This window comes from Faecalibacterium sp. An122, from assembly GCF_002160895.1.
Classification (GTDB): Bacteria; Bacillota; Clostridia; order Oscillospirales; family Ruminococcaceae; genus Faecalibacterium.
This window is the reverse complement of record NZ_NFLL01000003.1, coordinates 1-56,057: the sequence shown is the minus strand read 5'-3', so window position 1 is coordinate 56,057 and position 56,057 is coordinate 1. Positions and strand designations below refer to the sequence as shown.

Genomic DNA, 56,057 nt, shown 5'->3' with positions numbered 1-56,057 from the left:
CGCAGGGCACCACGCCGCCGGTTTCCTTCACCGGCAGGCCGATCTCGTCGCAGCTGGTGGCGCCTCCGAACCGGGGCGTCAGGGTGGTCTTGAGGATATACTCCATCACCGCCGGGGACAGGCCCGCCGTGTAGCTGTTGACCGCAAAGAACAGCGGATGGTCGCTCAGCACGTCGGCGCACTGGCAGATCAGGTCATAGATGCAGTCCTCCAGCTTCCACACCTCGCCGCCGGGGCCCCGGCCATAGCTGGGCGGGTCCATGATGATGGCGTCGTAGGTATTGCCGCGGCGCTTTTCCCGGGCCACGAACTTGCTGCAGTCGTCCACCAGCCACCGGATGGGCCGGTCAGCCAGGCCGCTGGCCACGGCGTTCTCCTTTCCCCACTGGACCATGCCCTTGGATGCGTCCACATGGCAGACCGAGGCCCCCGCCGCAGCGCAGGCCAGGGTGGCGCCGCCGGTGTAGCCGAACAGGTTCAGCACCCGGATGGGGCGGCCGGCAGCCCGGATTTTCTGGTCATACCAGGCCCAGTTCACCGCCTGTTCCGGGAACACGCCGGTGTGCTTGAAACCGGTGGGGCTGACGATCAGGGTCAGCCGCCCGGGGCCCTCCCCGCAGTGAATCTGCCAGCGCTCGGGCAGGGGGCGGCGGTGTTCCCAGCTGCCGCCGCCCTGGTTGGAGCGGTGATAGATGGCGTCGGCCCGGGCCCACAGGGGGCTCTGGGGCGCACTTTTCCAGACCACCTGGGGGTCAGGCCGGACCAGAAGGGCTTCCCCCCACCGCTCCAGCCGGTTGCCCCCGGTGGCGTCCAATAATTCGTAATCCTTCCAGCTGTCGGCTGCTCTCATGGTCTTCCTCTTTCAGAAACGTCTTAAAAACAGGTTGTCACTTTTTCAGAATGCGGCGGTTGATCCGCTCCACAATCCGCTCGGCGCAGGCCCGGATCTCCTCCAGGTTTTCGCCCTCCACCATGACGCGGATTTTGGGCTCGGTGCCCGACACGCGGACCAGAACCCGGCCCATCCCCATCAGCTTCTGCTGCTCGTTCTCGATGAAGCCAGCCAGCACCTCGTCCTCCTTGTAGGCGGCCTTCTGGGCGGCGTTGGCTTCCACGTTGATGAGCACCTGGGGGAACTGGGCATAGATGCCGTTGAGCTCGCTCATCTTCTTGCCGCTCTCGGCCAGCAGGGTCAGCAGCTTGCCGGCGGTCAGCTCGCCGTCGCCGGTGGTGGCGTGATGGAGCAGAATCACATGGCCGCTCTGCTCGCCGCCGATGGCATAGCCGTTCTCCCGCATATTCTCCAGCACGTACCGGTCGCCCACGGCGGTCTTTTCGGTGTGGATGCCCTGGCGCTCCATGAACTTCACAAAGCCCAGGTTGGACATGACCGTCACCACGGCGGTGTCGGCGTCCAGCTTGCCCTTGGCCTTCATCATCATGGACAGCAGGGCGATGATCTTGTCGCCGTCGATCTCCTGGCCCTTTTCGTCGCAGGCCAGGCAGCGGTCGGCGTCGCCGTCAAAGGCGATGCCGCAGTCATAGCCGCCGTCCACCACGGCCTTTTCCAGTTTTTCCAGATGGGTGCTGCCCACCCCGTCGTTGATGTTCTTGCCGTCGGGGGTGACGCCCAGGAAGGTGCACTTGGCGCCCAGACGGGGGAACAGCTTCTGGGCCACCGCAGCGGCGGCGCCGTTGGCGCAGTCGATGCAGACATTCAGGCCGGTCAGATCCCCTTCCACCGACTCATACAAGTGGTCTACATAGTCCCGCAGGCCGTCGGTCCGGAAAGACACCTGGCCCACCCCGGCGCCGGTGGCCAGAGGGATATCTTTGCAGTCGTTGTCGATGTGGGCCTCAATCTGGGCCTCCACCTCGTCGGGCAGCTTGTAGCCGGTGGAGGCAAAGACCTTGATGCCGTTGAATTCCATGGGGTTGTGGGAGGCCGAAATCACCACGCCGGCGTCCGCCTTGTACTTGGTGACCAGGTAGGCCACCGCCGGGGTGGGCAGAACGCCCAGAGCCTCCACGTCGGCGCCCACGCTGCACAGGCCGGCGGTGAGGGCGGCCTCCAGCATATCGCCCGACTGGCGGGTGTCCTTGCCGATCAGGATGCGGGGCTTGCGGCCGGTGCTGTCGGTCAGGACCGCCGCCACGCCGCGGCCCAGCTTCATCGCCAGCTCACAGGTCAGGTCAACGCCGGCAATGCCCCGCACGCCGTCGGTTCCAAAATACTTTCCCATACCATCAGATCCCTTCTTGCAGGCCGCAGAGCGGCACTCTCTATAGACGTTTTTATGCGGCGTTCCTCAGAACATGCTCTGCTGGCCGCCGTCCTCGGCACAGTCGGTCTCGGGGGGACGCATGCCCAGATGCTCATAGGCCAGATGGGTCACGCACCGGCCCCGGGGGGTCCGGGTCAGAAAGCCCATCTGCATCAGATAGGGCTCGCACAAATCCTCCAGGGTGACAGCTTCCTCACCCAGAGCGGCGGCCAGGGTTTCCAGGCCCACCGGCCCGCCGCCGTACATCTCGATGATGGCCCGCAGCAGGCTGCGGTCCAGCTCGTCCAGGCCCAGGGCGTCCACATCCATCCGGCGCAGAGCCATCAGGCAGACGTCCTGATCGATAACGCCGTCCCCCAGCACGGTGGCAAAGTCCCGCACCCGCTTGAGGAAGCGGTTGGCCACGCGGGGGGTGCCCCGGCTGCGCTTGGCCAGCTCATAGGCACCCTCAGGGGTGATGGGCTGGTCCAGAATGCCGGCGCTGCGGCGGATGATCTTGGCCAGCTCGTCGGGGCTGTACAGCTCCAGCTTGAGCAGGACGCCGAACCGGTCCCGCAGGGGGCCGGTCAGCTGGCCGGCCCGGGTGGTGGCGCCCACCAGGGTGAAATGGGGCAGATTGATCCGGATGCTCTGGGCGCTGGGGCCCTTGCCGATGATGATATCCAGGGCGTAGTCCTCCAGGGCCGGATAGAGCACTTCCTCCACCTGGCGGGACAGCCGGTGGATCTCATCAATAAAGAGGACGTCCCCTTCCTGCAGGTTGGTGAGCAGGGCCGCCAGGTCCCCCGGCTTCTCGATGGCGGGGCCGCTGGTGATGCGGATCTGCACCCCCATCTCGTTGGCAATGATGCCGGCCAGGGTGGTTTTGCCCAGGCCCGGCGGGCCGTAGAGCAGCACATGGTCCATGGCCTCGCCCCGGCGGCGGGCGGCCTCCAGGTAGACTTTCAGGTTCTGCTTGACCTTTTCCTGTCCGATGTAGTCCTCCAGATGCTGGGGCCGGAGGTTGTTTTCCTCGCTGTCCGCCGCCGTCAGGCCGGGCTGCATCATTTTTGCGCCATAAAGTGCTTCGTCCTGCATGGATTATCTCCCCCCTGCCATGCCCCGCAGCGCCAGGCGGATGATTTCCTCCACCGGCAGCGCGGGATCAATCTTGGAAATAGCCAGGGCGGCCTCGCTCTGGCTGTAGCCCAGGGACACCAGCGCCGCAATGGCCTGGCTGCCGCTCTGGCCCGACGCGGTGGACGCCACGCCGGACAGGTCTTCCATGGCGGCCGACCCGGCAGCGCCCTTGGCCACCTTGTCTTTCAGTTCCAGCACAATCCGCTGGGCCAGCTTGGGGCCCACGCCGTTGGCGGCCTTGAAGGCCTTGTGGTCCCCTGCCGACACCGCCAGGTACACCCGGTCCGGCTCCATGACGCTCAGGATGGCCAGGCCCACCTTGGGGCCCACCCCCGACACGCCCGTCAGCATCTTGAAGCAGTTCTGCTGTTCCTCGGTGGCAAAGCCATAGAGGCTGATGTCATTTTCGGTGACGTTCAGAACGGTATAGAGGGTGGCCTCCGACCCGGCTCCCGGCATGGCCGCCGCCACATTGGAGGGGCACTGGGCGCAATACCCCACCCCGCCGCAGGAAATGACCACGCTGTCCAGCGTTTTCTTGATGATTTTTCCGCTCAGGCAATAAATCATAGTGTATCCTCAAAACGATCTTTCCGGGCGGCTCAGATGGGCCCGATTCGCCGGGCCGACAGGCGGCTCAGCTGGTTGGCATGGGTATGGCAGAAGGTGATGGCCATGGCCAGTGCGTCGGCGGTGTCGTCGGGCTTGGGGATGGCGGGCAGATGCAGCAGGATGCGGGTCATCTCCTGCACCTGTTTTTTGACCGCCTTGCCGTAGCCGGTGACCGCCTGCTTGACCTGCATGGGGGTATATTCATACACCGGCAGGCCCGCCTGGGCCGCCGCCAGCAGAATCACCCCGCGGGCCTCGGCCACCCCGATGACGGTGGTCTGGTTGTGCTGGTAGAACAGTTTTTCGATGGCCAGCACCTCCGGCTGGGTCCGGTGAATCACATCGCAGACGCCCTCGTACACGTCCCGCAGCCGGCCTTCAAAGGGGCGGCCTGCGTCGGTGGTGACGGCCCCGAAATCCACCGGCGCAAACCGGTTTCCTGTATATTCCACGACGCCCCAGCCCACAATCGCGTAGCCGGGGTCAATGCCCAAAACTCTCACCCTCTGCCTTCTGCCTGCCTTTCCCGTTCCGGCGCATTTTGACCGGAAGTTATACTGTTATAGTATAGCACAGCGGCGCGGGAATGGCAATTAAGGGCGCAGGACTCACAATTTTTTTATTTTTGTCTTTTTCCTCTTGCTTTTTCTTCTGAAATGTGCTATCATAACAAAGCCGCGACAAACGGCACAAAAGAAGAGTTGGACGGTTAGCTCAGCTGGTAGAGCATCTGCTTGACGTGCAGGAGGTCACAGGTTCGAGTCCTGTACCGTCCACCACACCCCGAATGCGAAAGCATTCGGGGTTTTTTGTTGTCCTGAGATTGACCGCATCCTCAGTCTCCCCCATTTCCCTGCACGCAAAAATCCCCCATTCCGCCCTCACAGGCAGAATGGGGGATTTATATTACTTATGGTTCAGGGGATTACTGGATGGGGCTTTTCCACTTGCGCATGACGCCCACCCCCAGGGCATGGGGGCCGGTGTGAACGGCAATGGTAGCGCCAATCTGCAGCATTTCCACATCGCATTCACTGGCGGGGTACTTGGCACGCAGGGCGGCCCGCAGCTGCATCCAGAAGCGGCGGCCTTCGTCCACGTCATAGCCGTAGCCCACCAGGATGCGGTAGTCGTCGGGGTCGGCATTCCGCTCGGCCAGATAGCCCAGCAGCTGCTCGATGGCTTTTTCCATGCTCTTCTGCCGGCCGCGGGCCATGCCGCCCGAGAAGATCTCGCCGTCGGCAAAGTGGATCATGGGCTTGACGTTCAACAGGTTGGCCGCACGGCCCGTCACCTTGCCGATCCGTCCGCCCTTGATGAGGTAGTCCAGATTGCCCACGGTGAAGAAGATCTGGTTGGTGGGGCGGGTGCCGTTGAGCCAGGTGAGGGTCTCGGCCAGGGTGCAGCCCGCAGCCCGCATGGCGGCTGCATTTTCCACAGTGGCCGCCTCGCTGACGGTAGCTGCGCCGGTATCCACCACCTCGATGACTGCATCGGGGTAGTCCTCCAGCACCAGCTCACGGGCGTTGCGGGCGCTGCCCACACCGCCGCTCATCTTGCCGGTAAAGCACAGACAGAGCACATCGCGGCCCTCCTTGGCCTTCTCCCGAAAGACCCGCTCAAAGTCCTCCAGGGAGGGCAGGCTGGTCTTGGGCAGAATGTCGGGCCGGTCCACCATGAACTGGTAGAAATCCCGCACCGCCATTTCCTGGCCCTCTTTCAGATAGGTCTGGCCGTCAATGGACACGTAGAACGGCACCACGGTCAGCCCCAGCTGATGGATCATTTCCTGCGTCAGGTCGCAGGCGCTGTCTGTAATGATATCGAACATGGTTTTCTCCCCGTTTCTCAGGTACGATGGATGTAAGCCTCCCGCTCAGCGCCCACCGAAATATAGGTGATCTTGCAGCCCACGGCCTTTTCCAGATAGAGGATATAGTTCTGTGCCTCAGCGGGCAGGTCTTCCCAGCGGCGGGCGGCGGTGATGTCGCAGTGCCAGCCGGGCAGGTACTCCACCACCGGCTTGGCGGTATCCAGAGCCTTGCCCATGGGGAACCGGGTGGTGGTGGTGCCGTCTTCCAGGGTGTAGGCGGTCACCACGGGCACCTTCTCCATATAGTCCAGCACGTCCAGCAGGGTCAGAGCCACTTCGTCGCAGCCCTGGCAGGACACGCCGTACCGGCTGGCCACCAGGTCGATGGGGCCGACGCGGCGGGGACGGCCGGTGGCTGCGCCATACTCATGGCCGGCCTCACGCAGGAAGTGCTTTTCCTCCTCGGTCATGGCCAGCTCAGCGGTGAAGGGGCCGTCGCCCACGCAGGACGAATAGGCCTTCATGATGCCCACCGAGTGGTCCAGCTTCCGGCCCGGGATGCCTGCGCCGATGGGGGCGTAAGCGCCGATGACGTTGGAAGAGGTGGTGTAGGGGTAAATGCCGAAGTCCACATCCCGCAGAGCGCCCAGCTGAGCCTCAAACAGGATCTTCTTGCCGGCCTGGTCGGCCTCGTCCAGGTAAGCGCCGGCGTCGCAGATGTAGTCCTTGAAGATGGCGGCGTACTTCTCCAGCCAGGCCCACATCTCATCCACGCTGATGGGCTCGGCGTTGTAGCTGCCCTCCATCACCAGGTTCTTGGATTCCACCATGGTGGTCAGGCGCTTGCGGACCGAGTCGTCCAGATGGAGCAGATCCCCCATGCGCAGGGTCTTCTTCATATATTTGTCGCCGTACACATAGGCGATGCCCCGCTTGGTGGAGCCGAACTGTGCGCCGGTCTTGGACAGGCGGGCTTCCTCCAGGCCGTCCTGCAGGACGTGGTAGGGCATGGTGATGGTGGCGCGGTCCGAAATCTTCAGGTTCTCGGGGGAGACGGTAATCCCCTGCTCGCGCAGGCTGGCGATTTCACCATCCAGATGATGCGGGTCGATGACCATGCCATTGCCCATGACGCAGACAATGTTGGGCCGCAGAATGCCCGAGGGCAGCAGGTTCAGGACGAACTTGCCCCGCTCATTTTTGACGGTGTGGCCGGCGTTGTTGCCGCCCTGGTAGCGGACCACGATGTCGTAGTCCTGGCTCAGCAGGTCGACCATGCGGCCTTTGCCCTCGTCGCCCCAGTTGATCCCTGTGATTGCAGTAAGCATAATTGATGACCTCTTTACTGAACTGAAGAACAGCCTTTTCCGTGCACCTTGCCCGGGATACGCTGCCCTGGATCCGGACCGCCTGTCCGGGGTTTCCTCCCCCGGCCTGTGCCGGCGTCCGCCCGCACATTTCTATTATACCATGTATTGCCGTCCAAACAAGTCCCAAATCCGATGGAAACGGTTTTGTTTCGTCCAAAATGTTCAGCTCTTGGGCTGTTTGGGCTTGGGGCTGCGGGCCAGGCGATGACGGGTGCCGTCCGGCTCCTGGATCACGGTATGGTCCAGCTGATCCCGGAAGGACCGGCGCACCTCCTCCAGATACTCCTGCCGGAGGGCCTGCTGTTCGGCCTTTTCGGCGGGGGTCAGGCCCTCAGGGGTTTTGCTCTTGCGGGCCAGCTCGTTGATGCGGGCGATTTTTTCCTGTGTCATGGTGTTCTCCTTTTGCGCTGGACCAGCGCTTGTGCTATACTCTGCTGTGAGAGGTGATACTATGCCGAATGTTCCCAACTATTCCCGGGAAATGGACGCCGTGCTCCGCGGCCTCAACGGCCAGCGGCCCCGGCTGCTGCTTCACGCCTGCTGCGGGCCCTGTTCCAGCGCGGTATTGGAGCAGCTGTCCCAGTATTTTGAGATAACCATTCTGTACTATAACCCCAACATCTGGCCGGCGGAGGAATACCACCGCCGGGAGGAGGAGCTGGAGCGGTTTGTGGCCCAGGCGCACCCCCTGGGTGTGACAGTGGTGGAGGACCGGTACGATCCCCAGGAGTTCTACGACGCCGCCCGGGGCCTGGAAGACGAGCCCGAACGGGGCCAGCGGTGCACCGCCTGCTACCGGCTGCGGATGCGCCGGGCCGCCCAGTACGCCGCCGAACACGGCTTCGACTGGTTTACCACCACCCTGTCCATCAGCCCCCACAAGGACGCCGTCCGCATCAACCAGATCGGCCAGGAGCTGGCCGCCGAGTTCGGCGTCCCTCACCTGCCCTCGGATTTCAAGAAGAAAAACGGGTATCTCCGTTCCCTCCAGCTGTCGGCGGAGTATGGGCTGTACCGGCAGGACTACTGCGGCTGTGTGTTCAGCGCCCGGCCCCGCGGCCAGGAAGAGGGCTGAGCGCTCAGACCGCTTCCTCCTCGGGCAGGCGGGCCACCAGAACCGCAAAGGCCAGCATGCCCAGGCAGGGCACAATGTTGGAGGCCATGCCTGCGGTCAGGCTCACCGCCTCGGCCACCATGCCGATGATCCAGGGCATGACGATGGCGCCCAGGCTGGCTGCCGGCAGCAGAATGGCGATGCTGGTGACCGAGGTCATCCGGCCGGCGGCTGCCACGGCGGTGGGGTTCATGCCCGCCATGGCGAAGGCGAACAGGAACAGCAGAACGATGGCCGGGGTCTGGCTGCGGGCCAGCATCAGGCCGATGTAGGCCACCAGGCAGCCTGCGCCCATCCCCACCATGGCGCGGCGGGGATTCTTAAAGGGAAAGACAAAGGCAATCAGCAGCCGCCCGATCAGGGTGGCGCCCCACATGACGGTGACGGTGTAGGTGCTGAGCATCCCCGCAATGATGCCGCTGTCCTTGAAATAGGTGACCATCCAGCCGGTGACGCTGGTTTCGGTGGCGTTCTGGCAGAAGATCAGGCCGGTGAGCAGCCAGAAACGGCGGCTGCGCAAAAAGCTCCAGTCGATCTTTCCCCCGGCCTTTTTGCCGCCCTGACCCATGGGAGTGAGGGCAAAGGCCAGCCACAGGGCTGCGCCCAGCAGGGCCAGCAGGAACAGCGGGGCCTTGGCCCCGGCCCGGCCGGCCGCCGCAATCACAAAAGGACACAGCAGTGCGCCGCAGGCATAGCAGCTGTGCATCAGGTTCATGCCCCGGGTCCGGTCGGGACTGCTGTCCCCCACCAGGATGGTGCAGGTGTTGATGACCTGGCCCTTGGCGGCGCCCACCAGGAAAAAGCCCAGGCCCAGCAGAGCCACCGCCCCGGTAAAGCCCATCAGGCTGTAGCCCACCAGGTATCCCAGGGACAGCAGCAGGACGCTGCGCTTCATGCCGCCCAGCATCCCGGGCAGAATCCCCGACAGAAAGCCCGCCACCAGGTTGCCAATGTTCATCAGGCTCAGCAGGGTGCCGGTGATGCCGTAGGCGAAGCCGTACTGCTCCTGCAGCAGGCTCACCACCACGCCGCTGGAGATGGCGCAGATCCCGCTGAAGAAAAAGGCTGTAAATCCCGCGTTCCGCCGCCGGGCCAAGATCTGTTGTTCATCCATACCGTTTCTTCCTCACTGAAAAGCCCCCGCAAGGGCCGGCATGACCGGGTGTCCTGCGGGGGTGTTGTTGTTTGTATCGAGCCCGGAGACCGCCTTAGCCGTTCTTCTTGAGCGGGTAGGTGATGATCTTCTTGGGGCACTTGGCGACACAGGTGCCGCAGCCGGTGCACTTGTCGTAGTCGATGCGGGCCAGGTTGTCGGTGACGTGGATGGCGTCCGACGGGCAGTTGCGCTGGCACATGCCGCAGGCGATGCAGGCGGTGGCGCAGGCTTTCATGGCCACCGGGCCGCGGTCGCAGTTGGAGCACATGACCACCGGCTTCTCGGGGCCGGCCGTCTGGATCATGATGACGTGCTTGGGGCAGACGGCAGCGCAGGCGCCGCAGCCGGTGCACTTGTCCTGATCCACCACAGCCACACCGTTGACGATGTGGATGGCGTCGAACTTACAGGCCTTGACGCAGTCGCCCAGGCCGGTGCAGGCAAAGGAGCAGTCCTTGGGACCGCCGTACAGGGCAGCGGCAGCGGCGCAGCTCTGAATACCCTTGTACTCATAGCTGGGCTTGCAGTTGTCCTTGTTGCCCTGGCACTGGACCACGGCCTTCTTGGCCACGGCAGACACCTGGGTGCCCATGATCTTGCCGATTTCGGCGGCAGCCTTGGGGCCGCCGGGAGCGCACTTGTCGCAGGGCTCGCCGTTCAGGACGATGGCCTTGGCGTAGTCGGCGCAGCCCGCGTAGCCGCAGCCGCCGCAGTTGGCGCCGGCCAGGCAGCCGGTGACCTGCTCAATGCGGGGATCTTCCTCCACTGCCATAAACTTGGATGCGGCCACCAGAATGATGGCGCCCAGGGCACCCACGACGGTACAGAGGATAACAGCCATTACGATGTTCATCTTCCGTTTCCCCCTCCCTTACAGCGTGACGTTAAACAGGTTCTCGACGATGCCGCCGAAGCCCATGAAGGACAGGCTGGTGATGGCCGCTGCAATCAGGGTGATGGGCAGGCCCTTCATAGGGCCGGGCGCGTCGCAGACTTCCACCCGCTTGCGCACGCAGCTGAACATACACATGGCCAGCATGAAGCCGACGCCCGCGCCCACGGCGCAGACCAGCGACTCGATGTAGGCCCAGCCGAAGCCCAGAGCAGCCACATCCGCGCCGTAGTCGTCCACGACCAGGATGGCCACGCCCAGCACGCAGCAGTTGGTGGTGATCAGGGGCAGGTAGACGCCCAGGGCGTTGTACAGCGAGACCATATACTTTTTCAGGAAGATCTCGATGAACTGCACCAGCACCGCGATGACCAGAATGAACACGATGGTTTGCAGATAACCCAGCCCGGCCGGGTCAAGGACATAGATCTGGATGGGGAAGGTGACGGCCGTCGCCATGAACATGACGAAGATGACGGCGCCCGACATGCCCAGCGCAGAGTCCAGCTTTTTGGACACGCCCAGGAAGGGGCAGATGCCCAGAAACTTCACCAGCACGTAGTTGTTGACAAGGATCATGCTGAAGAAGATGGCCGCAAGTTTGACGATCATTTGTTATCCTCTCCTTCCTGCAGGTCCTTGATCGGTTGGCAGCCGATCTTGCGCTCAATGCGGGCGTCCAGCTTTTCTTCCACCCAGATGCACAGGCCCATCAGCAGGCCGAAGCAGAGGAAGGCGCCGGGAGACTGGGTCATGATGCCGATGGGCACATAGCCCTCGGGCATGATCTGGAAGCCCATCCAGGTGCCATTGCCCAGAATCTCGCGGATGGTAGACATCAGCAGCAGGGTCAGGGTGTAGCCGATGCCCATGCCGACGCCGTCGATGGCGGAGTCAACGACGGTGTTCTTGCAGGCAAACATCTCGGCGCGGCCCAGAATGATGCAGTTGACGACGATCAGGGGGATGAACACGCCCATGGCATCGTACAAGCTCTGGGTAAAGGCCTGCATCACCATCTGCACGATGGTGACGAAGCTGGCGATGACAACGATGTAGCAGGGCAGGTGGACCTTGGCGGGGATGATCTTGCGCAGCATCGCGATGATGATGTTGGACATCACCAGCACGAAGGTGAAGGCCGCGCCCATGCCGAACGCGTTGGAGACCGAGGTGGTCAGCGCCAGGGCCGAGCAGGTACCCAGCACCAGGCGGAGAACCGGGTTCTCCTTGATGATACCATTGGTAAGGATGCTTACCTTGGAGACTTTTTCTTGTGCCATTGTATTGATTCAGCCTCCTTTATGCGAGCTCGTTGTAGCAGTTGATGCAGTCGTTGATGGCGGCGAAGAGGGCGTCGGTCGAGTAGGTCGCGCCGGTCACGGCGTCGTAGCCCTGGCCCTTGGCGATGTTCTCGCCGGCGGTCAGTCCGTCGAACTGGGCCAGATAGTCGGGCAGCGCCACATTGGTGCCGATGCCGCTGGTCTGGCTCGAAGCGTCGACGTGGATGCCGGTCATGGTGCCGGCGGTGTCAAAGCCGATGATGACGTTGACCATGCCGCCGTTGTAGCCGCTCTCGGACGCCTGCATGGCGATGGAGCCGTCGGGCGCGCGGACCGCGCCGGTGATGCCGGCGGTGGTGTAGTCGGTGATCTCTTCCAGCTCGGTGGCGTCCGAAACGGTGGGCAGCACCTCGACGTAAGCCACCAGGGTGGCGGCCTTCTCGTTTGCCTCGATGACCGGCGCGGTGACCGAGTTGACCAGCGCCAGCATCAGGCTTGCCACCAGCGAGCAGATGGTCAGCACAAGAATGGGTTTGGTGGTACTTTCCCATGTAGCTTTACTCATTTGGAGGCGCCCTCCTTTCCTGCCTTTTTCGCCGGCTTCACATAGCCGTAGGGAGTCTGACGGGTTGCGTCATTGATGAAGGGAACCCACAGGTTCATGAACAGCAGTGCGAAGGACACGCCCTCGGTGTAGCTGCCCCAGTAGCGGATGGCAAAGGTGACGATGCCCAGGCAGACGCCGTAGATCAGCTTGCCCTTCAGGGTGAAGGGGCTGGTGACGTAGTCGGTGGCCATAAAGACGGCGCCGAACAGCAGACCGCCGGACAGGACCTCCACCAGGCTCTCATGGACGCTGCCGGTGGCGATCATATAGAAGACAAAGACGCTGCCCACATAGGTCAGAGGGATGGAGGGGCTGATGGTCTTGGTGACCACCAGGTAGACAAAGCCCAGCAGGATAGCCAGGGCGCAGGTCTCGCCCAGGACGCCGCCATGGATGCCCATGAACAGGTCCAGCAGGTTCAGACGGCCGGGGTCAGCCACCTGCAGCGGGGTGGCGCTGGCCAGCTGGTCCACCGCCGCGTCGGGGAAGACCCAGGCGTTCATCTCGGAGGCAAAGCTGACGAACAGAACAATGCGGCCCACCAGGGCGGGGTTGGCAAAGTTCATGCCGATGCCGCCGAACAGCTGCTTGGTGACGATGATGGCCGCCACGCAGCCGACCGCGATCTGGCCCAGAGGCATCCCGATGGGGACGTTCATGGCCAGGATGATGCCGGTGACGACGGCGGACAGATCGCCGACGGGGGTGGGCTTTTTGAGCAGCTTGCAGTACAGCCACTCCAGGGCCACGCAGACCACCACCGAGAAGGCGGTGACCAGCAGAGCCCGCAGGCCAAAGATGACCGCCGAAGCGACCACCACCGGGCACAGGGCGACGATGACGTTGGCCATCAGGCCCCGGGTGGTCTCATCCGACCGGACGTGCGGGGAGGCCGAAACAATAAGCTTGGTGTCCATGATTACTTATTGCCTCCTTTTTTGATTTGATCGAGGTAGTAGGCCTTGGCCAGACCCATCATCTGGGTGCAGGGGCGCTTGGCCGGGCACACGAAGGTGCAGGAGCCGCAGTTGAAGCAGTAGTCCACGTGCAGCTTGCCCAGCTCCTCCACGTCGCGGGCGGCGTAAGCTCCATTGACTTCCACCGGGGCCAGGCCCATGGGGCAGTACTCAATGCAGCGGCCGCAGCGGATGCAGGGCTCGGCAGCGGGCGGCGTGGCGGCGGCCTTGCTCAGCAGGATCAGGCCCGAGCAGGTCTTGGTGGTGGGATAGCTCAGATCCTCCACGGCGGGGCCCATCATGGCGCCGCCTGCCACCACCTTGCCCAGGGTGACGTCCGGCTTGAGGCCGGCTGCGTTGACGATATCCTGGTAGGACGCGCCCACCGGGACAATCATGTTCTGGGGCTGGGCGCAGGCGTCGCCGTCCACGGTGACCACCCGCTCCACCACCGGCATACCGGTGGCCAGGTACTTGCCCAGCATGCTGACCGAGGTCACGTTCATGACGATGGCGCCGGCGTCGGCGGGCAGGCCGCCGTGGGGCACTTCGCGGCCCAGGCACTTCTCGATCAGGATCAGCTCTGCGCCGGTGCCGTAGACACTGGGCAGCGGCTTGACGTCGATGTTGGCGATGTCCTTGGTCTTCTGGCACAGCAGGTCGATGCACTCGGGCTTATTCTTCTCGATGCCGATGATGCAGCGCGGAATGCCAGTGTACTGGAGCACTGCCTGGATGCCGCGGACGATGTCGTCCGGGCAGGTGAGCATCTCCTGGGTGTCGCTGGTCAGCCAGACCTCGCACTCCGAGGCGTTGATCAGCAGGGTATCCACCGGGCTCTTGGGCTGGAGCTTGACGTCGGTCGGGAAACCGGCGCCGCCCAGGCCCACCAGGCCGCTGGCCCGCACGGCTGCCAGGAAGCTGGCCTTGTCGGTGACGACAGGCGGCTGGACCGACGGGTCCACCGTCTGCTTGCCGTCGGTCTCGATGACCACCGAATCACACAGCTTGCCGTTGGACAGGCGGTAGGGCTCCACCGCTTTGACCGTGCCCGAAACGCTGGAGTGGATGTTGGCCGACACAAAACCGCCGGCCTCACCGATCAGCGTGCCAACACAGACCGCATCGCCCTTCTTGACCGTGGCTTTCGCCGGGGCACCGATATGCTGGCTCATCAGGATGCGCACCTGCGCGGGCAGGGGCATCGGGACAGGCTTGCTTGCAGCGGTTGCTTTGTCATGCGGCGTATGCGCGCCAAGCGCCGCACGTTTCAGCTTGTTCAACATGAACTATACAATCCCCCATTCTGCTTATTGCCGCAGGGCCCTGTCCCAAAAGGGCGCAGTTGTCCCGCGGCTGCTGCTTGACATATTTTTATTGTATCATTTCCCCGGTTTAAGTCAACGCCCAACCGGTCAAAAATTTGATGAAAGAAAAATTTTTTCGCTGTTCGCAGCATTCTGCATGGATATTCCGCATGAATTTTGGTCAATTTTCTCTTTTTCACCCGGCGGCGATTTCCTGATTCTTCCGGCGGTCCGGGTTTGCCAACCGCCGCCGAGTATGCTATACTATAACTATCTTACACCACGCTCCGTGAGGAACGCAGGGCGGGCCGATTTTGCCGCCGCCCGCCTACCACCATAAGGAGGTCCAGACATGAAAGTTCTCAAAGCAATGCTCGTTTTCTTCACTGCTCTTGCCGTCGCAGCAACGGCGCTGCTGCTCTTCTGCCAGGCCAAAAATGCTCCCCACTATATCCGCATCTACGGCGGCGAGGATGAAAACTGACAAAAAATGCACCAAGGGCCTGCCGCGGCAAAGCGGCAGGCCCTTTTCTTGTTTTCCGGCGCCGCCCTCCCCTGCGGCCATGCGTGATTCAATAGCGTTCCAGCCGCAGGACGGCGGCGGTGATGTCGTCGGTGCGGCTGTCCTGGCTGGCCCGGGTCCGGGCGGTCTCCACCAGCGTCTGGGCGATCTGTTCGGGGCTGTCCCCTGCAGCCGCCGACAGTTCCAGCTGTTTGAGCACCCAGCCCGGGCCGTCCACCAGCAGGCCATCCGACACCAGCACCGCCACGTCTCCGGCCGCCAGCCGCACCATCCGGCTCTGGCCGTTGACGCCGCCCAGCACCCCCACCGGGAGGCCCGCCTCCCCTACCGTCCGGGCCTGGCCCTCATGGACAATGAAGCCGGGGGCCGCGCCGGCCTTGAAGATCCGGGCGGTGCCGGTGTAGAGATCCACGCTCAGCAAATCCAGGGTGGCCCCGCTCTCCTCCTCGCTCTTGAGGGCCAGGGCCACATTCACCAGCCGGGCTGCCAGCTCGGCGGTGAACCCCGCCCGCAGCAGCCGTCCCGTCAGGTCGGCGGCCAGATTCCCGTCCACGGCGGCGGGGCGCCCGGTGCCCATTCCGTCGCAGAGGATCATCTGGGCCGCGGTGGGGCTGCAAAACTGCTGCACGGCGTCCCCCGACACGTCCCCCTGGGCGGCGGCCCCCGCCCAGCCGAACACTGCCCGCAGCAGGGGCTTTTCGGTAAAGAGAAGAGTGGTGACCCCCTTGCAGCTCAACTTCTGGGGTGTCTCAAAGCTGCGGCGGCAGAGTTTGCCCACCTCCCCCGCCAGAGCAGACAGTTCTCCCTGACTGAACCGGGCCCGGGGCAGGGTCACCGCCGCCCGGGTGCGGCCCAGATCGTCCAGAGTGACGGCGCATTCCAGGGGCGGCATCCCCAGCGAGGAGAAAAACGCCGCCACCCGGCCCGATTTATAGGGCTCGGGGCTGCCCGGGCTACCAATCTGATCTCCCAGGGCACTGAGGGCCTGGGCCACGGCGCTGTATTGTTCGGTGAGGGCCGTCCGCATGGCCTCGGCATGGACCCGGGCCTCCTGCCGGCTCTTGTAGAGGGCAAAGGATCGGGTCACCGTCCCCGACAGGGCCGCCGGGTGGACGCAACGGGCCAGCTGGCCCGGCAGGTCCTGGGCCTCCACCTGTTGTTTTTCTTCCAGGATGGGCCGCAGCGCCTCAAAGCCCTCCATGGTGACGGTATATTCCTCCTTCCAGCAGGCCTCCTTCCGGCCGCAGTTGGCACAGAGGGCGTCATGGGTGTTGTCCACCACCCACCGCCAGCCCTCCTGGCGGCGGGGCAATCCTTCATAGACCCGGTTGACGGTGTCCGCCAGGGAGGACAGGCTCTCGGCGGCTGCGTTCAGCCGGGTGGCTGCCGCCGACAGCTGGGGCCCTTCGGCCCGCTCGGCGGGGTCATGGGCCAGACTGGGGTCCCGCATCAGAAGCCGCCGGGGCAGGACCAGACAGGCCCCGGCCCCCGCCCCCAGGGCCGCCAGATATCCAAAGGCCATTCCGGGCGGCTGGACCGCCAGAATGCCCAACAGCGCCCCGCCCCCATAAAAGGCCATACAGACCAGTTTGTCCCCCTGGGCCAGCAGGCCCAGAGCGGTACCGCAGCACAGGCCCACCGCGCTGCAGGCCAGGGCGCTGTCGGCGCAGACCAGACCGGCAGCCGCCACCGCCGCGCTGCTGAGAGCAGGCTGGATTTTTCCACGGCAGGCCAGCACCAATGTGTAAAACATGGCGGCAGTCAGCCCCAGATTCACCATTCCCAGGCTGAGAGGGCCCAGGGCCGCTGCCCCGCACAGCACCAGCATCAGCCGGCCTGCCCCCGGTTTTTCGGCGGGCCACCGCCGCAGGATAAAGCCAATCCCGGCGGCCAGCACCGCCTCCGCCCCCGAGAACAGCAGCCCGTCCCCGCCGATGTACATTCGGAAACAGAAGGCGCTGCCCAGCAACAACACGCATCCCGCCGCGGCCGCCGGCAGATACCGCCGGGGCCAGAGCCACCGGGCCACCACGGCGCCGCCCACCGCACAGATGAGGCAGACCGTCCGCACCCCCTGTCCCCGCAGCAGCAGGGCCAGCACCGCCCCGGCCCCGCAGGCCGCAAAGCAGTCCTCCCCCAGCCCCAGCACCAGGCCCAGGGCAAAGGGGCTCAGCTGCCCATACAGCATGGCCCAGCCCCCGGCCAGCCCCGCCAGCAGCCCATAGAGCTGCCGCAGCACCGCCCCGATCTGTCCGCGGCGCGTCAGCGCTGCGCCGTCCTGTTCCCGCACCGGCAGCGGCGTGCTGGCCGGACCAAAACCCACAAAACTCTTTTCCATATGTAACGCCCCCTGTAAAAATCATGCATTCCAAAGCTGCTCTGTGCATATACTCTAACAGGGCCGCGCCGCGCTTTTTGCCGCATCCGGCAACAATGACCCAAACAGGCAAAAGAATATAAAAAGGTCCCTGCACCGCCGTTTTGGGCCATGCAGGGACCTTTTTGGCTTGGATTTTTTCTCTTGTCCGGCTTTGAGCGGTTATTCGTCCGCCTTCGCCTGCAGACGCTGGATGGCCAGACGCAGGCGCTCCACCGTCTTTTCCCGGCCCATCATGCAGGCCAGGTCCACGCCGCCGCCCGGGGTCCGCTGTTTGCCCGACAGGGCGATGCCCAGGGGATACAGCAGCCAGCCGTTCTTCTTCTCCATCCGCTCGGCCAGGGCCTTGCAGGCGTCAAACAGGCCGTCGCGGTCGTTGTAGTCGGTGCCTTCGTCCGACAGCAGCAGTTCCAGAGCGGTCAGGGCTTCCAGAGCCGAGGCCGGGGTGGTCTTCTGCTTCTTGTTGGTGTACAGGCTCAGGTCATAGTCGGGCAGGGCGTCGAAGAAGTCCACCTGCTCGGGGATGTCGCTGAGCATCTCGCACCGGGGCTGCAGGTTGGCGCACAGCAGCTCCTTGTTCACCGGGCAGTGCACCGCGCTGTCAATCCAGGAGTCGGCCTTGGCCCGGAACTCCTCAGGGCTCAGGCGGCGGATATACTCGGCGTTGATGGCCCGCAGCTTGAGGGGGTCAAAGATGGCCGGAGACTTGGAAATGCCGGCGGGATCCCAGATCTTGACCAGCTCGGGCAGGGTGAAGATCTCCTGCTCGGCGTACTCGCCCTTGGGGCTCCAGCCCAGCAGGCAGATATAGTTCAGGATGGCCTGGGGCAGGCAGCCCTTGGCAATCAGGTCCTGATAGCTGGCGTCGCCGTTGCGCTTGGACAGCTTGTTCTGGGCGTCCTTCATCACCGGCGGGCAGTGGATGTAGGCGGGAATCTCCCAGCCAAAGGCCTCGTACAGCAGGTTATACTTGGGGGTGGAGGACAGGTACTCGCTGCCGCGGATGACGTGGGTAATGCCCATCAGGTGGTCATCCACCACGTTGGCGAAGTTGTAGGTGGGCATGCCGTCGCTCTTGATGAGGATCTGGTCGTCCATCTCGCAGTTGTTCACCTCAATGTGGCCGTAGACCAGGTCGTCAAAGCCGGTGACGCCGGTGCGGGGGATCTTCTGACGGATGACATAGGGCTCTCCGGCGGCCAGACGGGCCCGCACTTCCTCGGCGGGCAGGTCGCGGCAGCAGCCGTCGTAATGGGTCATCTCGCCCCGGGCCCGCTGCTCGGCGTGGAGGGCGTCCAGACGCTCGTTGGTGCAGAAGCAGTAATAAGCTTTGCCGTCGGCCACCAGCTGTTCGGCATACTGCTTGAACAGGCCCATCCGCTCGCTCTGGACATAGGGGCCCACCGGGCCGCCCACGTCGGGGCCTTCGTCCCACAGCAGGCCCGCCTCACGGCAGGTATTGTAAATCACATCCACGGCACCGTCCACATAGCGCTCCTGGTCGGTGTCCTCAATCCGCAGGATGAAGGTGCCGTCGGTGTGCTTGGCGGTCAGGTAGGCGTACAGAGCAGTGCGCAGATTGCCCACATGCATATACCCGGTGGGCGAAGGGGCAAAACGGGTGCGTACTTTCTTTTCCATGACGATTTCTCCTCTATCATAAAACTGCAAAAAACAGCGTCCTCACAAAAAGACAGTCTTAGTTTACCCGCTTGCAGGGCGTTTGTCAATCGCTGGCAGAGGCTTTCCTATTTTATAATGCTTTCCACTTGACAAATGGCATACATCTGAATACAATAGCATCTGTGAGCCGCATCGGCGCGGCAACGGCATGCGCCGGACGCAGCTTTTTACGCTGATCCCAAACCCCGGTATCCTGCGTGGATGCCGGGTTTTTTGCGGCGGTGGCTCACCGGCCGGACAGGCTCTGCCCGGCCCGACACAAAGAAGGGTTTTTGGGAAAAAGGAGATTCAACCACATGAAAAAGAACAAGATTTTGGCTCTCTGCCTGGCTGTGCTGATGGCAGCCGGCCTGGCAGGCTGCGGCAGTTCCGCAGGCGCATCCGATGTGCCCGACGGCGACGGCGATCCCACCACTCTGACGGTGGCCATGGAGTGCGCTTACGCCCCCTACAACTGGACCCAGAGCGACGACGCCAACGGCGCCGTTCAGATCCGCGATTCCAGCGACTACGCCTATGGCTACGACGTCATGATGGCCAAGAAGATAGCTGAGGCCCTGGGCCAGGACATCAAGATTGTCAAGCTGGACTGGGACAGCCTGATCCCCGCCGTCATGAGCGGTGACGTGGACTGCGTCATCGCCGGCCAGTCCATCACCAGCGAGCGCGCCCAGAAGGTGGACTTCACCGAGCCCTACTACTACGCATCCATCGTCACCCTGACCAAGAAAGACAGCGCCTACGCCTCCGCTACCTGCGTGGATGACCTGGCCAACGCCGTCTGCACCAGCCAGCTGGGCACCATCTGGTACGACATCTGCCTGCCCCAGATCCCCGGCGCAGAGATCCTGCCCGCTCAGGAGACGGCTCCCTCCATGCTGGTGGCCCTGAACAGCGGCGCCTGCGACATCGTGGTCACCGACCGTCCCACCGCCCAGGCTGCCCTGGTGGCCTATCCCGACTTCACCCTGCTGGACTTCGGCGGCGGCGAGGGCGACTTTGAGGTCAGCGAGGAAGAGATCAACATCGGCATCTCCCTGAAGAAGGGCAACACCGCCCTCAAGGACGCCATCAACGAGGTGCTGTCCACCATGACTGCGGACGACTACAACGCCATGATGGATGAGGCCATCAAGGCCCAGCCCCTGAGCAACCAGTAAACCCACACAACCACACAGTTTTCGTGCCCCGGCCGGGTGTTCTGCCTGGCCGGGGCCGCGGCTGTCTCTGGCTTTTGGCCGGACGTGCAAAGGAGTTTCCCCATGTACACATTTATCAACGAGTGTGCCTCCATCCTGCAGCAGTATGGCATGTCCTACCTGCGGGGCGCAGGCACCACCCTGCTGCTGGCCCTGGTGGGCACCCTGATCGGCTGCCTCATCGGCTTTGCCGTGGGCACCCTCCAGACCATCCCCATCGATCCCAACCGGGACCCGCTGTACAAGCGGATTCCCCTGCGGCTGCTGCGGATTGTGCTGCGGTGCTATGTGGAACTGTTCCGCGGCACCCCCATGATGATCCAGGCGGTCTTCATCTACTACGGCATGATGCAGATTTTCAACGTCCACATGGAGATGTGGACGGCCGGTTTCCTGATTGTCTCCATCAACACCGGCGCCTACATGGCCGAGACGGTCCGCGGCGGCATCGTGTCCATTGACCCCGGCCAGACCGAGGGCGCCATGGCCATCGGCATGACCCACTGGCAGACCATGCTTCACGTCATCATGCCCCAGGCTCTGCGGAACATTGTGCCCCAGATCGGCAACAACTTCATCATCAACATCAAGGACACCTCGGTGCTGTCGGTCATCTCCATCACCGACCTGTTCTTTGTCCACAAGAGCGTGGTGGGCACCCTGTACACCTATTTTGAGAGCGCCACCATCGTGATGCTGATTTACCTGACCATGACCCTGGTGTCCAGCTATCTGCTGCGGCTGTGGGAGAAGAAGCTGGACGGGCCCCAGAACTACGACCTGAACACCACCGACACCCTGGCCTACACCAGCGGGATGTACAACGCCCCCGAGCCCAACCATGCGTCCCAGAATCTTGACATGAAGGAGGGTGCAAGCCATGTCTGAGCCCATCATTGAGGTCCGCCACCTGTCCAAGAGCTTTGGCACCCATGTGGTGCTGCGGGACGTGGATTTCACCGTCAAGCCCGGCGACGTCACCTGCGTCATCGGTGCATCGGGCAGCGGCAAGTCCACCCTGCTGCGCTGCATCAACCTGCTGGAGACGCCCACCAGCGGCTCCATCCTGTTCCACGGCCAGGACATCACCGAAAAGCGGTTTGATCCCTGCGGATACCGTGCCCGTGTGGGGATGGTGTTCCAGAGCTTCAACCTGTTCAACAACATGACGGTTCTGGACAACTGCACCGCCGGCCTGCGGTACGTCCTGCATCAGGACAAGGAGACCGCACGCCGCACCGCCCTGTCCAATCTGGAAAAGGTAGGCATGGCGCCCTACATCAATGCCCGGCCCCGGCAGCTGTCGGGCGGACAGAAGCAGCGCGTTGCCATTGCCCGGGCCCTGTCCATGCAGCCGGAAGTCCTGCTGTTTGACGAGCCCACCAGCGCCCTGGATCCCCAGATGGTGGGTGAGGTTCTGTCGGTCATGCGGAAGCTGGCCGCCGACGGTCTGACCATGATTGTGGTCACCCACGAGATGGCCTTTGCCCGGGACGTTTCCAGCCACGTGGTCTACATGGCCGACGGCGTCATTGCCGAAGAAGGCACGCCCCAGGACATCTTTGATCATCCCCAGAACCCCAAAACCACCGAGTTCCTCACCCGCTTCCTCTCCCGCTAACCCTACTTTTTCGAGAAAAAGTAGGCAAAAAGCTTTTTACTGGGTACCATACACTCTGGCCGCTCTTTATAGCGTTTGTGAGGGTTGCAGACCATGCCGCGCTCACGTTTCGTCCGACCTGCGGTCGGGTACGATGCAAACTTTATCGAAAAAAGCGAGAAAAAGGCTTTTTACCGGGTATCATACAGTTTGCGGGTCTCCGAAAGGAAACTTTATCGGAAAAAGCGCACAAAAACTCCTTCCTCGCCCCTTTGGGGGCGGGGATTTTTTTATTTGGATTGGAAAATGATTGATGTATATGGGGTTCAGGCAGGGCGGGACCGTCTCTGCCCGAAAAAGTACACCTTTCCGGGCAAAGACGGTTTATTCCTCCTCCGGGTCGGGCAGACAGGGCGGTTTCCCCGCCTCCACCCGTTTTGCGATGTCGTGAAAAGTACTCTGGGCTATATCGCAGCTGAGCGCTGCCTGTCGGAGCGTGATCTCTCCCCCGCGCCAGGCGTGGTACGCAATCCAAAAGTTTTCGGGCAGCTCGCGGCGCGGCCGTCCGAACCGGACGCCCCGGGCCTTGGCCGCCGCGATGCCCTCAGCCTGCCGCTGCCGGATGTTGGCCCGTTCGTTTTCCGCCACAAAGGACAGCACCTGCAGCACAATATCCGCCAGAAACGCCCCCATCAGGTCCCGGCCCCGCCGGGTATCCAGCAGCGGCATATCCAGCACCACAATATCACAGCCCTTGCCTTTGGTCAAATACCGCCACTGGGCCAGAATCTCCTGATAATTCCGGCCCAGGCGGTCGATGCTGGTGATGCACAGCAGGTCATCTTTCCGCAGGCGGCGCAGCAGTTTGCGGTATTGGGGGCGGTTGAAATCCTTGCCCGACTGTTTGTCACAATATAGATTTGCCGGCTCCACACCGGCCTGGCGCAGCGCAATCCGCTGCCGTTCTTCGTTTTGATCCCGGCTGCTCACCCTCATGTAGCCGTATACTCTCACCTTTCTTTTCCTTCCTTTCACCAGCGTTCCGTTCCAGTATAACGCCCCCGGCCCCGGCAGGGGAAGATGTTTTTTCAACTCCCCTATCGGACAGAGAAAATGCCCGCTGCGAAAACTTCGCAGCGGGCATTGACTTTTTGTCTGTGTATTATGCGTGGTTGCCCAGGTACGCTTTCCGGACCGCCTCGTTGGCCAGCAGTTCCTTGCCTGTGCCGCACAGGGTAATCCGGCCGGTTTCCATGACGTAGCCCACGTCGGCGATCTGCAGGGCCATATTGGCGTTCTGCTCGATCAGCAGCACCGTGACGCCCTTGCGGTTGATCTCCTTGATGATGTCGAAGATTCCTTTCACCACGATGGGGGCCAGGCCCAGAGAGGGCTCATCCATCATGATCAGCTTGGGGCGGGCCATCAGGGCGCGGCCCACCGCCAGCATCTGCTGTTCACCGCCCGACAGGGTGCCGGCGGCCTGCCAGGACCGCTCTTTCAGCCGGGGGAACAGCTCATAAATCCAGGCCAGGTCGCTCTCCAGGCTGTCCCGGCGCAGGTAGGCGCCGATTTTCAGGTTTTCCAGCACCGTCAGGTCGGGGAACACATGGCGTCCCTCGGGCACCAGGGTCAGGCCCTTGGAGACGATGCGGTCGGGCGGCAGGCCGGTCAGGTCCTCCCCCTGGAAGTGGACCCGGCCGCTTTTCACCTTCACCAGGCCGGCCAGGGCCCGCAGGGTGGTGGATTTGCCGGCGCCGTTGGCGCCGATCAGGGTCACGATCTGGCCCTCCTCCACCTTGAAGGAGATCCCCTTGACGGCCTCGATGCCGCCGTAGCTCACACACAGGTCATCAATTCTCAGCATCGTCGGCCACCCCCAGATAAGCGTCAATGACGCGCTGGTTCCCGCTGATTTCCTCGGGGGTTCCCTCGGCGATCAGCTTGCCGAAATCCAGCACATAAATACGGTCGGAGATCTGCATCACCAGGTCCATGTGATGTTCGATCATCAGGACGGTCAGGTGATATTTGTCGCGGATCTCCCGGATAAAGTCGGTCAGTTCCTGGGTTTCCTGCGGGTTCATGCCGGCGGCCGGCTCATCCAGCAGCAGGAGCTTGGGCTCGGTGGCCAGGGCGCGGGCGATTTCCAGCCGGCGCTGCAGGCCGTAGGGCAGCGAGGATGCCACCTCGTCCTTGTGCTGGGCCAGGCCCTGTTCTTCCAGCAGGGCCATGGCCTCGGCCCGCATCCGGGCCTCCTCCTTGGCGTTGAGCCGGAAGGTGGCGGACAGGAAATTCTGCTTGGCCCGCATATGCTTGGCGATCAGGACGTTTTCAAAGACGGTCAGTGCCCCGAACAGCCGGATATTCTGGAAGGTACGGGCAATGCCCCGGTGGGTGATGCGGTCGGGGGTGGGGTTCAGCTTGTGGGTGTACATCCCCTTGTTTTCCCCCAGATAGGCTTTGTCCATCTTGCCCTGGGGATAGTTTTCCACCAGAGGCTGGCCGCAGAAGTCGATTTTGCCGTTGGTGGGCTCATACACGCCGGTAATGCAGTTGAAGGCGGTGGTCTTGCCGGCGCCGTTGGGGCCGATGAGGGCCACGATCTCCCCCTCGTTCACATCCATGGACAGGTCGTTCATGGCCACCACGCCGCCGAACTGCATGGTCACATGTTCCACGTGGAGGACGTTTTGACGTTCGCTCATTTCAGCGCCTCCTTTTCAGCGTGTTTGGGGGTGGATTTGCGGGCCGAAAGCCTGCGGCCCCGCAGGACGTCGGGCAGTTCCCGGTCGCCCATAATGCCGCGGCGGAAGAACAGTACCACAATCATGATGATGACCGAGAACACCACCATACGGAAGCCGTTGCGCAGCAGCGGCAGCTTGAGGCTGTGGGAGATAACGAAGTACACCAGCCAGCCCAGCAGCAGAATGGCTGCAATCCACACCGGCAGCTCCTGGGTCAGGGTATGGCCCTCCTTCTTGCGGATGGCCCGGATGGCCAGGAAGGCGGCCGCAATCACCGCGGCGGCAAACACCACGATGAAGGCCAGACGGCCGGGGTCGGTGGGCGAAGCAAAGACCAGTTCCGAATCCAGGAACCGGAGCCACCACTCCGAGCAGGCCACATAGAGGAAGGTGGCGATGATGGAGCCGGACACCGAGCCGATGCCGCCGATGACCACGATCAGCAGCAGCTCATAGGTCATGGTGGAGGTAAAGACCTTGGCCTGGGCGTTGGCGGCGTACATGGCGAACAGGCCGCCGCCCACCCCGGCAAAGAAGGAGGAAATGCAGAAGGAGAGCATCTTGTGCTTGGCCAGGTTGATGCCCATGGCCTCGGCGGCCACCTCGTCCTCCCGGATGGCCTTAAAGGCCCGGCCATAGGAGGAGTTGATCAGCAGGACGATGATGGCGATGCAGATCACCGCAATCAGCATGGGCACAAAGGCCGACAGACGCAGGACGGTCTGGCCCGAGGCGTTCTCGATGTTGAAGTCGGAGAAGGTGGGGAAACTCTTGAGCATGTTGGCGCCGTTGGTGATGGGGCCCAGAGGCTGCCACTGGAACACAGCGCGGAGAATTTCCGCAAAGCCCAGGGTGGCGATGGCCAGATAGTCGCTCTTGAGCCGCAGCACCGGCAGGCCGATCAGGTAAGCGAAGCCGGCGGCCACCAGGCCGCCCAGAATCAGGGCCACCAGGACGCCCAGCACCATGCTGACCGCCCCGCCCACGCCGGTGGTGCCGAACACCAGACCGAAGGTATCCTGGAGGGAGAAGGGCACCGCCGAGCCGCCGAACAGGTAGTAGACGGTATCTTTCTGGGCCACAGGGACGGTGAGGATGGCGTAGGTATAGGCGCCCAGCAGCATAAAGCCTGCCTGGCCCAGGGAGAACAGGCCGGTGAAGCCGTTCAGCAGGTTCATGGACACCACCACCAGGGAGTAGACCGCGCCTTTTTTCAGGACGGTGAACAGCTGGCTGGTGGGAAGCAGGACGCGGGGTGCGGCGGGAATCAGGGCGGTGATGTTTTCCAGCAGGATCACCAGAGCCAGAAAGGCGACAATCCCGCCCAGTGCGCCCCAGCTGACCGATTTTTTCTTGTTCATGCGGGGCCTCCTTACACTTTGTCGGTCGCCTTCTCACCGAACAGGCCGGTGGGCTTAAAGACGAGGATCACGATGAGCAGGGCGAAGGTAATGGCATCCGAAAAGACGGTGAACTGGGTGCTCTTGACCAGGTTCTCACAGATACCGATGATGAAAGCGCCGATGACCGCGCCGGGGATGGAACCAATGCCGCCGAACACCGCCGCCACAAAGGCTTTCAGGCCCGGCATGGCGCCGGCGGTGGGGGTGATGGAGGGATAGTTGGTGAAGTAGAGCATGGAGCCGATAGCGGCCAGGGCCGAACCGATGATGAAGGTGGCCGAGATCACCGAGTTGATTTTAATGCCCATCAGCTGGCTGGTCTCAAAGTCCTTGGCCACCGCCCGCATGGCCATGCCCACCTTGGTGCGGTCGATGAGCTGGGTCAGCAGCACCACCAGGGCCAGCACCAGGAAGGGGGTCAGAATGACCGCCCAGCGGGTGGGGGTGCCCGCAATGGTGACGGTGTCGGACAAAAACGGGATGGTGGGATAGCTCATGGGCTGGCCGCCGGTGACGTAGGTGGCGGTGTTCTGGAGCAGGTAGCTGACGCCGATGGCCGAGATCATCACCGACATACGGGGGGCGGAGCGCAGGGGTTTATAGGCCACCCGCTCGATGATGAAGCCCAGGGCCACCGTCAGCACCAGCACCAGGGGCAGGGCGAGATACAGGGGCATCCAGGTGGAGACGTACACGCCCACCAGGCCGGCCACCATGAACACGTCGCCGTGGGCAAAGTTGATCAGGCGCAGGATGCCGTAGACCATGGTGTAGCCAATGGCAATCAGGGCATACTGGCCGCCTACTGCAATGCCGGACAGCAGGACCGAAACGAAATATTCCATACAGGTTCCCTCCGCTCAGGGCAGGTTTCAACAAATGGTTTGGCGGGAGCCAGCGGCTCCCGCCAAACCTTCGGTCATTTACGATTTACTGGGCGACGGTCTGCTGGGTCTCCAGCTCCCATGCGCCGGTGTTGGTGGAGTGCTTGATGTAGGCGGTGTCGCGGATGGCGTCGCCCTCCTCATCAAAGGCGATGTGGCCCGACACGCCGTCGTAGGTGACGCCGGCCAGGGCAGCCTTGACGGCGGCGGGATCGGTGGAGCCGGCGGCCTTCAGGGCCTCCAGAGCCACATAGTAGGCGTCATAACCCATGGCGGTGACTGCAGCGATGGTGTCGTTGCCGCCGTTGTTGGTCATGGCCTCGGCGTTCTCGTTGATGTAGGCCTTGACGCCCTCATCGAACTCGGGAGAACCGCCCTCCTGGTAGAAGGTGGAGACGTACAGCTGGACATCGGTGCCCTCAGCGGCAGCCAGAACCATGTTGTCGTCCAGGGTATCGGAGCCCAGGAAGGCTGCATCAATGCCCAGGGCAGCAGCCTGCTGGATGATCTGGGTGGCGTAGGCGATGGACACCGGGGTGAAGATGACGTCGGCGCCCTCATTCTTGGCCTGGTTCAGGTAGGTGCTGAAGTCGGAGTTGTTGGTGGGGAAGGAAGCGGTGACGACGGTGCCGCCGGCCGCCTCAAAGGCCTGGGTGAAATAAGCGATCAGGCCCTGGTCGTACTCGTTGCCGGTCTCGCCCAGGCAGTAAGCCACTTTGGCGTCGAACTTATCCTTGGCGAAGTTGGCCAGAACAGTGCCCTGGAAGGGGTCCAGGAAGCAGATGCGGTAGTAGTAGTCGTTGCCGGCGGTGACGTTGGGGTTGGTGCAGGTGACGCCCACCGCAGCCAGGCCCGCATCGTCAAAGACCGGGCCGCCCGCAATGGACACGCCCGAGCCGTAGGAGCCCAGCACCAGGGAGACGCCCTGGCTCACCAGCTCGGCGGCAGCCGAAGGAGCCTTGTCGGTGGAGGAGCCATTGTCCGCATAGACCAGCTCCACCGTATAGGTCTCGCCGCCGATCTCCACGGTGGGGGTCTCGGCGTTGGCGTACTGCATGCCCAGGGTTTCCTTTTTGCCGCCCGAGGCCGAGTCGCCGGTGGAGGGCTCAAAGACGCCGATCTTGACCACCTTGTCCCCCGAGGCGGAGCTGCCTGCGGCGGCCGAGCCGCTGGCCGCCGTGGACGAGGACGAGCAGCCAGCCAGTGCGGAGACGCTCATAGCAGCTGCAGCGGCCAGGGCTACAAACCGTTTCATTTTCATATCGTATTCCTCCCTCTGATTCCGGCACAGGGCCGGAGTGTACGCTCTATAAATACATTTGTATTTGCTGCGATATCACTATTATAAGCATCCGGGAGAAAATTGCAATAGCCAATTTCCACACAAAACAAAGTTTCAGCCCTCCTATTTCTGAGAAAAACGAAGAAAATAAAGTAGCACTTCTGGTTTTTGCCTTATTTTTGTATTTCATTGGCGTACACAGCAAAATCTTTTTCTTGTATCCAAAAAGACAGATGTATTTATTTCACGTACAGACTGTCCGCCAAAAGGGCGCAAAAAAAAGCCCAGGCCGGACGTGCAGAACGTCCGGCCTGGACCAAAGGCGGGAAATTTCCCGGAATACTTAATACAGCTTTGCGCCGGCGGGGATGTGGTCATCCACCATCAGCAGATGGAGGCGCTCCTGGCCTTCCTCGTGATGGACGGCGCTGATCAGCATGCCGCAGGAGTCAATGCCCATCATCTTGCGGGCGGGCAGGTTGGTGATGGCGATGCAGGTCTTGCCCACCAGCTCCTCGGGCTCATAGTAGGCGTGGATGCCGCTGAGAATCACGCGGTCCACTCCGCTGCCGTCGTCCAGAACGAACTGGAGCAGCTTCTTGCTCTTGGGCACAGCCGAGCACTCCTTGATCTTGACGGCGCGGAAATCGCTCTTGGAGAAGGTCTCGAAGTCCACCAGATCCTGGAACAGAGGCTCGATCTCCACCTTGGAGAAGTCGATGGGCTCTGCCTGGACGGGAGCCGCGGGAGCGGCTGCCGAAGCAGTCTCAGCCGGAGCGGCCTCCGCAGCGGGGGCCTCCTCCTTCTTGGGAGCGTCCAGCGGCTTCATGGTGGGGAACAGCAGCACGTCGCGGATGGAGGCCGAATCGGTCAGCAGCATGACCAGACGGTCGAAGCCGAAGCCCAGGCCGCCCGTGGGGGGCAGGCCGTACTCCAGAGCGTTGACGTAGTCGTAGTCCACCTGTGCCTTGCAGCCCGGCTCCAGCGACTTGCGCTCGGCCACCTGGCGCTCAAAGCGCTCCTTCTGATCGATGGGATCGTTCAGCTCGCTGAAGGCGTTGCCGAACTCGGTGCAGTTGATGAAGTACTCAAACCGCTCGGTGAAGGCGGGCTCGCTGGGCTTGCGCTTGGCCAGGGGGCTGATCTCCACCGGGTAATCGTAGATGAAGGTGGGCTGGATCAGCTTATCCTCCACGAAGGCGTCAAAGAAGGCGGCCAGGATGGAGCCGCGGGTGGGCACCTCGGGCAGGTCCACATTGTGGGCGCGGGCGGCCACGATGGCGTCGGAGTCCGACTTCCAGTCGTAGTAATCCACGCCGGAATACTTCTTGACGGCCTCCACCATGGTCAGGCGCTCCCAGTGGCTCATGTCGATCTGGTTGCCCTGATAGGGAATCACCAGGCTGCCGCAGATCTTCTGGGCCAGGCGCTTGTACAGCTCCTCCACCAGATCCATCATGCCGTGGTAGTCGGTGAAAGCCTGGTACAGCTCCACGCTGGTGAATTCGGGGTTATGCTTGGGGTCCATGCCCTCGTTGCGGAAGATACGGCCCACTTCGTACACACGGTCGATGCCGCCCACCACCAGCCGCTTGAGGTACAGCTCGGTCTCGATGCGCAGCACCATGTCCATGTTCAGGGTGTTGTGATGGGTGATGAAGGGACGGGCCGATGCGCCGATCTCAAAGGGGGTCAGGATGGGGGTGTCCACTTCCAGGAAGCCCCGCTCATCCAGGTAAGCCCGGATTTCCCGCAGGATCTGGCTGCGCTTGACAAAGGTATCCTTCACCTCGGGGTTGGCGATCAGATCCACATAGCGCTGACGGTACCGCATCTCGGTGTCGGTCAGGCCGTGGAACTTCTCGGGCAGGGGCCGCAGGCTCTTGGCCAGCAGGGTCAGCTCCAGGGCCCGGACGCTCAGCTCGCCGGTCTTGGTGCGGAACACCTCGCCCTTGACGCCGATGATGTCGCCCACGTCCAGCTTCTTGAAGGCGGCGTAAGCCTCCTCCCCCAGCTCGTCCCGGCGGACGTAGAGCTGGATGTCGCCCTTGTCGTCCCGCAGGTGGGCAAAGCTGGCCTTGCCCATGACGCGCTTGGACATCATGCGGCCGGCCAGGGCCACGGTGCGGCCGGCGTCGGTCTCATTGGGCAGGTCCGCAAACTCGGCCTTCAGATCGGCCGAGTAGGCGTCCTGGGGAAACTTGGTGATTTCAAAGGGGTCGCTGCCGGCGGCCCGCAGGTCGGCCAGCTTCTGACGGCGGACAAGCACCTGCTCGCTGTCCGCAGCAGCCCCGGTGCCGTTCTTGATTTCTTCCATTCCTACCTCCTGTACCGGCTTAACCCTTGCTGTGGGTGATGGCCAGCACCTTGCACACTACAGTATGGCCCGCGGGCAGCAGAACCTCGGCTTCTTCGCCCACAGCCTTGCCCAGCAGGGCATGGCCCACCGGGCTCTCGTCGCTGATCTTGCCGTTGAGGGGGTCTGCCTCGGTGCGGCCGACGATGTCGTACTCTTCCGGCTCCTCGTCCTCCATCTGGATGGTGACGTGGGTGCCCACCGAGACAGAATCCACGCTCAGCTCGCTCTCGTCGATGACGCGGGCGTTCTTAATCATCTGCTCCAGCTCGGTGATGCGGTTCTCCACCAGGCCCTGGGTGTTCTTGGCCTCGTCGTACTCACTGTTCTCGGACAGGTCGCCGTGGCTGCGGGCTTCCTTGATTTCCTCGGCCAGCTCCTTGCGGCGTACCGTCTTGAGGTATTCCAGTTCTTCCTGTACGGCCTTGAGGCCGGCAGCAGACATTACGATTTCCTGTGCCATGGATCTGAATCTCTCCTTATGCTCGAAATATGCCCGCGGGGCTCTGGGCGCCGCGAGCTGAGGGCTGTTTTTCGGGGTGCATCGGCGCCCGGGCGGGCCGGCCGGCACTCTAACCTCTCCATTATAATAGCAACCCTGCGGGATGTCAACCAAAACACATCGCAGATACGGTACAAAAAAGACCCCGCCGGCAGAGGGAATTGCCGACAGGGTCTGGTGGATGTCACAATATGGGTTCAGAACAAGGCTCAGTCGTCGCTGCTCTCGTCCAGGTTGCCCAGTTTGCGGGCCTGCTCCACCACCGAGGACACCAGGTTCTCGGGCAGGATCTCATAGCGGGCGAACTCGCGGGTAAACCAGCCGCGGCCCTGGGTGGTCTGACGGATGAAAGTGGTCAGGGTGGTGATTTCGGACAGGGGGATCTCGGCGATGATGGTCTGGAGGCCGTCCTCATCCGGCTCCATGCCCAGCACGCGGCCGCGGCGCTTGGTCACATCGCCCATCACATCGCCGGTGTTGTCGTTGGGGACGTGGGTGCGGACGGTGTAGATGGGCTCCAGGATGACGGGGCCTGCCTCGGGCATGGCGGCCTTGTAAGCCAGCTTGGCGGCCATGATGAAGGCCATTTCCGAGCTGTCCACCGGGTGATAGCTGCCGTCCAGCAGGGTGGCCTTCAGGCCCACCACCGGGTAACCGGCCAGGATGCCCTTTTCGGCGGCCAGGCGGACGCCCTTCTCAACTGCCGGGAAGAAGTTCTTGGGCACGCTGCCGCCGAAGACGTTCTCCTCAAAGAGGATGGCCTCGCCGTCGCAGGGCTCGAACTTGATGATAACGTCGCCGAACTGGCCGTGGCCGCCGGTCTGCTTCTTGTGGCGGCCCTGCTTCTGGACCGGCTTGCGGATGGACTCACGGTAAGCGATCCGGGGAGCCTCCAGGCCGATCTCGACGCCGAACTTGTTCTTCATCTTGGCCTTGACCACATCCAGATGCTGCTCGCCCAGGCCGCCGATGATCTGCTGATGGGTCTCGGCGTTGTTCTCATAGCTCAGGGTGGGATCTTCTTCCATCAGACGGGCCAGAGCGCTGCTGATCTTGCCCTCGTCGCCCTTCTTGGCCACGGTGACGGCCATGAAGAAGCTGGGCTGCGGGAAGACCGGTGCGTCCAGGCTGACCACGCGGGAAGGATCGCAGAGGGTGTCGCCGGTGCGGGCGCTCACTATCTTGGCCACCGCGCCGATGTCGCCGGCGCAGATTTCGTCGGTATCAATCTGCTTTTTGCCGCAGATGAACATGGGCTTGCCCAGTTTTTCGGTGTCGCCGGTGCGGGCGTTCACCAGGCTCATGCCGGCGGTCACGCGGCCGCTGACCACACGCAGATAGCTCATCTTGCCCACGAACGGGTCGGCCACCGTCTTAAAGACATAGGCCACGGTGGGCTCGTCGGACTTGCAGTGGAGCTCCACCATCTCGCCGTCGGCGTTCTCGGCGGGGATGCCCTCGGCGTGGGCCGGGCTGGGCAGCAGCTTCTCCATGTTGAACAGCAGCATATCCAGCGCCTGCATATTGACGGCGCTGCCGCAGAACACAGGGGTAATCAGGCCGTCCTTGACGCCCTTGCGCATGCCTTCCACGATTTCCTCGGTGGTGAAGGGCTCGCCGCCGAAGAACTTCTCCATCAGCTCGTCGTCGGTCTCGGCGATGGCCTCGCTCATGGCCTCGATCAGGCCCTGGAACCGGTGGCCGATGTCGGGCAGATCCACCTGGATCTGCTTGCCGCTCTCATACTTGAATGCCTTCTGGCTGAACAGGTTGATGTACACGCTGGTGCCGTCATCCAGACGGGCGGGCACCACGCAGGGGCAGATGCTGGAGCCGAACTTGATTTTCAGGTCCTCCAGAATCTGGAAGTAGTTGGAGTGCTCCAGATCCGACTTGGAGACAAAGACCATGGTGGCCTTGTTGTTCTTGCGGGCCAGCTGGAATGCCTTCTCGGCGCCCACGGTGACGCCGCTGCGGCCCGACACGCAGACCAGGACGCTCTCGGCGGCCCGGATGCCCTCGTACTCGCCGGCCTCGAAGTCAAACAGGCCCGGCGCGTCGATCAGGTTGTACTTGATGCCGCCGAACTCCACCGGAACCACCGATGCCGACAGGCTGGCTCTGCGCTTTGACTCCTCGGGGTCAAAGTCGGAGATGGTGGTGCCGTCTTCCACGCGGCCCATCCGCTCGGAAGCGCCCGAAAAATAGACCAGTGCCTCAGTCAGCGTCGTCTTGCCGCTGCCGGCATGGCCTGCAATCAAGATATTGCGGATATTGTTGCTTGCGTATTTCATAACGGTCTTCCCTCATTTCCGCCTGGCGGGACTTCTCTCCGCTTTTGTGGCATATTTTACAAAGATAATACCACAACTCTCCCGGAATTTAAATCATTTGTCCCACATTTGGCCTCCAAAGTTCCCGGGTTGGTTTTGTGCATTTTGTCAACGGGCCGATTGCCGATTGTTTTTTAAACGCTGTTACGGTATAATGTCTTTACCAATTCCAGGGCCTTTCAGGCCCTGAACCGCCCCGCAGGGCCGGTTTCAGGGCTGCCTGTTGAGACAGGCGGGGCTTTTGCGAAAAAATTTTGCCGCCGAAATTGTGCGGAACGACGAAAACTTTGACCGGAAAGGAGTTTACGGCAGGGTGCCCGACTCCCCTGCGCCCCGCCCGTACCATTGCTATGAAACGCAGCGACTACATCAACTGGGACGAATATTTTATGGGCATCGCCATGCTCAGCGCCATGCGCTCCAAGGACCCCAACAGCCAGGTGGGGGCCTGCATCGTCAGCCCCGAGAACAAAATCCTCTCTCTGGGCTACAACGGCATGCCCACCGGCTGCGACGACGACGCCATGCCCTGGGACCGGGAGGGGGCTCCCCTGGAGACCAAATACATGTACGTCTGCCATGCCGAGCTCAACGCCATCCTCAACAGCGCCCACAACAACCTCAAGGGCGCCCGGATTTACGTCACCCTGTTCCCCTGCAACGAGTGCACCAAGGCCATCATTCAGTCGGGCATCAAGGAGCTGGTGTATTACGGCGACAAGTACCACGACAGCGATTCCAGCATCGCGGCCCGGTTCATGCTCCAGAAGGCCGGGGTCCGTGTGACCCCCTACCGTGCCACCGGCCGGGAGGTCACCTTCACACTTTGAGAAACCCCGCTTGACACAGGCCCGGTCTGCGTCGTATAATGAAATGCATATTTATCCAATAATTTTCATTAAATGCAGCATATATGCAGAAAGGGGACTTTCCTGTGAATTTGAAAGGACGCAGCTTTTTGAAACTGCTGGACTATACCCCCGCCGAGATCGGCGGTCTGATTGACCTGGCGGCCGACCTGAAGGCCAAAAAGAAGGCCGGCATCCCCCACGACACCCTGCGCGGGAAGAACATCGCCCTGATTTTTGAAAAGACCTCCACCCGCACCCGGTGCAGCTTTGAGGTGGCGGCCCACGATCTGGGCATGCAGGTGACCTATCTGGACCCCCAGGGCAGCCAGATCGGGAAAAAGGAGTCCATCGCCGACACCGCCCAGGTGCTGGGCCGGATGTTTGACGGCATCGAGTACCGGGGCTATGGTCAGGAGATCGTGGAGGAGCTGGCCCATTACGCCGGGGTTCCGGTGTGGAACGGCCTGACCAATGAGTTCCATCCCACCCAGATTCTGGCCGACTTTCTGACCATTCGGGAGCATTTCGGCAAGCTGGAAGGGATCAACTTTGTCTACTTCGGGGATGCCCGCTACAACATGGGCAACAGCCTGATGGTGGGCTGCGCCAAAATGGGCCTCCATTTCACCGCCTGCGCCCCCAAGAAGTACTGGCCCGACCCCGACCTGGTGGCTCAGTGCCAGGCAGTGGCCGCCGAAACCGGCGCCACCATCCGCTTTGAGGAGGACCCCATGAAGGCCGCGCAGGGCGCCGACGTCCTGTACACCGACGTGTGGGTGTCCATGGGTGAGCCGGTGGAAGTCTGGGCCGAGCGGATCGCCGACCTGGCCCCCTACCAGATCAATGCCCAGCTGATGGCTGCCGCAGGCCCCCATGCGGTGTTCATGCACTGCCTGCCCGCCTTCCACGACCACAAGACCACCGTGGGCAAGGAGATGGGCGAGCGGTTCGGCCGGGATGCCATGGAAGTCACCGACGAGGTGTTCCAGAGCCCCCAGAGCATCGTTTTTGACGAGGCCGAAAACCGGATGCACACCATCAAGGCGGTCATGGCCGCCACCCTGGGCTACCAGGAAGCTTAAACAAAACAGCAAAGGCCGCAGCGTTTTTGGGCTGCGGCCTTCTTGTTGTATTATAATAATGAAAGAGATTCACTTTTTGGCCCAAAAAGGCGCGCAAGTTTCAGCTTTCAGCGGCCAATGAGTCCGGCCTGCAGGAGCCGTGCCCGGATGGGGCTGCCCACGGCCGAGGACAAAACCACCTTGACCAGGTCAAAGGGAATGAAGGGCAGCACGCAGACCCCCAGAGCATAGGGCAGAGTACAGCCCATCTGAACGATGAACCAGGCGGTGCCGAAGGCATAGCTGACGGCGACGCCGGCGATCATCCCCAGGCTGGACCAGACAGGGCGGCCATGGCTGCGTTCCACCACCCAGCCGCCGATGGCGGCCTGGGCCACAAAGCCGATCAGATAGCCGCCGGTGGGGCCCAGCAGCTTGGCCAGTCCTCCGCCGTAGCCCGAAAAGACCGGCAGGCCCACCGCGCCCAGCATCAGGTAGACCGCCACGCTGGCGGCGCCCAGCCGGGGGCCCAGCATCCAGGCAGCCAGGCAGACCACCAGGTTGGTCAGGGAGATGGGGATGGCCCCGATGGGCACCGACAGGGGGCCCAGAATGCACATCACGGCGGCCATCAGGGCCGTGACGGTCAGGTGCGAAGCGGTTTGTTTTTTATCTTTCAGCGTCATGAACAGTCCTTCCTTTCTGTTTCCAGTATAAAAAATTCGAAGGAAAAGGTCAAATGCAAAATTGTGAAAAAAGGAGCGTGGTTCGATGGGCGGCGGAAAAGTAACCCGGCCCGACTTCGGGCTGGGGCAGCCCGACCCGGGGCATCCCATGACAGAATTCTATACCCTTGTGCTGGAGGGGCTGGAGCAGGCCGAGAGCTTTGCTCTGCCCGGCCTGTACGCCCGGTTTGACCCGCCGGCCTGGCCCATCGAGGCCCACGAGGCCCGGGACTGGTGCAGCCTGTCCCCCGTTCCCCGGGAAGGTTTCACCCAGATTGTGCCGCCGGGGCGGCTGCGGGTGCTCTACAGCGAATTGCGTTGCACTGCCGCCGGGGCGCCCTCGGCTCTGGTGCTCACCCAGGAGGGTACCCGGACCAGCTGCGCCCTGCGGCTGCTGCCGCCCTTCCTCTGGCCCTCGGAGGAAGAAACCCCGGCCTGGCCCGACTGTGCCATGGCCATGACCCTGACGTTAGGGCCCCGGGCGGTGGATCTGGCCGACGCCAATCCCTCCGCTCTGGCCCGCCAGCTCATCGAGACCCCCGAGGGCAAAGCCTGGGTGCAGCATCCCAAGCTGGACCGCTGGCTGGAAGCCCAGGGCGCCCGCTGGCAGAAGCTGTGGCGGTAACCCTTTACTGGGCCGAGGCGGCCCGGAGCATCCGCTCCAGTTCCATGGCCGCCACGCTCAGGGGGCGGCTCTTGTCCTTCACCAAGCTGATGTACCGGACCGGGGGCGGGGTCTGGAGCTCCAGCTGGACCACATCCTTTTTGGCCAGGGCCTCCCGGGCAAAGTCCTCGGGGACGAAGGCCACCCCCAGCCCATAGCAGACCAGAGGAAGAATCTGGTCGGTGGTGGCGGTCTGGACGTCCGGTTCCAGCATGGCCCCGTGTTCCGCGAACAGCTGGGCATAAAAGGCATAGGTGGAGCTGTCATGCCCCAGGGAAATCAGGGGCAGCCCGGCGATATCCTCATAGGTGAGGCGCCGGCCCGCCAGATAGCCGTATTCCGGCCCTGCCACCAATAAGTCGTGGAACGGCCGCAGCCGCTGTTCGGTGAGGGGGGCGGTGAGCTCCCCGCAGGGGGTGCCCACCACCGCCAGCTCCACCAGGCCCGACCGCAGCGCCGCGATGGCCTGGGGGGTGGAATGGTTGGTGATCTGAAGCCTGACCCCCGGATACCGCCGCTTGAAATCCCGCAGCACCGGCAGCAGCAGCCCGTGAAGGGCTGTCTCGCTGGCGCCAATGGCAATCTGGCCGCTGTGCAGGCTCCGCCGGCTGGCCAGTTCATATTCGGCGGCCTGCAGCTGTTCCTGCATCACCTGGACGTGGGCGTACAGCCTCTCCCCCTCGGGGGTCAGGGTCACCCCCCGGTGGCTCCGCTCAAACAGGCGGCACCCCAGCTCCTGTTCCAGCAGGTTGATGGTGCGGGTGATGTTGGGCTGGCTGCCATGCAGCGCCGCGGCGGCCTGGGTGAAGCTGCTGTATTTGGCTACGTAGTAGAAAATCCGATAGTAGTCATACGGTACCGACATGAGCGCGCGTCCTTTCATATCATGTGGATATGGTTTTTATATAAAACATATATTTTACATATGCTCTCCAAAAAAGTATACTATCTTTCGGTAGAAATTACAACAGCTCTGTCTGTGCAGCATCTGTAAGGAGGAATATCTGTGAATAAGGATTTGACGGTGGGCAAGCCGTCCACTGTGTTGTGGCAGTTTTGCCTTCCCATGTTTGGCAGCATCGTCTTTCAGCAGCTTTACAATATTGCCGACAGCCTGGTGGCAGGCAAATTCGTCGGCGAGGACGCCCTGGCGGCCGTAGGCAACAGCTATGAGATCACCCTGATCTTCATCGCCTTCGCCTTTGGCTGCAACATCGGCTGTTCCGTCATCGTGTCCCGGTTCTTCGGCGCAAAGCAGTACGAGGACATGAAAACCGCCGTCACCACTTCCCTGATCGGCTGCGCCGTCCTGGTGGCCGCCCTGATGGCGGTGGGCCTGTTCGGCTGCGACGCCCTGCTGGAGCTCATCAACACCCCGGAGGAAATCCTGGCCGACTCGGCCCTGTATCTGGACATCTATGTCCTGGGCCTGCCCTTCATGTTCTTCTACAACGTGGCCACCGGCGTCTTCTCGGCCCTGGGCGACAGCAAGACCCCCTTCCTGTTCCTGGCGGCTTCCTCCACCAGCAACATCTTCATGGACATCCTGTTCGTCACCGCCTTCCACATGGGTGTGGCCGGCGTGGCCTGGGCCACCTTCCTGTGCCAGGGCGTCAGCTGCATCCTGGCCATGTGGGTGGTGGCCAAGCGGATGATGGGCATTCACACCGAAACCAAGCCCGCCCTGTTCTCCTGGAGCATGCTGGGCAAGATCTCGGTCATCGCCATCCCCAGCATCCTGCAGCAGAGCTTCATCTCGGTGGGCAACATCGTGATTCAGAGCGTGGTCAACAGCTTCGGCGCCAGCGTCATCGCCGGCTACTCCGCTTCGGTCAAGCTGAACAACCTGGTCATCACCTCCTTTACCACCCTGGCCAACGGCATCTCCAACTACACCTCCCAGAACTTGGGCGCCGGCAAACCCGACCGGATGCGCCAGGGCTATCTGGCCGGCATCAAGCTGGTGTGGGCCCTCTGCGTGCCCCTGGCCGGCCTGTACTTCTTCGCCGGACGCCAGCTGCTGTTCCTGTTCATGAACGAGCCCACCGGCACCGCCATCGACACCGGCATCCTGTTCCTGCGGATCGTGGCCCCCTTCTACTTCCTGGTGTCGGTCAAGCTGGTGTCGGACGGCGTGCTCCGCGGCTGCGCCCTGATGGTCCAGTTCATGATCTCCACCTTTGCCGACCTGATCCTCCGTGTGGCCCTGGCCATCGGCCTGTCCGCCACCGCTCTGGGCTCGGACGGCATCTGGCTGTCCTGGCCCATCGGCTGGACCGTGGGCACCGCCCTGTCCCTGTTCTTCTGCCTGCGGGTTATGAACAAGGCCAAGCAGACCCAGCCCGACGCCGCTGCACAGGCAGCCGTCCTTTCCAGCGAAAATATCTGATCCCCTCCGCCCTGGCAGGATCTTCTATCCATGGGATTTGCAGGTGAAATTTGTTAAAGTTCACAATAAAAAAGTCTCATGTATTAAGAAACTATGTCGGGTTTGTGACTTGCGGCGGGCGCTTCAGTTGATTATACTAGAACAAAGCAAGGGAGCTTCAATGGGAGAAGGGGCTCCCTTGTTTGTTCATTTTCAACTGAATGTTATGAAGCAAGCAAGAAAGAGGGATAATATCATGAAAACGAGCATTTCCCGCCGTCAGTTCCTGGCTGCCGTGGGCGCTGCCGCCGCTGTGAGCGCCCTGAGCGCCTGCGGTTCCTCGTCCAGCAGCTCCACTGCTGCATCCGGCGCAGCTTCCGGCTCCGCCTCCGCTTCGGGCGATACCATCAAGGTGGGCCTGCTGGCCCCCCTGACCGGCGACGTGTCGGTCTACGGCATTGCCGTTGCCAACGGCGCCAACCTGTACATCAAGCAGCTGAACGAGGCCGGCGGCATCAACGGCAAGCAGGTCGAGGTTGTTGAGATGGACGAGCAGGGCGACGCCACCCAGGCCGTCACCTGCTTCACCCAGATGGTGGACCAGGGCATCACCGCTCTGATCGGCGACGTCACCACCACCCCCACCCTGGCTGTCGTGGCTGAGACCCAGGACTACAACATGCCCATGGTCACCGCTTCCGCCACCGCCGAGGCTGTCACCTACGACGCTGAGACCGATACCGTCTACAGCAACGTGTTCCGCACCACCTTCACCGACCCGTTCCAGGGCATCAAGATGGCCGACTACGCCACCGACAAGCTGGGCTACGCCCGTGCTGCCGTCATCTATCAGCTGGGCGCCGACTACAACGAGGGCCTGGCCACCAACTTTGAGTCCGAGTTCGCAGCCAACGGCGGCGAGATCGTGGCCTCCGAGACCTACTCGGCCGGCGACGTGGACTTCCGCACCCAGCTGACCACCATCCTGGCAGCCAACCCCGACGTGGTCTACTGCCCCAACTACTATGAGGATGTGGGCCAGATCCTGTCCCAGGCCACCGACGTGGGCCTGACCGTTCCCTTCCTGGGCGGCGACGGCTGGGACGGCGTCACCCAGTACGCCACCGCCGAGCAGCTGGACGGCTGCTACTTCTGCGCCAACTACGCCACCGGTTCCAACCCCGACTTCGAGAGCGCTTACGAGGCCGAGTACGGCGAGAGCTACCCCAACGGTTTCTCTCCCCTGGGCTACGACGCAGCTCTGACCGTCTGCGGCGGCCTGCAGGCTGCTGAGGACGCCGGCCTGGAGCCCGGTACCGACGAGTACAAGCAGGCTGTCATCGACGGCATCAAGAACGGTTCCTTCGAGGGCGTCACCGGCTCCTTCACCTTTGACGAGTACAACAACCCCGTCAAGACTGCCGCCATCCTGACCTTCGAGAACGGCGAGGCCGTCTTCGTCGAGCAGTACTAATCGGCGTCAAAAGGGCCCGTCCGCCGGGCCTGCGCGCAACGTTTGCCTGTGCGTCTTATCTTGTTTTTATTGCGGAATACTGCGGAGCAATAAAAAACGTATAGTGCGGAGACCGCTCGAACAGGAAATGCTCGGATGGTCTCCGCTTTTTCATACCCGCCGGATTCCGAGCGTATCATGTCAAAAAGAAAGGAACTGCAACGATGACAGTGTTTTTTAGCCAGCTGATCAACGGCCTTTCGCTGGGCAGCATCTACGCACTGATCGCCCTGGGCTACAGCATGGTGTACGGCATCATCCTGCTGCTGAACTTCGCCCACGGCGACATCATCATGGTGGGCGCCTACATGTCCTGGTTCGTGATGAACCAGCTGGGCCTGGGTCCTGTGACCGCGGTCTGCGCCTCCATCATCACCTGTACCCTGCTGGGCGTGGTGATTGAAAAAATCGCCTACACTCCCCTGCGCTCCGCGCCCCGCCTGTCCCTGCTGATTACCGCCATCGGCGTCTCCTTCTTCCTGGAGTACACCGCCGAGCTGCTGCTGGGTTCGGGCGCCAAGGTCATCCCCTCCTACTTCACCAACCAGGTGTACCGTCTGGGCAGCGTCAACCTGAGCCTCACCACCATCCTGACCCTGGGTGTCATGGTGGTGTCCATGATCGTGCTGACCCTGCTGGTCCAGCGGACCAAGCTGGGCAAGGCCATGCGGGCCGTCTCGGAGGACATGGACGCCGCCCGCCTGATGGGCGTCAACGTCAACAGCACCATTTCCTTCACCTTCGCGGTGGGCTCGGCCCTGGCGGGCATCGGCTCGGTGCTGTACTGCTGCAGCTATCCCCAGGCTACCCCCACCATGGGCTCCATGCTGGGCCTGAAGGCCTTTGTCGCCGCCGTTCTGGGCGGCATCGGCTCCATCCCCGGCGCCATGATCGGCGGCCTGGCCATCGGCGTATGTGAGAGCATGGTCTCGGCCATCGGCCTGTCGGCCTGGCGCGACGCTGTCACCTTTGCGATCCTGATTGTCGTGCTGCTGGTCAAACCCACCGGCATCCTGGGCCGCAAGGTACAGGAAAAGGTTTAAGGAGGGTTGGACTGTGAGCAAATCGAAATACCGCGCACTGAAAATGCCGGTGCGCTACCTCATCAATACGGTCCTGGTGGTGCTGCTCTTTGTGGGTCTGCAGCTGCTGAGCCAGAACGTCCTGAGCACCTACCAGAACAAGGTCCTGCTGCTGGTGGGCATCAACATCATCCTGGCGGTGTCCCTGAACGTGGCCACCGGCTACCTGGGGCAGCTGCCTCTGGGCCACGCCGGCTTTATGGCGGTGGGCGCCTACACCAGCGCCCTGTTCACCAAATACAGCACCCTGCCTGAGCCCGTGGCCTTTGCCGCCGGCCTGATCCTGGGCGCTGCCGTGGCCTGCCTGTTCGGCGTCCTGATCGGTATTCCCGCCCTGCGCCTGAGCGGCGACTATCTGGCCATCCTGACCCTAGGCTTCGGCGAAATCATCCGCATCACCCTCAACAACATCGACAACGTGCTGGGCTTTTCCCTGTTCTACGGCGCCAAGGGCCTGAAGAACATCCCCAAGTACTCCGACCTGCTGTCGGTGTTCCTCTGCGTGGTGCTGACCTGCTTCTTCATCCACACCATGCTCAAGAGCCGCCACGGCCGCGCCGTCCTGGCCATCCGGGACAACGAAATCGCCGCCGAGAGCTGCGGCATCCAGACCACCTACTATAAAGTCATGGCCTTCTCCTTCTCGGCAGCCTTCGCCGGCCTGGCGGGCGGCCTGTACGCCGGCTATCTGGGCGTTCTGGACCCCTCCGGCTTCGACTTCATGAAGTCCATCGAGATTCTGGTCATGGTGGTTCTGGGCGGCATGGGCTCCATGCTGGGCTCCATCCTGTCGGCCACCGTCCTGACCATCCTGCCCGAGGCTCTGCGCAGCTTCTCCGATTACCGGATGGTGCTGTACTCGGTGGTGCTGATCTTTATGATGATCTTCCGTCCGGGCGGACTGCTGGGCAGCTACGACTTCTCTCTGAGCCGCCTCATCAGCAAGGCCCTCAGTTTCGGCAGCGCGAAGGAGGCACACCATGAGTGAGTTTAAGACCAGCCTGCACAGCATCCCGTCGGGCGGCTTCCTGACCGAACGCGACAAGGACAAGCGCCCGGTGCTGGACGTCCGTGGTCTGGGCATTGATTTCGGCGGCCTGACCGCCGTGGACGACTTCAACCTGATGATCGGCCGCAACGAGATCACCGGTCTGATCGGCCCCAACGGCGCCGGCAAGACCACCGTGTTCAACCTGCTGACCAACGTCTATCAGCCCAGCCGCGGCTCCATCCTGCTGGACGGCATGCCCACCGCCGGCAAAAAGACCTATCAGGTCAACCGGATGGGTGTGGCCCGCACCTTCCAGAACATCCGCCTGTTCAAGGACCTGGCGGTCATTGACAACGTCAAGGTGGGCCTGCACCAGTCCATGAACTACCGTCTGCCGGAGGCTCTGCTCCGCCTGCCCAGCTACTGGAAGCAGGAAAAGCGGACCACCGACGAGGCCATCGAGCTGCTGAACATCTTCCACATGGCCGACCTGGCAGGCAAGCAGGCGGGCAGCCTGCCCTACGGCGCCCAGCGGCGTCTGGAGATCATCCGCGCCCTGGCCACCCGGCCCAAACTGCTGCTGCTGGACGAGCCGGCCGCCGGCATGAACCCCTCCGAGACCGCCGAGCTGATGGAAGTCATCCGCCGGATTCGGGACGAGTTCGACATCGCCATTCTGCTGATCGAGCACGACATGAACCTGGTCATGGGCATCTGCGAGGGCATCGCCGTGCTGAACTTCGGCCGTGTCATCGCCAAGGGCACCCCCGACGAGATCCGCGAGAATCCCCAGGTCATCGAAGCATACCTTGGCAAGAAGGAGGGCTGATCCATGGCACAGACTATGCTGAACGTTGAGGGCATCAACGTCTACTACGGCGCCATCCACGCCATCAAGGACATCTCCTTCCATGTGGATGAGGGCGAGATCGTGACCCTGATCGGCGCCAACGGCGCCGGCAAATCCACCAACCTGAAAACCATCTCGGGCCTGCTGCACAGCAAGACCGGTTCCATCACCTACAAGGGGCAGAACATCTCAGGGATGCGCGCCCACAAAATCGTCCAGGCGGGCCTGGCTCAGGTTCCCGAGGGACGGCGGGTGTTCCTGCACATGTCGGTGGAGGAAAACCTGGAGATGGGCGGCTATACCCAGGACCGCAGCACCATTGCGCCCAACATGGAGAAGGTCTTTACCCTGTTCCCCCGTCTGAAGGAGCGCCGCCGCCAGATGGCCGGCACCCTGTCGGGCGGTGAGCAGCAGATGCTGGCCATGGGCCGCGCCCTGATGAGCAACGCATCCATGCTGATGCTGGACGAGCCTTCCATGGGTCTGTCTCCCCTGATGGTGCAGGAAATCTTCGACATCATTCAGAACGTCCACAAGGAGGGCATGACCATCCTTCTGGTGGAGCAGAACGCTCAGATGGCTCTGTCCATTGCGGACCGCGCCTACGTTCTGGAGACCGGCCGCATCGTCATGGAAGGCACCGGCGCCGAGCTCCTCACTAACGAAAAAGTTCAGACCGCATACCTGGGCGGCTAACCTTCTTTTTCTTGAAAGAAAAAGAAGGCAAAGGCAGCTTTGGCCCGGCGCGTCCTGCGGACGAAACAGCCGGGCCAAAGCTGGCGCAGCGCTCCGATTTTTGCAAGCGCCCACCGCGGCGCGCTGCAAAAATCGGCTAAGCGCAAGAGGTTTCACTGGGTACCATACACTCTAGCCGCTCTTTATAACGTTTGTGAGGGTTGCAAACTTTGCCGCGCTCACGCTACGTCCGACCTGCGGTCGGGTACGATGCAAACTTCATCGGGTATCATTGTTTATAGTTGCGGCCTGTTGTGGCGCGAGCCGCGTCTGAGCTGCCAGGTATCCGTATCATTATTTATGGTTGCTATCGGCCTTGTCTGAGCTGCGTCGAAAATGGCCTGCCTTTCTGACCGGTTTCTCCCTGATTTCCGGTCCAGCCCTGTTTCTTTTGAAACTGCTTCATTCAAAATAAAAAGCCTCTGTTCTACCCTTGCGGATGGAACAGAGGCTTTTCTTTTTATCCCTGCGGGGCCCTGGAAGGTCCCCGCTTTATGCTTGTCCGACTTTCATGCAAACGGCTCAAACCGCAAATACCTTCTCAAAAGAGGAATCCGGTTTATCTTGAACTTTGCATCGTATCCGGGCGCAGCCCGGACGTAATGTGAGCGCGGCATGGTCTGCAACCCCCACAAACGTTCCAAAGAGCGGCCAGAGTGTATGGTACCCAGTGAAAAGGTTAGTCGTCGGAGTTGTCGAGTTTGAGGACGGCGGTGAAGGCCTCGCTGGGCAGGGAGACCGAGCCCAGCTGACGCATCTTCTTTTTACCTTCCTTCTGCTTTTCCAGCAGCTTCTTTTTGCGGGTGATGTCGCCGCCGTAGCACTTGGCCAGCACGTCCTTGCGCATGGCCTTGACGGTTTCGCGGGCGATGACCTTGCCGCCCACCGCAGCCTGAACCGGAATCTCAAACAGGGTCCGGGGAATGTTGTCCCGCAGCTTCTCGCAGATGCGGCGGCCCTTGGCGTAGGCGTTGTCACGGAATACGATCATGGACAGGGCGTCCACCGGGTCGCCCGCCAGCAGGAAGTCCAGACGCACCAGGTCGCTCTCCTGGTACTCCTTGAACTCGTAGTCGTAGCTGGCGTAGCCGCGGCTGCGGCTCTTGATGGCGTCGAAGAAATCGTAGACGATCTCGCCCAGAGGCATCACGTAGTGCAGGTCCACCCGGACGTCGTCCATATACTTCATGTTGATGAGGACGCCCCGCTTCTGCTGGCACAGGTCCATCAGACCGCCCACGTACTCGTTGGGGGTGTAGAGGTGGACGTCCACAAAGGGCTCCTCCTGCTTGGCGATCTGGGAGGGATCGGGGTACTCGGAGGGGTTGGAAATAACCTTTTCGGTGCCGTCGGTGAGGGTGATCCGATACTGAACGCCGGGGGTGGTGGTGACCAGATCCAGGTCAAATTCCCGCTCCAGGCGCTCGGTGATGATCTCCATATGGAGCAGGCCCAGGAAGCCGCACCGGAAACCAAAGCCCAGCGCGGCGCTGTTTTCGGGCTCATAGGTCAGGGATGCGTCGTTGAGCTGGAGCTTTTCCAGGGCGTCCTTCAGGTCGGGATAGCGCTTGCCGTCGGCGGGATACACGCCGCAGAACACCATGGGCTTGACCTGACGGTAACCCGGCAGGGCCTCGGGGGTGGGATTGTCTGCCAGGGTGACGGTGTCGCCCACACGGGTGTCCTGCACCGTCTTGATGCTGGCGGTGAGGTAGCCGACCTCGCCGGCCGACAGCTGGTCGCAGGGGGACAGGTTGGTGGCGCCCATATGGCCCACCTCCACCAGGGTGAACTTGGCCCCGGTGGCCATCAGCAGGATGGTATCTCCCGGCTTGACGGTGCCCTCAAAGACGCGGATGTAGACGATAACGCCCTTGTAGCTGTCGTAGACGCTGTCGAAAATCAGGGCCTTGAGGGGGGCGTCGGGGTCGCCGGTGGGGGCCGGAATGTCCGCCACCACCCGTTCCAGCACCTGGTCGATGTTCAGGCCCACCTTGGCCGAAATGCGGGGCGCGTCCAGGCAGGGCAGGCCAATGACGTCCTCCACCTCCTGGGCCACCTCGTCGGGGTGGGCGCTGGGCAGGTCGATCTTGTTCAGCACCGGCACCAGCTCCAGGTCGTGTTCCAGCGCCATATAGGTATTGGCCAGGGTCTGGGCTTCCACGCCCTGGGTGGCGTCAATCACCAGGATGGCGCCCTCACAGGCCGCCAGGCTGCGGCTGACTTCATAGGCGAAGTCCACATGGCCCGGGGTGTCGATGAGGTTCAGCTCATACACCTGGCCATCCTTGGCGGTATAGTGCATGGTGACGGCCCGGGCCTTGATGGTGATGCCACGCTCCCGCTCGATGTCCATGTTATCCAGAATCTGGTCGGACATGGTCCGCTCATCCACGCTCTCGGTCAGCTCGAGGATGCGGTCGGACAGGGTGGATTTGCCGTGGTCGATGTGGGCAATGATGCAGAAATTGCGGATGTTTTTGTTTGCCATGGGTTCCTCCGTGAAACGAGTGAAGGTTCAGCTGTCCAGGTGGTCGTCAACAAAGACGGCCCGGCCGTTTTCCAGGTAGACGCGGGGCACCCGGCGGGCCACCCCGCACAAAACCTCGTAAGAGATGGTGCCGGTTTTTTGGGCGATGGTTTCGGCGGTGTCTCCGGCGCCGCTGCCGCCCCAGAGGATGGCCTCATCCCCGTCGGCCACATGGGGCACGTTGGTGACGTCCACCAGCATCTGATCCATGCAGACCCGGCCCAGCACCGGGCAGGGCTGGCCGTGCAGGTCCACCACGCCTTTACCCTCGCTGAGCAGCCGGGGATAGCCGTCGGCATAGCCGGCGCAGAGGGTGGCGGCCAGGGTGGGAGTCTGGGCGGTAAACCGCCGCCCATAGCTCACCGACTGGCCGGGCTGCAGCTCCTTCACCATGCTGACCACGGTTTTCAGGGTCATGACGGGGCGCAGGTCGGGGCAGGACACCTCGGCGCTGGGGGGATAGCCATACAGAATGATGCCGGGACGGCCCATGCAGCGCTCCCGGGGCAGGCCGGCGGGCCAGTCGGGATGGAGCAGGGTTCCGGCGGAGTTGTCGCAATGGACCAGAGCCGGCTCCCGGCCGGCGGCCCGCAGGGCCTCAAAGGCCCGCACAAAGAGGGCGTGCTGTCCGGCGGTATAGGCTTCGCTGTCCTCGCCGGCCTCGTCGGCGGCGGCGAAGTGCTGGAACAGTCCGGTCATCTCCAGGCCCGGCAGGGATGCCGCCTCGGCCATTTCCCGGACGGCGTCGTCAAAGTCGGTGCGGAGGGCAAAGCCGATCCGGCCCATGCCGGTGTCGGCTTTCAGGTGGATCTGCACCTTTGTCCCCGCCTTCTGCGCCTCCTGGGACAGGGCCCGGGCATAGGCCAGCGAATAGCAGCACTGGGCGATCTGGTACTGGGCCAGAACCCGGGCGTACTGGGGCTCGGTGCGGCCCAGAATCAGGATGGGCAGCTTCTGCCCGGCCCGGCGCAGTTCCAGCGCCTCAGTCAGACGGCTCACTGCCAGCCAGGCCGCGCCCTCCTCGGCAAAGGCCTGGGCGCACCGGACTGCGCCGTGGCCGTAGGCGTCGGCCTTGACCACAGCGCACAGGGGCAGGCCGCCGGCCTGCTGCCGGGTGATGCGAAAATTATGGCGCAGGGCGTCCAGGTCGATTTCGGCCCAGACGTGCCGCTCAAAAGGCTCGTTCATAGCTTCTCCTCCGCCTTTCCTTTCTTCTGCGGGATTTTAAAAGAGCCCCGCCCGGTGTGCAGGGGCCGCCAGCCGTCGATCCCGCTCTCCTGCAGGGCGTGCAGGGTTTTCTGGCGGAAGGCATGGTCGGTGCGGCACCGCTCATGGACAAAATCCTTGGTCCGCTCCCGGGTGGTGGTGCCGTCGGCGGGGCAGAGGCTCTTGACGATGGGCAGTTCCTCCTCGTAGACGGCGGCCCGGACCTCGGCCTCGGTGGCCAGCAGCATGGGCCGGATCAAGGTCAAATCCCGGCGGGACAGGTAGGTCACCGGGGAAAAACACCCGATCCGTCCCTCCTGCCACAGGTTCATATAAAAGGTCTCGATGGCGTCGTCCAGATGATGGCCCAGAGCCACCTTGTTGCAGCCCAGTTCCTGGGCCGCCGTGTGGAGCGCGCCCCGGCGGAGCTTGGCGCAGAGGGCGCAGGGGTTCTTTTCCTGCCGCTCCTCAAAGATCACCGGGCCGATGTCGGTGCGGCGGACCTGATACGGGATGTTGTACCGCTCCATCAGCTGGGCCAGCCGGGAATAATCCCCCGGCTGCCGGCCGAACTGGGGGTCCAGGGTAACGGCCTGCAGCTCATAGTCAAAGCCGATGTACTGACGCAGAAGGGCCAGCCCCACCGTCAGGGCCACGCTGTCCTTGCCTCCCGAAACGCCCACCAGCACCCGGTCCCCGGGGGCCAGCATCTCATAATCCTGGACGGCCTTGCGCATCAGGCCGGTGAGGCGCTGCATTGCTTTCGGTTCACTCATGCCAGGGCCACACTTTCAATCAGATTCAACACGTCGTTGATGGATGCCAGCCGGGTCAGGGCCGAGACGTAAATCACATCCCCGCTGTCGTAGGTGATGGTGGCCAGCACCGCATAATAGGCCTGGATGTCACAGCGGACGGCCTCCACCGTGGCGCCCTCCACCTCGATGTCGATTTTCTTGGGGCTGATGACGCCGTAGTTGGCCCGCAGGTCATCCTGGCTCTTGGTCAGGAAGTCCTCATAGGTGGAGGCGTCTCCCCGCTGGAACAGCACCACCTGATACTGGTCGTTGTCGGGGTCCTCGCTGGAAGCCAGCTCCAGCACCGGGCCCAGGGTGGGGTCCTCGGTCATGCGGCAGACCGGCCATGCGGCCGACTCATAATAGACCGAGATGCCGTTTTCGGCGGTGTAGTGGGTGTCGGGGTTGGCGGGGGTGCGGCGGCTGGTCATGAACAGCAGGACGCCGTAGACGACGACGCCCACCAATATAAACGCTGCCATCCCCACCAGAAGCCGTGAGGAACGCTTCTGGGCGGCGGCCTGGCGGTCGATCTCTCTGGGCATGTGGAAAATCTCCTTTTTACTCGTGATGAACGCTGAACACAGCGTATCTTATAGTATAGCATAAAACACGGCGGATTTACAGCGCCCATGCAAAGAAAACCCCGCTTTGGCCGCGCCCCGAAAAGCAAAAATGCGACGCGAGAATTCAAGAGCATTCAAGAGAAAACAAGAGATTTTGAAAGAATGATAAATTTGAGCTGAAAAAATCAAAAAATCGTGTTGACAGGCAGCTTTTGATGGTATATACTATCATTCGCGCCCACCCGGCGCCTGAACTGTTACGAATGCTTATCAGGAGGAAATATATATGAGCACTACTCTCGTGAAGCCCGCTGAAGTCGAGCGTAAGTGGTACCTGCTCGACGCTGCCGGCAAGCCGCTGGGCCGCGTCGCTGCTGAGGCCGCCGTCCTGCTGCGCGGCAAGCAGAAAGTCGATTTCACCCCCAATGTGGACTGCGGTGACTTTGTTGTCATCATCAACTGCGATCAGGCTGTCCTGACCGGCAAGAAGGCTGAGCAGAAGTTCCACATCACCCACTCTGCCTACATCGGCGGCCTGAAGAAGGTCCAGTACAAGAAGCTGATGGCTGAGAACAGCAACCTGGCTATGACCTACGCTGTCAAGGGCATGATCCCGTCCAACACCATCGGTGCCAAGGCTCTGACCCGCCTGCACTGCTACAAGGGTGCTGAGCACGCTCACGCTGCACAGAAGCCCGAGAAGATCGAGTTCTAAGAAGGAGGCAATCGAATATGTACGAAACCAAACCTTATTTCTACGGCACTGGTCGTCGTAAGGATTCCGTTGCCCGTGTTCGCGTCTACGCCGGCACCGGCAAGATCACCATCAACGACCGTGATCTGGACAACTACTTCGGTCTGGAGACCCTGAAGCTGATTGTCCGCGCTCCGCTGGTTCTGCTGGGCGTTGAGGATAAGTTTGATGTGGTTGTCCGCGTTGCAGGCGGCGGCGTTTCCGGCCAGGCCGGCGCCATCCGTCACGGCCTGAGCCGCGCTATGCTGCAGCAGAATGAGGAGAACCGCGCTGTCCTGAAGAAGGCCGGCTACCTGACCCGCGATCCTCGTATGAAGGAGCGCAAGAAGTACGGCCTCAAGGCTGCCCGTCGCGCTCCGCAGTTCAGCAAGCGCTAAACTTTATCAAAAGTGGTCAAAAACCCCGGAACTACGCGGTTTCCGGGGTTTTTCCTTTTCAAATGGTTTGACGCAATTTGACAGAACGAAGCCTCTTTTAACCCGTTTTCTATGGGTTAAATGGTGGACAACCACCCCAAAAAGAGGGCTTATGGGTTAAAAAATAGGACAACCGAGACGCGATTTTGGGATGCCAAGGGGATGTTTATTTATACATCTCCAAGAGACCTTTTTCGTGAAAACGGTTTGTCTGAATTTGACCTAATTTGAACAAAAGAGAATAAATCTAATCGCCAAGCGCTCAGTATTTTCTACTGGGCGCTTTTTGCGTTTCCGGGGAATTTCATTCCGGGATAAGAAAAGGCCGTCACTTTCAATTTTTGAAGTGGCGGCTTTTTCTATTTCCAGAAGCCATAGAACAATTCAGAAATGAGGTGAAGTCATTGAACACGCAAATCATCGCCATCGCCAACCAGAAAGGCGGCGTTGGCAAGACAACCACCTGCGCGAACCTGGGGATTGGGCTGGCGCAGGCCGGAAAGAAAGTGCTGCTGATCGACGGGGACCCGCAAGGCAGCCTGACCATCAGCCTGGGCCACCCCCAGCCGGACAAGCTGCCCTTTACCCTGTCCGACGCGATGGGCCGTATCCTGATGGACGAGCCGCTGCGCCCCGGCGAGGGTATCCTGCACCACCCGGAGGGCGTTGACCTGATGCCCGCAGACATCCAGCTCTCCGGCATGGAGGTCTCCCTGGTGAACGCCATGAGCCGAGAGACCATCCTGCGGCAGTATCTGGACACGCTCAAGGGACAGTATTCCCATATCCTGATTGACTGCCAGCCATCCCTGGGTATGCTCACGGTCAACGCCCTGGCCGCCGCCAACAGGGTCATAATCCCCGTTCAGGCGGAGTACCTGCCCGCCAAGGGCCTGGAACAGCTGCTCCAGACCGTAAACAAGGTGAAGCGGCAGATCAACCCCAAGCTCCAGATCGACGGCATATTGCTGACGATGGTGGACAACCGCACCAACTTCGCCAAGGAGATTGCCGCCCTGCTGCGGGAGACCTATGGCAGCAAAATCAAGGTGTTCGGCACCGAGATTCCCCATTCTGTCCGGGCAAAGGAGATCAGCGCCGAGGGCAAAAGCATTTTTGCCCATGACCCTAATGGCAAGGTGGCCGAGGGCTATAAGAATCTGACCAAGGAGGTGATAAAACTTGAAAAGCAGCGCGAAAAAAGTAGAGCTGGCTCCATACGATGATTTGTTTTCCACCGAGGAAAGCCGCCAGGATGCCAAGCTGGAGAAGATACAGGAAATTCCGCTGTCTGAGCTGCACCCATTTAAGGGGCATCCCTTCAAAGTCAAGGATGACGAGGCCATGATGGAGACCGCCGACAGCGTTCGGCAGTATGGTGTTCTGGTTCCGGCGATCGCCCGCCCGGACCCGGAGGGCGGCTATGAGCTGGTTGCCGGTCACAGGCGGCACCGGGCCAGTGAGCTGGCCGAGAAAGAAACCATGCCTGTCATTGTCCGAGACCTGGACGATGATGCTGCCACTATCATCATGGTGGACAGCAACTTACAACGTGAAAGCCTGCTCCCCAGCGAAAGGGCCTTTGCTTACAAGATGAAGCTGGAGGCTATGAAACACCAAGGCGCACGGGGGGACTTAACTTCGTCCCAACTTGGGACGAAGTTGCGTGCAGATGAATTGTTGGCGCAGCAGGCTGGTTCGAGTAGGAACCAGGTGCAGCGCTATATCCGCCTGACGGAGCTGATTCCCGAACTGCTGGATATGGTCGATGAAAAGAAAATCGCCCTCAATCCGGCTTATGAGCTGTCCTTTCTCAAAAAAGAAGAACAGCGGGATTTGCTGGACGCGATGGACAGCGAACAGGCTACCCCCTCTCTCTCCCAGGCTCAGCGACTCAAGAAATACAGCCAGGAGGGACATCTGACCCTCGATATGATGCGCGTCATCATGGGTGAGGAAAAGAAAAGTGATCTCGACAAAGTGACTTTCACCTCCGACACCCTGCGGAAGTATTTCCCCAAAAGCTATACGCCCCAGCGGATGCAGGAAACCATTATCAAACTGCTGGAGGCGTGGCAGAAGAAGCGCCAGAGAGACCAGGAACGATGAAAGGAGCCGCCTATGAGGGATATTTCAGCCCGTGAGCTGAAAGGACACAATATCTTGGCCGTAGAGCGTTTTCAGGACAGCACCCGCTGGATGATCGAGTTTTCCGTTCAGCGCCCTTGTTCCTACGGCTGCCCCGGCGATGATATGCGGCTGTTTCTTACGGAGGACGGGTATCAGGCCGCCCTCGTAAGCCAGAAGCGTCGGGAAATCAAAATCAAGCGGTATGCCCGTGTGATCGAGGGCCATGTGCTCGACTTCAAACCGGACAAGCGCCGCCGCCACCCGTAAACTCATTATCACTACGAAAGGAAAGGAATGAATATGTGTACTGTCCAGAGCATCAAAGATGCCATCCGGGAAAGTTGCCAGTCCCAGTATGATATGGAATCCACCGACATTGACCGGGTTTTGCAGACCCTCCCGTTTTCGGAGCATGAGCCGATGTTCAGTCATCCGCCGAAGTACAAGCGTCCTTACCGGCCCTGGCAGAACAACAAAAACAGCTGAAAGCCACAGTCTTTTTCACGAAGGATTGTGGCTTTTTTCATGCCCTAAAATTAGAAAGGAGTGAAGTCAATGGCCGTTTTTCGCATTGAACGGACCAAAGATTATACCGTGATGAGCAATCATCACCTGCGGAACCACGAACTATCCCTCAAGGCAAAGGGGCTTCTTTCCATGATGTTATCCCTGCCTGATGACTGGAACTATACTACCCGTGGACTTGCGAAAATCTGCAAGGAGGGCGTTGATGCCATCGGCAGTGCGCTGCGGGAGTTGGAAACCGCCGGTTACATCGTGCGGAACCAGCTGCGGGACCAACAAGGCCGGATCAGCGACACCGAGTATGTGATTTATGAGAAACCCCAGCCCAGGCAGCCAGAAACGCCAAGGCCGGATACGGCTGTACCAGATACGGCTTCACCAGATACGGAAAACCCGTATCTGGATAAACCGGATACGGAAAAGCCCGCAGAATTAAATATAGAGAAACCAAATACTCAAAAACAAAATACTCATGGAGCAAGTACCGATTCCATTCCCTTCCGGGAAACAGCGGCAGCACAGCTGCCGGAACGGAAAGGAAGGGATGCGATGTCTGTCTCAGAGATAGAAAATTATCGGGAATTGATTCTGGAGAACATCGAGTATGACTATCTGTGCAGAGAGTTTTCGACCTACCGTGAGGACCTGGACGAGATTGTGGAGCTGATGGTGGAGACCGTTTGTGCCAAACGTAAAACCACTCGGATCGCTGGCAGCGACTTTCCCCATGAAGTCGTGCGCTCCCGGTTCTTGAAGCTGGATAGCGAGCATATCCGATTTGTCATGGACGGTATGCAGAAAAACACCACGGAGGTCCGCAATATGAAACAGTATTTGCTTGCAGTGCTGTTCAACGCGCCCACCACGATCAGCAATCACTACACCGTACAAGTCAATCACGATATGAACACAGGCGGCTGGTAAACAGCCGCTTTTCTGTTGCCCGGCAATACCGGGAGAAAGGATTTTGCCATGAAACGACCTCTTGCCTACATTACGGCTCCCTGGAGCAACAACCAGTATGAGAACGCCGAGAACGCTGCCACCTACTGCCGCCAGGTGTACGACGCCGGGTATTCGCCCATCTGCCCGGTTCTGTTCTTGTCCACCTTCCTCAAGGACGAGATTCCCCAGGAACACAAGGACGGGCTGGATATGGCGCGAGACTATCTGCGCCGGTCCCATGTGCTGGTGGTCTGCGGCCACGGCATCGACGAGACCGTGAAGAATGACATCGCCACCGCTGAGCGCCTGCGGATCACCGCTACCACCCTGGACGGTATCCTGACTGTGAAAGGCCAGGGACGCGGGAAAGGAGGTGCGCGCCATGCCTGAGCGTAAGACCGTGGGCCAGCTGATGGAGGAAATGCGGCTCAAGGCCGGGGCGCAGAACTACCACGGCCATGAGTACATGGATTTGGAGCGGTTTGCCGAGGACACCCGGCACATGATTATCTTCGATGTGCTGACCCACGATTCGCCGGTGGGCTGGAAAGGCGAACGGACCCGCCTGTTTCTGACGGAGGCCGGATACCAGAAAAGCCTGGAGAACCAGGAAAAGGGCCACATCAAGATTCTCAGCCATGCCAAGGTGCGCCAGGGACATCTGTACTATGACCGCTCCGATCAGCTGCGTTGAAAGGAGCCTGCCATGATGAAATACCTGCTGCGGCGGCTGGTGGTCCCGCCTTAGTATCAAGCGCCACCCCTGCAAAATCCGTGGAAAGGAGGCGATGACCTATGCAGGAGGAAGTGGAAAACAGGACTTTGACGCTGGTAGTCAGCGGAACAAAGTTTACCGGGCGGCTGTTTAAGGCCGCCATCACCAAGTACCTTGCCCACCGCAAGGAAAAGAAGCTGCAAAAGCAGAAAAGCCGGGATACCCCCGTGATTCCCCACGGCAAACAGACGGTGAAGCAGCTGATCGGCCAGAATCAGGGCGTTTCCAACATCGAGATCACCGACCCCTCCATCAAGGAGTTTGAAAAGATCGCCCGGAAATACGGCGTTGACTATGCGGTGAAGAAGGACCGCAGCAGCTCCCCGCCCAAGTACCTGATCTTTTTCAAAGGCCGCGATGCGGATGCCCTGACCGCTGCCTTTACCGAGTACACCGGCAAGAAGGTCAGAAAGGCGCAGAAAACAGAGCGTCCGTCCGTGCTGGCAAAGCTGAGCCAGTTCAAAGAGCTGGTGAAACACGCCGTTGTGGACCGGAACAAGCGGAAGGAGCTGGAACGATGAAGATGAAAAAGCAACTTGACATCAAAAAGCTCCTTTTGCTGAATATGCCCTATATCCTGATGGGGCTGTTCGCAACCAACTTCGGTGAAGGATGGCGGATGGCCGTGGGTGCGGACGCTTCGGCAAAAATGCTTTCGTTCTTCTCCACGCTGCCGGTGGCGCTGGCCAGCTGGTGGCCCAGCCTGCACCCTTTGGACCTGCTGGTGGGGCTGTGCTGCGGCGCTGGCCTGCGATTGGCCGTGTATCTCAAAAGCAAGAACGCCAAGAAGTACCGGCACGGTATGGAGTATGGCAGCGCCCGCTGGGGCACCCATGAGGACATCGCACCCTACATCGACCCGGTGTTCCAGAACAATGTGATTCTGACTAAAACCGAGAGCCTGACCATGAACAGCCGCCCCAAGGACCCCAAGACCGCCAGAAACAAAAATGTGCTGGTGATCGGTGGCTCCGGTTCCGGCAAGACCCGCTTCTGGCTGAAACCGAACCTGATGCAGATGCACAGCTCCTATGTGGTGACAGACCCAAATGGTAATTTACAATAAGGATAAAGGGAGCGCGCACCCTCAAGAAAGGAGGTTACACCCCATGAAGAAACAGCCGGACAAGGGAAAAATCACAGCCCTGTACGAGCGTCTTTCCCATG

56 protein-coding genes, 1 tRNA gene and 1 pseudogene (1 of these 58 running past the window's edge) are annotated in these 56,057 nt (G+C 61.6%); 26 read left to right on the top strand and 32 right to left on the bottom strand.

All coding sequences use genetic code 11. The features are described 5' to 3' along the window. The 5 genes from B5E67_RS03610 to ruvC all read right to left on the bottom strand — a co-directional run. Positions 1-850, bottom strand: the 5' portion of a protein-coding gene (locus B5E67_RS03610; protein ID WP_087246296.1) for a class I SAM-dependent methyltransferase. Its footprint begins 29 nt before the window's first position; only the first 850 of its 879 coding nucleotides appear in the window; it begins with the start codon at positions 848-850; the stop codon falls past the left edge of the window. 37 nt (positions 851-887) lie between these two features. Next, positions 888-2,243 (bottom strand): phosphoglucosamine mutase, encoded by a 1,356-nt coding sequence (glmM, locus tag B5E67_RS03605; protein ID WP_087382972.1) that lies wholly within the window; start codon positions 2,241-2,243, stop codon positions 888-890. A 66-nt stretch (positions 2,244-2,309) separates the two neighbouring features. Continuing rightward, positions 2,310-3,362, bottom strand: a complete 1,053-nt coding sequence (ruvB, locus tag B5E67_RS03600; RefSeq protein ID WP_087246294.1) for a Holliday junction branch migration DNA helicase RuvB — start codon at positions 3,360-3,362, stop codon at positions 2,310-2,312. Positions 3,363-3,365: 3 nt separating this feature from the next. Continuing rightward, on the bottom strand, positions 3,366-3,974 hold the full coding sequence (gene ruvA, locus B5E67_RS03595; protein ID WP_087382969.1) for a Holliday junction branch migration protein RuvA: 609 nt from the start codon (positions 3,972-3,974) through the stop codon (positions 3,366-3,368). 32 nt (positions 3,975-4,006) lie between these two features. Further along, positions 4,007-4,519, bottom strand: coding sequence for a crossover junction endodeoxyribonuclease RuvC (ruvC, locus tag B5E67_RS03590; RefSeq protein WP_087246292.1), 513 nt, complete (start codon positions 4,517-4,519; stop codon positions 4,007-4,009). Between the two features lie 200 nt (positions 4,520-4,719). Here ruvC and B5E67_RS03585 point away from each other — a divergent pair. Further along, positions 4,720-4,795: transfer RNA gene (locus B5E67_RS03585), tRNA-Val, on the top strand. A 146-nt stretch (positions 4,796-4,941) separates the two neighbouring features. Here the strand turns inward: B5E67_RS03585 and B5E67_RS03580 are convergent. The 3 genes from B5E67_RS03580 to B5E67_RS03570 all read right to left on the bottom strand — a co-directional run bounded on the left by B5E67_RS03580 (position 4,942) and on the right by B5E67_RS03570 (position 7,589). Next, positions 4,942-5,847, bottom strand: coding sequence for a DegV family protein (locus B5E67_RS03580; RefSeq protein WP_087382965.1), 906 nt, complete (start codon positions 5,845-5,847; stop codon positions 4,942-4,944). Between the two features lie 17 nt (positions 5,848-5,864). Continuing rightward, positions 5,865-7,157, bottom strand: a complete 1,293-nt coding sequence (locus B5E67_RS03575) for an adenylosuccinate synthase (RefSeq protein ID WP_087246289.1) — start codon at positions 7,155-7,157, stop codon at positions 5,865-5,867. A gap of 204 nt (positions 7,158-7,361) precedes the next feature. Next, entirely contained in the window at positions 7,362-7,589 is a 228-nt protein-coding gene (locus B5E67_RS03570; protein WP_087246288.1) for a DUF896 domain-containing protein, read from the bottom strand. A gap of 61 nt (positions 7,590-7,650) precedes the next feature. Between B5E67_RS03570 and B5E67_RS03565 the strand changes: the two genes are divergently transcribed. After that, complete coding sequence (locus B5E67_RS03565; RefSeq protein ID WP_087382962.1) at positions 7,651-8,274, top strand: epoxyqueuosine reductase QueH; 624 nt, start codon at positions 7,651-7,653, stop codon at positions 8,272-8,274. Positions 8,275-8,278: 4 nt separating this feature from the next. Here the strand turns inward: B5E67_RS03565 and B5E67_RS03560 are convergent, their stop codons facing one another. The 7 genes from B5E67_RS03560 to B5E67_RS03530 form a co-directional block, all read right to left on the bottom strand. Then, positions 8,279-9,427 (bottom strand): MFS transporter, encoded by a 1,149-nt coding sequence (locus tag B5E67_RS03560; protein WP_087382959.1) that lies wholly within the window; start codon positions 9,425-9,427, stop codon positions 8,279-8,281. A gap of 94 nt (positions 9,428-9,521) precedes the next feature. After that, on the bottom strand, positions 9,522-10,322 hold the full coding sequence (locus B5E67_RS03555) for an RnfABCDGE type electron transport complex subunit B (protein ID WP_087382956.1): 801 nt from the start codon (positions 10,320-10,322) through the stop codon (positions 9,522-9,524). A gap of 18 nt (positions 10,323-10,340) precedes the next feature. Further along, on the bottom strand, positions 10,341-10,973 hold the full coding sequence (locus tag B5E67_RS03550) for an RnfABCDGE type electron transport complex subunit A (protein WP_087382953.1): 633 nt from the start codon (positions 10,971-10,973) through the stop codon (positions 10,341-10,343). After that, positions 10,970-11,644: an electron transport complex subunit E gene (locus B5E67_RS03545; protein ID WP_087382951.1), complete on the bottom strand. Its 675-nt coding sequence runs from the start codon at positions 11,642-11,644 to the stop codon at positions 10,970-10,972. Before B5E67_RS03545 ends, B5E67_RS03550 begins: the two co-directional genes overlap by 4 nt. A 19-nt stretch (positions 11,645-11,663) precedes the next feature. Beyond that, positions 11,664-12,209 carry an FMN-binding protein gene (locus B5E67_RS03540; RefSeq protein WP_087382947.1) on the bottom strand — a complete coding sequence of 182 codons (546 nt, stop codon included), beginning with the start codon at positions 12,207-12,209 and terminating at the stop codon, positions 11,664-11,666. After that, a complete protein-coding gene (locus B5E67_RS03535; RefSeq protein ID WP_087382944.1) occupies positions 12,206-13,168 on the bottom strand; it encodes an RnfABCDGE type electron transport complex subunit D in 963 nt (320 codons plus the stop codon). The genes B5E67_RS03540 and B5E67_RS03535 overlap by 4 nt, the downstream gene beginning before the upstream one ends. Before the next feature lie 2 nt (positions 13,169-13,170). Beyond that, entirely contained in the window at positions 13,171-14,493 is a 1,323-nt protein-coding gene (locus B5E67_RS03530; RefSeq protein WP_087246280.1) for an RnfABCDGE type electron transport complex subunit C, read from the bottom strand. A 373-nt stretch (positions 14,494-14,866) separates the two neighbouring features. On the opposite strand from B5E67_RS03530, the gene B5E67_RS16025 reads away from it, so the two are divergent. After that, complete coding sequence (locus B5E67_RS16025; RefSeq protein WP_255396766.1) at positions 14,867-14,998, top strand: hypothetical protein; 132 nt, start codon at positions 14,867-14,869, stop codon at positions 14,996-14,998. A gap of 88 nt (positions 14,999-15,086) precedes the next feature. On the opposite strand, the gene B5E67_RS03525 is transcribed toward B5E67_RS16025, so the two are convergent. Both B5E67_RS03525 and gltX read right to left on the bottom strand, forming a co-directional pair. After that, a complete protein-coding gene (locus B5E67_RS03525; RefSeq protein WP_087382941.1) occupies positions 15,087-17,375 on the bottom strand; it encodes a PP2C family protein-serine/threonine phosphatase in 2,289 nt (762 codons plus the stop codon). A gap of 201 nt (positions 17,376-17,576) precedes the next feature. Beyond that, on the bottom strand, positions 17,577-19,055 hold the full coding sequence (gene gltX, locus B5E67_RS03520; protein ID WP_087246278.1) for a glutamate--tRNA ligase: 1,479 nt from the start codon (positions 19,053-19,055) through the stop codon (positions 17,577-17,579). A gap of 338 nt (positions 19,056-19,393) precedes the next feature. Between gltX and B5E67_RS03515 the strand changes: the two genes are divergently transcribed. The 3 genes from B5E67_RS03515 to B5E67_RS03505 all read left to right on the top strand — a co-directional run bounded on the left by B5E67_RS03515 (position 19,394) and on the right by B5E67_RS03505 (position 21,917). Further along, on the top strand, positions 19,394-20,257 hold the full coding sequence (locus B5E67_RS03515; protein WP_087363719.1) for a transporter substrate-binding domain-containing protein: 864 nt from the start codon (positions 19,394-19,396) through the stop codon (positions 20,255-20,257). Between the two features lie 102 nt (positions 20,258-20,359). Beyond that, complete coding sequence (locus B5E67_RS03510; protein WP_087382938.1) at positions 20,360-21,184, top strand: amino acid ABC transporter permease; 825 nt, start codon at positions 20,360-20,362, stop codon at positions 21,182-21,184. Then, positions 21,177-21,917, top strand: a complete 741-nt coding sequence (locus B5E67_RS03505) for an amino acid ABC transporter ATP-binding protein (protein ID WP_087382935.1) — start codon at positions 21,177-21,179, stop codon at positions 21,915-21,917. Before B5E67_RS03510 ends, B5E67_RS03505 begins: the two co-directional genes overlap by 8 nt. 363 nt (positions 21,918-22,280) lie before the next feature. On the opposite strand, the gene B5E67_RS03500 is transcribed toward B5E67_RS03505, so the two are convergent. From B5E67_RS03500 to B5E67_RS03460, 9 genes are all read right to left on the bottom strand, one after another. After that, positions 22,281-22,892 (bottom strand): recombinase family protein, encoded by a 612-nt coding sequence (locus B5E67_RS03500; protein ID WP_087382932.1) that lies wholly within the window; start codon positions 22,890-22,892, stop codon positions 22,281-22,283. A 166-nt stretch (positions 22,893-23,058) separates the two neighbouring features. After that, the gene (locus B5E67_RS03495; RefSeq protein WP_087247669.1) at positions 23,059-23,763 is read right to left on the bottom strand and encodes an ABC transporter ATP-binding protein; all 705 of its coding nucleotides are present in this window, start codon (positions 23,761-23,763) and stop codon (positions 23,059-23,061) included. Beyond that, a complete protein-coding gene (locus B5E67_RS03490; protein WP_087247667.1) occupies positions 23,750-24,604 on the bottom strand; it encodes an ABC transporter ATP-binding protein in 855 nt (284 codons plus the stop codon). The genes B5E67_RS03495 and B5E67_RS03490 overlap by 14 nt, the downstream gene beginning before the upstream one ends. Next, the gene (locus B5E67_RS03485; RefSeq protein WP_087382929.1) at positions 24,601-26,007 is read right to left on the bottom strand and encodes a branched-chain amino acid ABC transporter permease; all 1,407 of its coding nucleotides are present in this window, start codon (positions 26,005-26,007) and stop codon (positions 24,601-24,603) included. The genes B5E67_RS03490 and B5E67_RS03485 overlap by 4 nt, the downstream gene beginning before the upstream one ends. Before the next feature lie 11 nt (positions 26,008-26,018). After that, on the bottom strand, positions 26,019-26,894 hold the full coding sequence (locus B5E67_RS03480; protein WP_087247663.1) for a branched-chain amino acid ABC transporter permease: 876 nt from the start codon (positions 26,892-26,894) through the stop codon (positions 26,019-26,021). A gap of 85 nt (positions 26,895-26,979) precedes the next feature. After that, positions 26,980-28,194, bottom strand: coding sequence for an ABC transporter substrate-binding protein (locus tag B5E67_RS03475; protein ID WP_242956750.1), 1,215 nt, complete (start codon positions 28,192-28,194; stop codon positions 26,980-26,982). Between the two features lie 364 nt (positions 28,195-28,558). Further along, complete coding sequence (gene lysS, locus B5E67_RS03470; RefSeq protein WP_087382926.1) at positions 28,559-30,532, bottom strand: lysine--tRNA ligase; 1,974 nt, start codon at positions 30,530-30,532, stop codon at positions 28,559-28,561. A gap of 19 nt (positions 30,533-30,551) precedes the next feature. Next, complete coding sequence (greA, locus tag B5E67_RS03465; protein WP_087247659.1) at positions 30,552-31,034, bottom strand: transcription elongation factor GreA; 483 nt, start codon at positions 31,032-31,034, stop codon at positions 30,552-30,554. Between the two features lie 248 nt (positions 31,035-31,282). After that, positions 31,283-33,367 (bottom strand): elongation factor G, encoded by a 2,085-nt coding sequence (locus tag B5E67_RS03460; RefSeq protein ID WP_087382923.1) that lies wholly within the window; start codon positions 33,365-33,367, stop codon positions 31,283-31,285. 389 nt (positions 33,368-33,756) lie between these two features. On the opposite strand from B5E67_RS03460, the gene B5E67_RS03455 reads away from it, so the two are divergent. After that, the gene (locus tag B5E67_RS03455; RefSeq protein ID WP_087247655.1) at positions 33,757-34,236 is read left to right on the top strand and encodes a dCMP deaminase family protein; all 480 of its coding nucleotides are present in this window, start codon (positions 33,757-33,759) and stop codon (positions 34,234-34,236) included. Between the two features lie 104 nt (positions 34,237-34,340). Beyond that, entirely contained in the window at positions 34,341-35,339 is a 999-nt protein-coding gene (gene argF, locus B5E67_RS03450) for an ornithine carbamoyltransferase (RefSeq protein ID WP_087382920.1), read from the top strand. Between the two features lie 107 nt (positions 35,340-35,446). Here the strand turns inward: argF and B5E67_RS03445 are convergent, their stop codons facing one another. Then, a complete protein-coding gene (locus B5E67_RS03445) occupies positions 35,447-36,004 on the bottom strand; it encodes a biotin transporter BioY (RefSeq protein ID WP_087382918.1) in 558 nt (185 codons plus the stop codon). A gap of 85 nt (positions 36,005-36,089) precedes the next feature. On the opposite strand from B5E67_RS03445, the gene B5E67_RS03440 reads away from it, so the two are divergent. Next, on the top strand, positions 36,090-36,668 hold the full coding sequence (locus B5E67_RS03440; RefSeq protein ID WP_087382915.1) for a hypothetical protein: 579 nt from the start codon (positions 36,090-36,092) through the stop codon (positions 36,666-36,668). A 4-nt stretch (positions 36,669-36,672) separates the two neighbouring features. Here the strand turns inward: B5E67_RS03440 and B5E67_RS03435 are convergent, their stop codons facing one another. Beyond that, a complete protein-coding gene (locus tag B5E67_RS03435) occupies positions 36,673-37,572 on the bottom strand; it encodes a LysR family transcriptional regulator (RefSeq protein WP_087247647.1) in 900 nt (299 codons plus the stop codon). 141 nt (positions 37,573-37,713) lie between these two features. On the opposite strand from B5E67_RS03435, the gene B5E67_RS03430 reads away from it, so the two are divergent. From B5E67_RS03430 to B5E67_RS03405, 6 genes are all read left to right on the top strand, one after another. Beyond that, positions 37,714-39,096: an MATE family efflux transporter gene (locus B5E67_RS03430; protein ID WP_087382912.1), complete on the top strand. Its 1,383-nt coding sequence runs from the start codon at positions 37,714-37,716 to the stop codon at positions 39,094-39,096. 235 nt (positions 39,097-39,331) lie between these two features. Beyond that, the gene (locus tag B5E67_RS03425; protein ID WP_087247643.1) at positions 39,332-40,549 is read left to right on the top strand and encodes an ABC transporter substrate-binding protein; all 1,218 of its coding nucleotides are present in this window, start codon (positions 39,332-39,334) and stop codon (positions 40,547-40,549) included. 203 nt (positions 40,550-40,752) lie between these two features. Beyond that, positions 40,753-41,631, top strand: coding sequence for a branched-chain amino acid ABC transporter permease (locus B5E67_RS03420; protein WP_087247641.1), 879 nt, complete (start codon positions 40,753-40,755; stop codon positions 41,629-41,631). Positions 41,632-41,644: 13 nt separating this feature from the next. Then, complete coding sequence (locus tag B5E67_RS03415) at positions 41,645-42,658, top strand: branched-chain amino acid ABC transporter permease (RefSeq protein WP_343214616.1); 1,014 nt, start codon at positions 41,645-41,647, stop codon at positions 42,656-42,658. Next, a complete protein-coding gene (locus B5E67_RS03410; RefSeq protein WP_087247639.1) occupies positions 42,651-43,490 on the top strand; it encodes an ABC transporter ATP-binding protein in 840 nt (279 codons plus the stop codon). The genes B5E67_RS03415 and B5E67_RS03410 overlap by 8 nt, the downstream gene beginning before the upstream one ends. 3 nt (positions 43,491-43,493) lie before the next feature. Further along, a complete protein-coding gene (locus B5E67_RS03405; protein WP_087247637.1) occupies positions 43,494-44,207 on the top strand; it encodes an ABC transporter ATP-binding protein in 714 nt (237 codons plus the stop codon). A gap of 718 nt (positions 44,208-44,925) precedes the next feature. On the opposite strand, the gene lepA is transcribed toward B5E67_RS03405, so the two are convergent. From lepA to B5E67_RS03385, 4 genes are read right to left on the bottom strand one after another with little or no spacing between them, the layout of a single operon-like run. Further along, on the bottom strand, positions 44,926-46,737 hold the full coding sequence (gene lepA / locus B5E67_RS03400; RefSeq protein WP_087247635.1) for a translation elongation factor 4: 1,812 nt from the start codon (positions 46,735-46,737) through the stop codon (positions 44,926-44,928). Between the two features lie 27 nt (positions 46,738-46,764). After that, a complete protein-coding gene (alr, locus tag B5E67_RS03395) occupies positions 46,765-47,964 on the bottom strand; it encodes an alanine racemase (protein ID WP_087382909.1) in 1,200 nt (399 codons plus the stop codon). After that, a complete protein-coding gene (locus tag B5E67_RS03390) occupies positions 47,961-48,758 on the bottom strand; it encodes a tRNA 2-thiocytidine biosynthesis TtcA family protein (protein WP_087382906.1) in 798 nt (265 codons plus the stop codon). The genes alr and B5E67_RS03390 overlap by 4 nt, the downstream gene beginning before the upstream one ends. Beyond that, a complete protein-coding gene (locus B5E67_RS03385) occupies positions 48,755-49,324 on the bottom strand; it encodes a hypothetical protein (RefSeq protein WP_087382903.1) in 570 nt (189 codons plus the stop codon). The genes B5E67_RS03390 and B5E67_RS03385 overlap by 4 nt, the downstream gene beginning before the upstream one ends. 307 nt (positions 49,325-49,631) lie before the next feature. Between B5E67_RS03385 and rplM the strand changes: the two genes are divergently transcribed. From rplM to B5E67_RS03330, 11 genes and pseudogenes are all read left to right on the top strand, one after another. Beyond that, positions 49,632-50,060, top strand: coding sequence for a 50S ribosomal protein L13 (rplM, locus tag B5E67_RS03380; RefSeq protein WP_087247626.1), 429 nt, complete (start codon positions 49,632-49,634; stop codon positions 50,058-50,060). A 17-nt stretch (positions 50,061-50,077) separates the two neighbouring features. Beyond that, a complete protein-coding gene (gene rpsI / locus B5E67_RS03375; RefSeq protein WP_087247624.1) occupies positions 50,078-50,476 on the top strand; it encodes a 30S ribosomal protein S9 in 399 nt (132 codons plus the stop codon). Positions 50,477-50,919: 443 nt separating this feature from the next. After that, the gene (locus B5E67_RS03370) at positions 50,920-51,741 is read left to right on the top strand and encodes a ParA family protein (protein ID WP_002576359.1); all 822 of its coding nucleotides are present in this window, start codon (positions 50,920-50,922) and stop codon (positions 51,739-51,741) included. Further along, positions 51,698-52,624 carry a ParB/RepB/Spo0J family partition protein gene (locus B5E67_RS03365; RefSeq protein WP_002576358.1) on the top strand — a complete coding sequence of 309 codons (927 nt, stop codon included), beginning with the start codon at positions 51,698-51,700 and terminating at the stop codon, positions 52,622-52,624. The genes B5E67_RS03370 and B5E67_RS03365 overlap by 44 nt, the downstream gene beginning before the upstream one ends. Positions 52,625-52,636: 12 nt before the next feature. Continuing rightward, positions 52,637-52,912 carry a DUF5720 family protein gene (locus B5E67_RS03360; RefSeq protein WP_002576357.1) on the top strand — a complete coding sequence of 92 codons (276 nt, stop codon included), beginning with the start codon at positions 52,637-52,639 and terminating at the stop codon, positions 52,910-52,912. 27 nt (positions 52,913-52,939) lie between these two features. Then, positions 52,940-53,131 (top strand): hypothetical protein, encoded by a 192-nt coding sequence (locus B5E67_RS03355; protein ID WP_002576356.1) that lies wholly within the window; start codon positions 52,940-52,942, stop codon positions 53,129-53,131. Between the two features lie 69 nt (positions 53,132-53,200). Next, a complete protein-coding gene (locus B5E67_RS03350; RefSeq protein ID WP_002576355.1) occupies positions 53,201-54,094 on the top strand; it encodes a DUF6017 domain-containing protein in 894 nt (297 codons plus the stop codon). Between the two features lie 48 nt (positions 54,095-54,142). Further along, entirely contained in the window at positions 54,143-54,505 is a 363-nt protein-coding gene (locus tag B5E67_RS03345) for a hypothetical protein (RefSeq protein WP_002576354.1), read from the top strand. Beyond that, positions 54,498-54,809: a DUF5720 family protein gene (locus tag B5E67_RS03340; RefSeq protein ID WP_002576353.1), complete on the top strand. Its 312-nt coding sequence runs from the start codon at positions 54,498-54,500 to the stop codon at positions 54,807-54,809. Before B5E67_RS03345 ends, B5E67_RS03340 begins: the two co-directional genes overlap by 8 nt. Positions 54,810-54,910: 101 nt before the next feature. Beyond that, a complete protein-coding gene (locus tag B5E67_RS03335; protein WP_002576352.1) occupies positions 54,911-55,411 on the top strand; it encodes a PcfB family protein in 501 nt (166 codons plus the stop codon). A 2-nt stretch (positions 55,412-55,413) separates the two neighbouring features. Next, positions 55,414-55,938: pseudogene (locus B5E67_RS03330) on the top strand (type IV secretory system conjugative DNA transfer family protein); the annotation flags it as partial. Between the last annotated feature and the right edge of the window lie 119 nt (positions 55,939-56,057).

Coding starts and splice junctions, on each gene's coding strand:
- glmM (WP_087382972.1), bottom strand. CDS start 2,243: ATGGGAAAGTATTTTGGAACCGACGGCGTGCGGGGCATTGCCGGCGTT.
- ruvB (WP_087246294.1), bottom strand. CDS start 3,362: ATGCAGGACGAAGCACTTTATGGCGCAAAAATGATGCAGCCCGGCCTG.
- ruvA (WP_087382969.1), bottom strand. CDS start 3,974: ATGATTTATTGCCTGAGCGGAAAAATCATCAAGAAAACGCTGGACAGC.
- B5E67_RS03580 (WP_087382965.1), bottom strand. CDS start 5,847: ATGTTCGATATCATTACAGACAGCGCCTGCGACCTGACGCAGGAAATG.
- B5E67_RS03575 (WP_087246289.1), bottom strand. CDS start 7,157: ATGCTTACTGCAATCACAGGGATCAACTGGGGCGACGAGGGCAAAGGC.
- B5E67_RS03570 (WP_087246288.1), bottom strand. CDS start 7,589: ATGACACAGGAAAAAATCGCCCGCATCAACGAGCTGGCCCGCAAGAGC.
- B5E67_RS03565 (WP_087382962.1), top strand. CDS start 7,651: ATGCCGAATGTTCCCAACTATTCCCGGGAAATGGACGCCGTGCTCCGC.
- B5E67_RS03560 (WP_087382959.1), bottom strand. CDS start 9,427: ATGGATGAACAACAGATCTTGGCCCGGCGGCGGAACGCGGGATTTACA.
- B5E67_RS03555 (WP_087382956.1), bottom strand. CDS start 10,322: ATGAACATCGTAATGGCTGTTATCCTCTGTACCGTCGTGGGTGCCCTG.
- B5E67_RS03550 (WP_087382953.1), bottom strand. CDS start 10,973: ATGATCGTCAAACTTGCGGCCATCTTCTTCAGCATGATCCTTGTCAAC.
- B5E67_RS03545 (WP_087382951.1), bottom strand. CDS start 11,644: ATGGCACAAGAAAAAGTCTCCAAGGTAAGCATCCTTACCAATGGTATC.
- B5E67_RS03540 (WP_087382947.1), bottom strand. CDS start 12,209: ATGAGTAAAGCTACATGGGAAAGTACCACCAAACCCATTCTTGTGCTG.
- B5E67_RS03535 (WP_087382944.1), bottom strand. CDS start 13,168: ATGGACACCAAGCTTATTGTTTCGGCCTCCCCGCACGTCCGGTCGGAT.
- B5E67_RS03530 (WP_087246280.1), bottom strand. CDS start 14,493: ATGTTGAACAAGCTGAAACGTGCGGCGCTTGGCGCGCATACGCCGCAT.
- B5E67_RS16025 (WP_255396766.1), top strand. CDS start 14,867: ATGAAAGTTCTCAAAGCAATGCTCGTTTTCTTCACTGCTCTTGCCGTC.
- B5E67_RS03525 (WP_087382941.1), bottom strand. CDS start 17,375: ATGGAAAAGAGTTTTGTGGGTTTTGGTCCGGCCAGCACGCCGCTGCCG.
- gltX (WP_087246278.1), bottom strand. CDS start 19,055: ATGGAAAAGAAAGTACGCACCCGTTTTGCCCCTTCGCCCACCGGGTAT.
- B5E67_RS03515 (WP_087363719.1), top strand. CDS start 19,394: ATGAAAAAGAACAAGATTTTGGCTCTCTGCCTGGCTGTGCTGATGGCA.
- B5E67_RS03510 (WP_087382938.1), top strand. CDS start 20,360: ATGTACACATTTATCAACGAGTGTGCCTCCATCCTGCAGCAGTATGGC.
- B5E67_RS03505 (WP_087382935.1), top strand. CDS start 21,177: ATGTCTGAGCCCATCATTGAGGTCCGCCACCTGTCCAAGAGCTTTGGC.
- B5E67_RS03500 (WP_087382932.1), bottom strand. CDS start 22,892: ATGAGGGTGAGCAGCCGGGATCAAAACGAAGAACGGCAGCGGATTGCG.
- B5E67_RS03495 (WP_087247669.1), bottom strand. CDS start 23,763: ATGCTGAGAATTGATGACCTGTGTGTGAGCTACGGCGGCATCGAGGCC.
- B5E67_RS03490 (WP_087247667.1), bottom strand. CDS start 24,604: ATGAGCGAACGTCAAAACGTCCTCCACGTGGAACATGTGACCATGCAG.
- B5E67_RS03485 (WP_087382929.1), bottom strand. CDS start 26,007: ATGAACAAGAAAAAATCGGTCAGCTGGGGCGCACTGGGCGGGATTGTC.
- B5E67_RS03480 (WP_087247663.1), bottom strand. CDS start 26,894: ATGGAATATTTCGTTTCGGTCCTGCTGTCCGGCATTGCAGTAGGCGGC.
- B5E67_RS03475 (WP_242956750.1), bottom strand. CDS start 28,194: ATGAAAATGAAACGGTTTGTAGCCCTGGCCGCTGCAGCTGCTATGAGC.
- lysS (WP_087382926.1), bottom strand. CDS start 30,532: ATGGAAGAAATCAAGAACGGCACCGGGGCTGCTGCGGACAGCGAGCAG.
- greA (WP_087247659.1), bottom strand. CDS start 31,034: ATGGCACAGGAAATCGTAATGTCTGCTGCCGGCCTCAAGGCCGTACAG.
- B5E67_RS03460 (WP_087382923.1), bottom strand. CDS start 33,367: ATGAAATACGCAAGCAACAATATCCGCAATATCTTGATTGCAGGCCAT.
- B5E67_RS03455 (WP_087247655.1), top strand. CDS start 33,757: ATGAAACGCAGCGACTACATCAACTGGGACGAATATTTTATGGGCATC.
- B5E67_RS03445 (WP_087382918.1), bottom strand. CDS start 36,004: ATGACGCTGAAAGATAAAAAACAAACCGCTTCGCACCTGACCGTCACG.
- B5E67_RS03440 (WP_087382915.1), top strand. CDS start 36,090: ATGGGCGGCGGAAAAGTAACCCGGCCCGACTTCGGGCTGGGGCAGCCC.
- B5E67_RS03435 (WP_087247647.1), bottom strand. CDS start 37,572: ATGTCGGTACCGTATGACTACTATCGGATTTTCTACTACGTAGCCAAA.
- B5E67_RS03425 (WP_087247643.1), top strand. CDS start 39,332: ATGAAAACGAGCATTTCCCGCCGTCAGTTCCTGGCTGCCGTGGGCGCT.
- B5E67_RS03420 (WP_087247641.1), top strand. CDS start 40,753: ATGACAGTGTTTTTTAGCCAGCTGATCAACGGCCTTTCGCTGGGCAGC.
- B5E67_RS03410 (WP_087247639.1), top strand. CDS start 42,651: ATGAGTGAGTTTAAGACCAGCCTGCACAGCATCCCGTCGGGCGGCTTC.
- B5E67_RS03405 (WP_087247637.1), top strand. CDS start 43,494: ATGGCACAGACTATGCTGAACGTTGAGGGCATCAACGTCTACTACGGC.
- lepA (WP_087247635.1), bottom strand. CDS start 46,737: ATGGCAAACAAAAACATCCGCAATTTCTGCATCATTGCCCACATCGAC.
- alr (WP_087382909.1), bottom strand. CDS start 47,964: ATGAACGAGCCTTTTGAGCGGCACGTCTGGGCCGAAATCGACCTGGAC.
- B5E67_RS03390 (WP_087382906.1), bottom strand. CDS start 48,758: ATGAGTGAACCGAAAGCAATGCAGCGCCTCACCGGCCTGATGCGCAAG.
- B5E67_RS03385 (WP_087382903.1), bottom strand. CDS start 49,324: ATGCCCAGAGAGATCGACCGCCAGGCCGCCGCCCAGAAGCGTTCCTCA.
- rplM (WP_087247626.1), top strand. CDS start 49,632: ATGAGCACTACTCTCGTGAAGCCCGCTGAAGTCGAGCGTAAGTGGTAC.
- rpsI (WP_087247624.1), top strand. CDS start 50,078: ATGTACGAAACCAAACCTTATTTCTACGGCACTGGTCGTCGTAAGGAT.
- B5E67_RS03360 (WP_002576357.1), top strand. CDS start 52,637: ATGAGGGATATTTCAGCCCGTGAGCTGAAAGGACACAATATCTTGGCC.
- B5E67_RS03355 (WP_002576356.1), top strand. CDS start 52,940: ATGAATATGTGTACTGTCCAGAGCATCAAAGATGCCATCCGGGAAAGT.
- B5E67_RS03350 (WP_002576355.1), top strand. CDS start 53,201: ATGGCCGTTTTTCGCATTGAACGGACCAAAGATTATACCGTGATGAGC.
- B5E67_RS03345 (WP_002576354.1), top strand. CDS start 54,143: ATGAAACGACCTCTTGCCTACATTACGGCTCCCTGGAGCAACAACCAG.
- B5E67_RS03340 (WP_002576353.1), top strand. CDS start 54,498: ATGCCTGAGCGTAAGACCGTGGGCCAGCTGATGGAGGAAATGCGGCTC.
- B5E67_RS03335 (WP_002576352.1), top strand. CDS start 54,911: ATGCAGGAGGAAGTGGAAAACAGGACTTTGACGCTGGTAGTCAGCGGA.